General features: G+C 70.0%; 50 protein-coding genes and 4 pseudogenes (1 of these 54 running past the window's edge). 27 read left to right on the forward strand and 27 right to left on the reverse strand.

Annotated elements, in window-relative coordinates; genetic code table 11:
* Positions 1-55: 55 nt before the first annotated feature.
* The 7 genes and pseudogenes from N5079_RS18100 to N5079_RS18125 all read right to left on the reverse strand — a co-directional run bounded on the left by N5079_RS18100 (position 56) and on the right by N5079_RS18125 (position 3,206).
* A complete protein-coding gene (locus N5079_RS18100; RefSeq protein WP_261585087.1) occupies positions 56-469 on the reverse strand; it encodes a universal stress protein in 414 nt (137 codons plus the stop codon).
* A gap of 12 nt (positions 470-481) precedes the next feature.
* A complete protein-coding gene (locus tag N5079_RS18105) occupies positions 482-649 on the reverse strand; it encodes a hypothetical protein (RefSeq protein WP_261585088.1) in 168 nt (55 codons plus the stop codon).
* A gap of 19 nt (positions 650-668) precedes the next feature.
* A pseudogene (locus N5079_RS35570) lies at positions 669-959 on the reverse strand (YbfB/YjiJ family MFS transporter); the annotation flags it as partial.
* A gap of 38 nt (positions 960-997) precedes the next feature.
* Entirely contained in the window at positions 998-1,855 is an 858-nt protein-coding gene (locus tag N5079_RS18110; protein WP_261585089.1) for an NAD(P)H-binding protein, read from the reverse strand.
* Between the two features lie 47 nt (positions 1,856-1,902).
* Positions 1,903-2,076, reverse strand: a pseudogene (locus N5079_RS18115) (IS1182 family transposase); the annotation flags it as partial.
* Positions 2,077-2,150: 74 nt separating this feature from the next.
* On the reverse strand, positions 2,151-2,522 hold the full coding sequence (locus N5079_RS35575) for a ClpX C4-type zinc finger protein (RefSeq protein ID WP_410007805.1): 372 nt from the start codon (positions 2,520-2,522) through the stop codon (positions 2,151-2,153).
* A 321-nt stretch (positions 2,523-2,843) separates the two neighbouring features.
* Entirely contained in the window at positions 2,844-3,206 is a 363-nt protein-coding gene (locus N5079_RS18125; RefSeq protein WP_261585090.1) for a YciI family protein, read from the reverse strand.
* Positions 3,207-3,656: 450 nt separating this feature from the next.
* Between N5079_RS18125 and N5079_RS18130 the strand changes: the two genes are divergently transcribed.
* From N5079_RS18130 to N5079_RS18150, 5 genes are all read left to right on the forward strand, one after another.
* Positions 3,657-4,028, forward strand: a complete 372-nt coding sequence (locus N5079_RS18130) for an STAS domain-containing protein (protein ID WP_261585091.1) — start codon at positions 3,657-3,659, stop codon at positions 4,026-4,028.
* Positions 4,029-4,470: 442 nt separating this feature from the next.
* On the forward strand, positions 4,471-5,868 hold the full coding sequence (locus tag N5079_RS18135) for an FAD-binding oxidoreductase (protein WP_261585092.1): 1,398 nt from the start codon (positions 4,471-4,473) through the stop codon (positions 5,866-5,868).
* Between the two features lie 66 nt (positions 5,869-5,934).
* Positions 5,935-6,585, forward strand: a complete 651-nt coding sequence (locus N5079_RS18140) for an ArsR/SmtB family transcription factor (RefSeq protein WP_261585093.1) — start codon at positions 5,935-5,937, stop codon at positions 6,583-6,585.
* Positions 6,586-6,706: 121 nt separating this feature from the next.
* The gene (locus tag N5079_RS18145) at positions 6,707-7,255 is read left to right on the forward strand and encodes a dihydrofolate reductase family protein (RefSeq protein ID WP_261585094.1); all 549 of its coding nucleotides are present in this window, start codon (positions 6,707-6,709) and stop codon (positions 7,253-7,255) included.
* 132 nt (positions 7,256-7,387) lie between these two features.
* On the forward strand, positions 7,388-8,635 hold the full coding sequence (locus tag N5079_RS18150; RefSeq protein ID WP_261585095.1) for a styrene monooxygenase/indole monooxygenase family protein: 1,248 nt from the start codon (positions 7,388-7,390) through the stop codon (positions 8,633-8,635).
* A gap of 107 nt (positions 8,636-8,742) precedes the next feature.
* Here N5079_RS18150 and N5079_RS18155 read toward each other — a convergent pair whose 3' ends face one another.
* The 4 genes from N5079_RS18155 to N5079_RS18170 form a co-directional block, all read right to left on the reverse strand.
* Complete coding sequence (locus N5079_RS18155; protein WP_261585096.1) at positions 8,743-11,400, reverse strand: glycoside hydrolase family 2 protein; 2,658 nt, start codon at positions 11,398-11,400, stop codon at positions 8,743-8,745.
* A gap of 104 nt (positions 11,401-11,504) precedes the next feature.
* The gene (locus N5079_RS18160) at positions 11,505-13,112 is read right to left on the reverse strand and encodes a beta-N-acetylhexosaminidase (RefSeq protein WP_315967860.1); all 1,608 of its coding nucleotides are present in this window, start codon (positions 13,110-13,112) and stop codon (positions 11,505-11,507) included.
* Between the two features lie 138 nt (positions 13,113-13,250).
* Entirely contained in the window at positions 13,251-13,613 is a 363-nt protein-coding gene (locus N5079_RS18165; protein ID WP_261585097.1) for a DUF1304 domain-containing protein, read from the reverse strand.
* 177 nt (positions 13,614-13,790) lie between these two features.
* The gene (locus N5079_RS18170; RefSeq protein ID WP_261585098.1) at positions 13,791-14,411 is read right to left on the reverse strand and encodes a cupin domain-containing protein; all 621 of its coding nucleotides are present in this window, start codon (positions 14,409-14,411) and stop codon (positions 13,791-13,793) included.
* Between the two features lie 125 nt (positions 14,412-14,536).
* Between N5079_RS18170 and N5079_RS18175 the strand changes: the two genes are divergently transcribed.
* Positions 14,537-15,997 (forward strand): NCS1 family nucleobase:cation symporter-1, encoded by a 1,461-nt coding sequence (locus N5079_RS18175; RefSeq protein WP_261585099.1) that lies wholly within the window; start codon positions 14,537-14,539, stop codon positions 15,995-15,997.
* A gap of 17 nt (positions 15,998-16,014) precedes the next feature.
* Positions 16,015-16,674 carry an aspartate/glutamate racemase family protein gene (locus N5079_RS18180; RefSeq protein WP_261585100.1) on the forward strand — a complete coding sequence of 220 codons (660 nt, stop codon included), beginning with the start codon at positions 16,015-16,017 and terminating at the stop codon, positions 16,672-16,674.
* Positions 16,675-16,736: 62 nt separating this feature from the next.
* Here N5079_RS18180 and N5079_RS18185 read toward each other — a convergent pair whose 3' ends face one another.
* From N5079_RS18185 to N5079_RS18200, 4 genes are all read right to left on the reverse strand, one after another.
* Positions 16,737-17,015 carry a hypothetical protein gene (locus N5079_RS18185; protein WP_261585101.1) on the reverse strand — a complete coding sequence of 93 codons (279 nt, stop codon included), beginning with the start codon at positions 17,013-17,015 and terminating at the stop codon, positions 16,737-16,739.
* A gap of 69 nt (positions 17,016-17,084) precedes the next feature.
* The gene (locus N5079_RS18190) at positions 17,085-17,732 is read right to left on the reverse strand and encodes a GNAT family N-acetyltransferase (protein ID WP_261585102.1); all 648 of its coding nucleotides are present in this window, start codon (positions 17,730-17,732) and stop codon (positions 17,085-17,087) included.
* Positions 17,729-19,201 (reverse strand): APC family permease, encoded by a 1,473-nt coding sequence (locus N5079_RS18195; protein WP_261585103.1) that lies wholly within the window; start codon positions 19,199-19,201, stop codon positions 17,729-17,731. The genes N5079_RS18190 and N5079_RS18195 overlap by 4 nt, the downstream gene beginning before the upstream one ends.
* A 618-nt stretch (positions 19,202-19,819) precedes the next feature.
* Positions 19,820-21,217, reverse strand: coding sequence for a sensor histidine kinase (locus N5079_RS18200; protein WP_261585104.1), 1,398 nt, complete (start codon positions 21,215-21,217; stop codon positions 19,820-19,822).
* 333 nt (positions 21,218-21,550) lie between these two features.
* On the opposite strand from N5079_RS18200, the gene N5079_RS18205 reads away from it, so the two are divergent.
* From N5079_RS18205 to N5079_RS18225, 5 genes are read left to right on the forward strand one after another with little or no spacing between them, the layout of a single operon-like run.
* Positions 21,551-23,212, forward strand: a complete 1,662-nt coding sequence (locus N5079_RS18205) for an ABC transporter substrate-binding protein (protein ID WP_261585105.1) — start codon at positions 21,551-21,553, stop codon at positions 23,210-23,212.
* A 6-nt stretch (positions 23,213-23,218) separates the two neighbouring features.
* Positions 23,219-24,178: an ABC transporter permease gene (locus N5079_RS18210; protein ID WP_261585106.1), complete on the forward strand. Its 960-nt coding sequence runs from the start codon at positions 23,219-23,221 to the stop codon at positions 24,176-24,178.
* Positions 24,175-24,996 (forward strand): ABC transporter permease, encoded by an 822-nt coding sequence (locus tag N5079_RS18215; RefSeq protein ID WP_261585107.1) that lies wholly within the window; start codon positions 24,175-24,177, stop codon positions 24,994-24,996. Before N5079_RS18210 ends, N5079_RS18215 begins: the two co-directional genes overlap by 4 nt.
* The gene (locus tag N5079_RS18220) at positions 24,993-26,699 is read left to right on the forward strand and encodes an ABC transporter ATP-binding protein (RefSeq protein WP_261585108.1); all 1,707 of its coding nucleotides are present in this window, start codon (positions 24,993-24,995) and stop codon (positions 26,697-26,699) included. The genes N5079_RS18215 and N5079_RS18220 overlap by 4 nt, the downstream gene beginning before the upstream one ends.
* A 17-nt stretch (positions 26,700-26,716) precedes the next feature.
* On the forward strand, positions 26,717-27,790 hold the full coding sequence (locus N5079_RS18225) for a peptidase C39 family protein (RefSeq protein ID WP_261585109.1): 1,074 nt from the start codon (positions 26,717-26,719) through the stop codon (positions 27,788-27,790).
* A 14-nt stretch (positions 27,791-27,804) separates the two neighbouring features.
* Here N5079_RS18225 and N5079_RS18230 read toward each other — a convergent pair whose 3' ends face one another.
* Positions 27,805-28,359 (reverse strand): helix-turn-helix domain-containing protein, encoded by a 555-nt coding sequence (locus tag N5079_RS18230; protein WP_261585110.1) that lies wholly within the window; start codon positions 28,357-28,359, stop codon positions 27,805-27,807.
* Positions 28,360-28,551: 192 nt separating this feature from the next.
* Here N5079_RS18230 and N5079_RS18235 point away from each other — a divergent pair, with 192 nt between their 5' ends.
* From N5079_RS18235 to N5079_RS18250, 4 genes are all read left to right on the forward strand, one after another.
* Positions 28,552-28,821: an SAV_915 family protein gene (locus N5079_RS18235; RefSeq protein ID WP_261585111.1), complete on the forward strand. Its 270-nt coding sequence runs from the start codon at positions 28,552-28,554 to the stop codon at positions 28,819-28,821.
* Positions 28,821-30,215, forward strand: a complete 1,395-nt coding sequence (lysA, locus tag N5079_RS18240) for a diaminopimelate decarboxylase (RefSeq protein ID WP_261585112.1) — start codon at positions 28,821-28,823, stop codon at positions 30,213-30,215. The genes N5079_RS18235 and lysA overlap by 1 nt, the downstream gene beginning before the upstream one ends.
* A 211-nt stretch (positions 30,216-30,426) precedes the next feature.
* Positions 30,427-31,395: a hypothetical protein gene (locus N5079_RS18245; RefSeq protein ID WP_261585113.1), complete on the forward strand. Its 969-nt coding sequence runs from the start codon at positions 30,427-30,429 to the stop codon at positions 31,393-31,395.
* Positions 31,396-31,534: 139 nt separating this feature from the next.
* Positions 31,535-32,278 (forward strand): DUF2306 domain-containing protein, encoded by a 744-nt coding sequence (locus N5079_RS18250; protein ID WP_261585114.1) that lies wholly within the window; start codon positions 31,535-31,537, stop codon positions 32,276-32,278.
* Here the strand turns inward: N5079_RS18250 and N5079_RS18255 are convergent.
* Both N5079_RS18255 and N5079_RS18260 read right to left on the reverse strand, forming a co-directional pair.
* Complete coding sequence (locus tag N5079_RS18255) at positions 32,268-32,924, reverse strand: response regulator (RefSeq protein ID WP_261585115.1); 657 nt, start codon at positions 32,922-32,924, stop codon at positions 32,268-32,270. The two genes, N5079_RS18250 and N5079_RS18255, sit on opposite strands and share 11 nt — an antisense overlap.
* A complete protein-coding gene (locus N5079_RS18260) occupies positions 32,921-34,060 on the reverse strand; it encodes a sensor histidine kinase (protein WP_261585116.1) in 1,140 nt (379 codons plus the stop codon). The genes N5079_RS18255 and N5079_RS18260 overlap by 4 nt, the downstream gene beginning before the upstream one ends.
* Positions 34,061-34,290: 230 nt before the next feature.
* Between N5079_RS18260 and N5079_RS18265 the strand changes: the two genes are divergently transcribed.
* The gene (locus N5079_RS18265; RefSeq protein ID WP_261585117.1) at positions 34,291-34,668 is read left to right on the forward strand and encodes a nuclear transport factor 2 family protein; all 378 of its coding nucleotides are present in this window, start codon (positions 34,291-34,293) and stop codon (positions 34,666-34,668) included.
* Positions 34,669-34,768: 100 nt separating this feature from the next.
* On the opposite strand, the gene N5079_RS18270 is transcribed toward N5079_RS18265, so the two are convergent.
* Positions 34,769-36,601, reverse strand: coding sequence for an APC family permease (locus tag N5079_RS18270; protein WP_261585118.1), 1,833 nt, complete (start codon positions 36,599-36,601; stop codon positions 34,769-34,771).
* Between the two features lie 345 nt (positions 36,602-36,946).
* Here N5079_RS18270 and N5079_RS18275 point away from each other — a divergent pair, with 345 nt between their 5' ends.
* Together N5079_RS18275 and N5079_RS18280 are read left to right on the forward strand one after the other, a co-directional pair.
* Positions 36,947-38,230, forward strand: a complete 1,284-nt coding sequence (locus tag N5079_RS18275; RefSeq protein ID WP_261585119.1) for a TULIP family P47-like protein — start codon at positions 36,947-36,949, stop codon at positions 38,228-38,230.
* Positions 38,231-38,310: 80 nt separating this feature from the next.
* On the forward strand, positions 38,311-39,867 hold the full coding sequence (locus N5079_RS18280) for a TULIP family P47-like protein (protein WP_261585120.1): 1,557 nt from the start codon (positions 38,311-38,313) through the stop codon (positions 39,865-39,867).
* A 52-nt stretch (positions 39,868-39,919) separates the two neighbouring features.
* Here the strand turns inward: N5079_RS18280 and N5079_RS18285 are convergent, their stop codons facing one another.
* From N5079_RS18285 to N5079_RS18315, 7 genes are all read right to left on the reverse strand, one after another.
* Positions 39,920-40,588 (reverse strand): response regulator, encoded by a 669-nt coding sequence (locus tag N5079_RS18285; protein WP_261585121.1) that lies wholly within the window; start codon positions 40,586-40,588, stop codon positions 39,920-39,922.
* Positions 40,585-43,137, reverse strand: a complete 2,553-nt coding sequence (locus N5079_RS18290; protein WP_261585123.1) for a sensor histidine kinase — start codon at positions 43,135-43,137, stop codon at positions 40,585-40,587. Before N5079_RS18290 ends, N5079_RS18285 begins: the two co-directional genes overlap by 4 nt.
* 5 nt (positions 43,138-43,142) lie before the next feature.
* Positions 43,143-43,985, reverse strand: a complete 843-nt coding sequence (locus N5079_RS18295) for a potassium-transporting ATPase subunit C (protein WP_261585124.1) — start codon at positions 43,983-43,985, stop codon at positions 43,143-43,145.
* The gene (gene kdpB / locus N5079_RS18300) at positions 43,985-46,192 is read right to left on the reverse strand and encodes a potassium-transporting ATPase subunit KdpB (protein ID WP_261585125.1); all 2,208 of its coding nucleotides are present in this window, start codon (positions 46,190-46,192) and stop codon (positions 43,985-43,987) included. Before kdpB ends, N5079_RS18295 begins: the two co-directional genes overlap by 1 nt.
* Positions 46,192-47,853, reverse strand: a complete 1,662-nt coding sequence (kdpA, locus tag N5079_RS18305; protein WP_261585126.1) for a potassium-transporting ATPase subunit KdpA — start codon at positions 47,851-47,853, stop codon at positions 46,192-46,194. The genes kdpB and kdpA overlap by 1 nt, the downstream gene beginning before the upstream one ends.
* On the reverse strand, positions 47,853-47,942 hold the full coding sequence (kdpF, locus tag N5079_RS18310; RefSeq protein WP_261585127.1) for a K(+)-transporting ATPase subunit F: 90 nt from the start codon (positions 47,940-47,942) through the stop codon (positions 47,853-47,855). The genes kdpA and kdpF overlap by 1 nt, the downstream gene beginning before the upstream one ends.
* Before the next feature lie 505 nt (positions 47,943-48,447).
* Positions 48,448-48,906, reverse strand: a complete 459-nt coding sequence (locus N5079_RS18315; protein WP_261585128.1) for a MarR family winged helix-turn-helix transcriptional regulator — start codon at positions 48,904-48,906, stop codon at positions 48,448-48,450.
* Positions 48,907-49,349: 443 nt separating this feature from the next.
* Between N5079_RS18315 and N5079_RS18320 the strand changes: the two genes are divergently transcribed.
* Positions 49,350-50,114, forward strand: coding sequence for an SDR family NAD(P)-dependent oxidoreductase (locus N5079_RS18320; RefSeq protein WP_261585129.1), 765 nt, complete (start codon positions 49,350-49,352; stop codon positions 50,112-50,114).
* Positions 50,115-50,644: 530 nt separating this feature from the next.
* Complete coding sequence (locus tag N5079_RS18325) at positions 50,645-51,442, forward strand: inositol monophosphatase family protein (RefSeq protein ID WP_261585130.1); 798 nt, start codon at positions 50,645-50,647, stop codon at positions 51,440-51,442.
* Between the two features lie 123 nt (positions 51,443-51,565).
* Here N5079_RS18325 and N5079_RS18330 read toward each other — a convergent pair whose 3' ends face one another.
* Positions 51,566-52,696: a hypothetical protein gene (locus N5079_RS18330; protein ID WP_261585132.1), complete on the reverse strand. Its 1,131-nt coding sequence runs from the start codon at positions 52,694-52,696 to the stop codon at positions 51,566-51,568.
* A gap of 179 nt (positions 52,697-52,875) precedes the next feature.
* Between N5079_RS18330 and N5079_RS18335 the strand changes: the two are divergent.
* From N5079_RS18335 to N5079_RS18355, 6 genes and pseudogenes are all read left to right on the forward strand, one after another.
* Positions 52,876-53,223 (forward strand): annotated as a pseudogene (locus N5079_RS18335) (DNA-binding response regulator); the annotation flags it as partial.
* Positions 53,224-53,291: 68 nt separating this feature from the next.
* Positions 53,292-54,101: a sugar phosphate isomerase/epimerase family protein gene (locus N5079_RS18340; RefSeq protein WP_261585133.1), complete on the forward strand. Its 810-nt coding sequence runs from the start codon at positions 53,292-53,294 to the stop codon at positions 54,099-54,101.
* A gap of 416 nt (positions 54,102-54,517) precedes the next feature.
* Positions 54,518-55,840: an FAD-dependent oxidoreductase gene (locus tag N5079_RS18345; RefSeq protein WP_261585134.1), complete on the forward strand. Its 1,323-nt coding sequence runs from the start codon at positions 54,518-54,520 to the stop codon at positions 55,838-55,840.
* Between the two features lie 295 nt (positions 55,841-56,135).
* Positions 56,136-56,705, forward strand: a pseudogene (locus tag N5079_RS35580) (hypothetical protein); the annotation flags it as partial.
* Between the two features lie 26 nt (positions 56,706-56,731).
* On the forward strand, positions 56,732-57,082 hold the full coding sequence (locus N5079_RS18350) for a zinc-binding dehydrogenase (protein ID WP_261585135.1): 351 nt from the start codon (positions 56,732-56,734) through the stop codon (positions 57,080-57,082).
* 315 nt (positions 57,083-57,397) lie between these two features.
* Positions 57,398-57,671, forward strand: partial view of a hypothetical protein gene (locus N5079_RS18355; RefSeq protein WP_261585137.1) — the start only. It continues 611 nt past the right edge of the window; 274 of the gene's 885 nt are visible here — the first part of the coding sequence; the start codon lies at positions 57,398-57,400; the stop codon falls past the right edge of the window.

Genomic DNA, 57,671 nt, shown 5'->3' on the forward strand with positions numbered 1-57,671 from the left:
AGGACCACGACCACTTCGGACGGTTTCCGGGACACCGGGTAGGCCTCTCTTTCTCTCAGACGACCAGCAGGACCGAGATCGGCGTGTGCAGCGCGACCTCCCCGCTGACGCTCCCGCCGAGCAGCACGCCAATCCTGCTGTGATGCCGGGGGCCGAGGACCACCAGGTCACTGCCGGCCTCCCGCGCACGGTTCAGGATCACGTCGGGAACCTGGCCGCTCAACGCCTCGACGACGTGGCCCTTGGCCTGGACGCCCGCCTCGGTGAGGCGTGTCACGGCCCGGTCGACGACCGCCTGGGCGTCATCGTCGTCTTCAACCTTTACCACCGTGTCGTACACGACATGGGACTCCTCGGCGTGCAGGACGTCGACGGCCGCCCCGGTGAGCCGGGCAAGGGACTCGACCGTCTCCAGGACGCGATCGGACCGCGACGAGTTGTCGATCGCCACGAGAATGCGCTTGTACATGCCTTTTCCTCTTCAGATTGTGGATGTGGAAACCGGTCTCGTCCGGGGCTGCGCCTCGGCGGCCTCGGGAGCGTACTCCCGCTGGAACAGCGCGAGCGCCACGGCGGCGGTCAGCAGGCCGACCGACAGCCAAAGGCCCCGCGCGATGCCGCCCTCGCTGTCGGACAGCAGGCCGGGCACCAGCGGCCCGATCCGCCTGACCTACGGAGAAGGCGACGGTGAGCAGGGCGATCCCGGCGGTCCACACGCTCTGCGGCAGCATACGCCGCGCGATCATCGTGGCCGCGGTGGGGCCCGCCATGAAGCCCGCGCCGAACACCACGGCGGAGATCATCGCGGCCTCCGGACTCGGCGTGAGCAGCAGCAAGGGGAGCACTCCGAGGAGGAAGACGACCACCGCGATCAGGGCCGGTGCGTGGCCTCCGCGCACGCGGCCGATCACGTGGCGCCCCGTCAGCGTGGCGATCGCCGAGACCAGGCCAAGGACCACGACGCTCCATCGGCGGAATCACCTTGATCGCCTCGGCTTCAACGGAAGTCATCAGCGTGGTCGACGGTCCATTCACGAAACGTTCGTGCGGCCGCTCCGGTGATCTCTTCCACCGTTGAGGTGATCAAATCCGAGTGAGGCCGCGTTTCCGCGCTGGCCAACAGGGCCTCTACCAGGGCAGGTGGCCTTCCATCGGCGAGCATTTGCTCTCGCGCCACCTGGACGGGGACCCTCTCGAAACGCAGCGGACGGCCGATCGCCTCTCCAATCATGCGGACCTGCTCAGCCCTGCTCAGCACCTGCGGACCGGTCAGCACGTACTTCGCGCTGGCATGCTTGTCGCTGGTCAGCACGCGTACCGCTACGGCTGCGACGTCGCGTTGGTGGATCACCGCCGTGGGGGCGATGCCGGGACCACGGACGACACCCCCGTCACGGATCTGCCCGGCCCACCCCAGAGCGTTGGAGGCGATCGTATTCGCCCGAAGGATGGTCCACTCCAGGCCCGATGCTTCGATCAGGCTCTCCATGTCGGCGTGGAGCTGGTTGATCGGATCAGTCTGCCGTTCGGCGTCCTCGTTGACTCCTGACGATGACAGGTACACGAGGTGGCGGGCAGCACTTGCGATCGTGGCCAGAATGGCGGACGCGCCATTGGACGTGAGGAAGGGCCAGACCAGGAACACCGTCTCGATTCCGGTCAGCGCCCTTTCCAGGGTTTCCGGCACGGACAGGTCCCCTTCCGCGACCTCGACGCCTTCCGGGAGGCGGGCCATTCGACCATCTCGCACAAACGCGCGCACAGGGATACCCACTGATACGAGCTGAACAGCGACCTCCCGGCCGACGTTGCCGGTTGCGCCCGTCACAAGAATCTCGGCCATGACCTTGATCAACCGGACTGTGCTCGCAATATTCCGTGAGCACGAGACTCGTGCGGTGCCACTTCATTGACCAGGTCCGCGCCGAACCGGATCAGGTGGCCCTCGGGCAGCCAGTCGTCCGGCGATGGCGGCAGCAAAAGGACCTGATGCGGGTCGAAGGCCCGGAAGGTCTTGTCCACCGCCGCCGCACGGCCTTGAGGCTGCTCCGCCTCGACCGGCTCAACCTCGAACAGCCCACCCTCACCACGCATACCGGGATCATGCCGCCCGAAAGATTCCAGACGCAGGCGGGCTGCCCCAGATCGCGTCACTCCTCGCCGGAGAACCGCTCCCACGCGGACTGGCGGGTGATCCCGAGAGCTTCCCCGATCCTGGCCCAGGTGACGCCGCGCCGGCGCAGTTCCTGCACCCACGAGCGCAGGTCAGCCTCGGCCTGGTCGATGTGCGCGGCGACGCGCGGAATGTGGCTCAGCATCTCCTCGTCAGTCAGCCACTCCCACACGGGCACGCGCGGCCCTGCGGGGCTGTTGAGGCTCCCGTCGATGATCGACGCGGACAGGGCCACGCACTCGTTGCAGATGTACACTCCAGGGCCGGCGACCAGCTTGTCGACCTCGGTGGTCGGCTTGCCGCAGAAGGAACACCGAACGAGTTCGTCCAGGGTGTCAGGCAGTGGCACAGCGCACTCCTATGGTGTCAGGATGTCCCTGACACCATAGGACGTCAGGGAACCCTTGACAACTCGTATGTCCGTCGCACCGCTGAAGCGCCTCGCTGACAACACCCCAGCAGCAGGGCGATGGCCGTTCTGCCGTTCCGCCGTTCTGCCGTTCGACAGGGCCCGGCTCAACCTGGGCTGAAGGTTTCCCGAGCGGGCGAGGCGCCCGAGCTGGGAGTCACGTCCCGGACCGCGCCAGCGGCCCGGCCGGCTCCCACGATCCCCGCGCCGAAGCGGCGAAGCGTAGGGCGTCCCCGGGCCGGGCTCAGATCGCCGAACCCCTCAGATCTCGGCGCCGGCCGAGAACACGATCGGCCGCACCTCCATCGCGGTAAACCGGGCGTCCGGGACGAGGCCGGCGAGCTCGATCGCGCGCTCCTTGCTCCCGCACTCGACCAGGTAGTACCCGGCGAGATACTCCTTGGCCTCGATGTACGGCCCGTCCGTCACGGCGGGGACACCGTCCCGCACCCGCACGGTGGCGCTTTCCGACGGGTCGGCCAGCGCCTGCGTGCCGATCATCTCCCCAGAGTCGCGGATGACCTTCTGGAACTCGTCGTGGCCGCGGAACACCTCGTTCCGCTCCTCCTCCGACAGGGACTCCCAGACAGCCGGGTTCATGTAGATGAGCAGGAGATATTTCACGTCTTCACTCCTCATGGGCGGCGCCCTTGTGGGCGCGTCTCATAGGTGGGTCGGAGCGGGCGACGAGTTCTCGACATGGGTCGGCCCCCACCCACACCACGGCCGCCGAACTTAGCGCGTCGCGTCTTGCCGCGCCCGGTTCTCCGGGCTGCGCAGGACGGGGTCCAGCGGCGGAGGGCCGGGCGGGAAGGGACTCCAGGGGACCACGACTTGGGTCAGATCCCCGACTCCCTGCCCGCAAACTTCGGTCATGTGACTTATGCCAGGTGAGCGGCTTTATGCCAGTATCGGAGTAGTGGCGCTCATTACGGACTTGGCGCAACCATGGTGAGCGCCTGGCACAACGGCCTTTCATGAGCCCCGATTGAGTGTCGCCGTTACTGGCCGCTGACCCGTCAGCAGATAGCGTCATTTGCGACAGCATGCCCCGATTCCGCTGAAGGCGCTCATATGGCATCGCAGCTCAACATCACTGTCCAGGACGGTCCTCCGGCCATGGTGGCCGTAGCCGGCGAACTCGACATCGCGACAGGCGGCCTCCTCCGGGGAGTCTTCCGCGAAATCATCCGCGCGGGACGCGACACGGTCGTCGTGGACACCTCAGGCCTGCGATTCTGTGACTCGACCGGGCTGGAGATCCTGCTTGAGGCCGACAGCGCCACCAAGAGAGCGGGCGGCGGGCTCCGGCTCGCCGGGGTTCACGGCACCCTCGACGTCATCCTCGACGCCACCCGATTGCGGCACGTCTTCGAGATTTACGAATCGCCCGCGGCGGCCTTGCTGACGGAAACCGCCCTGGTGGAGGCCGCTCTCCCGCGTTAGGCCACGTCCCAGAAGCACGCACGGCAGAAGGGGCCGACATCCGCGGGGACCGGCCAGCCGTACCCACTCCGATTCTCGCCGACCCCGGTCCGCGCCGCCCCATCGCGCGGGCGCGGGTGACGTCGCGATTCCGGTTACCCCATCGCGCGCCTGGGCGACGCCGCGCACGCCGTTCACCCGATCGCAGCGGACCGGCCAGCGCCGTACACGCGAAAGCCCAGTAAAGCGGCCCTGTCCACCGCGCCTCTGGAAGGCGCCGCCGACGCCTCCCAGCTCGTGAGAGCCGACATCACATCGATCCGCTTGAGTGCCGACAACTCTTGTAGTCTTGACAAAAGATTTTGTCGGTGACACCTTGGAAGCGTGGCCGAAGGCCATCGTGGTTCCGGCCGACGTCGTGGCCGGGCGCCCGACGTGCGGACACTCAGAGAAGGATCACCTAATGGGCCAGAGCACGAAGACGCGGCCGCCGCTCGCGGCACCCGGCATCGGCGTCCCGGCTGCCGTGCGACGGTTACGGCAGGAGTTCGACGGGGTGGTGCACCTGCCGGGCCAGGGAGACTACGACGAGCTGCGGCAGTCGCTGAACCCGGCGATCGATCCCCGGCCCGCGCTGGTCGCCGAGGCGGCCGGGCCGGCCGACGTGCGGGCCGCGCTGGTCACCGCCCGCGACCACGGCCTGCCGTTCGCGGTGCAGGCCACCGGGCACGGCACCCACGTGCCCGCCGACGGCGGGATCTTGCTTAAGACCACCCGGATGAGCACCGTACTGATCGACCCCGACCGGAGCACCGCCCGGGTCGGGCCCGGCGCCCTGTGGAGCGACGTCATCGCCGCCGCCACGCCGTTCGGGCTCGCGCCACTGGCCGGATCGTCCCCCGAGGTCGGCGTCACCGGCTACACCCTGGGCGGGGGCCTCGGCTGGCTGTCCCGCGCCCACGGGTTCGCCGCCGACAGCGTGCTGCGCGCCGAGGTGGTCACCGCCGACGGCCACGTCGTCACCGCGAGCCCCGACAGCCACCCCGACCTGTGGTGGGCGCTGCGCGGCGGCGGCGCCAACTTCGGCGTCGTCACCTCCCTGGAGTTCCGCCTCCACCCGGTCGCCCGGGTCTACGCCGGGGCCGCCTACTTCGCCACCGACCCCGGCCGCGCCGCGCACACGCTGGCCGCCTACCGCGACTGGGCCGCCACGGCACCCATGCAGTTGAGCACCGCCCTGCTGCTGCGCCAGATGCCCGCCACCGCCGAGACCCCCGAGCCGGTGCGGGGCAGGCGGGTGCTGGTCCTCAAGGCCATGCACGCAGGCGACGCCGGCCAGGCCCGGCGCCTGCTGGCCCCGCTGTGGCGGACCACCGGCCCCGCCCTGTGGGAGGACTTCGCCGAGATGAGCTTCGGACAGGCCTCCATGGGCGGCACCGCCGTCCGCCACCTGGACCTGCTGGAGACCCTGCCCGACCCCGTGATCGCCACTCTCGCCGAGGCCGGTGGGCACGCCGACGCCCCCGCCCAGACGATCGAGATCCGGCACTGGGGCGGCGCCATGGCCGACCCCGGCCCCGACGCCGGGCCCGTCGGCCACCGCTCCGCGCGGTTCTCCGTCATCATCAACACGGACGTCCCCGGCCTCCCCGACGCGCTGCGGCCGTACGCCACCGGCGGGTCGTTCCTCAACTTCCTGACCGACCCCACCCGCACCCACACCGCCCACACCCCCGCCGACCACCGGCGGCTGCGCCAGATCAAACACGCCTACGACCCCGCCAACTTCTTCCGGACCAACCTCAACATCGCCCCCGAGCCGAGCGCGGACCCCCGTACGCCAGGCGCGGCGATGGCGTGACCCTCCTGCCGTGCCGACAATTTGACAGGTCTTGACGACAGATATTGTCGGTGAAAGGGTGAAGACATGTTCGAAGTGGCGGTGATCGAGGACCCGGCCGCGGCCGAGGTCTCGCTGGACCCGGTGCGGGCCCGGCTGCTGGCCGAGCTGGCCGAGCCGGCGTCGGCCACGATGCTGGCCGCGAAGGTCGGCCTGGCGCGGCAGAAGGTCAACTACCACCTCAAGGCGCTTGAGCAGCACGGGCTCGTCGAGCTGGTGGAGGAGCGCCGCAAAGGCAACGTCACCGAGCGGGTGATGCGCGCCACGGCGGCGTCCTACGTGATCTCGCCGACCGCGCTCGCCGCCGTGGCGCCCGACCCCGACCGCTCCCCCGACCGGCTGTCGGCACGCTGGCTGCTCGCCGTGGCGGCACGGCTGGTGCGGGACGTCGGCGAACTCATCACCGGCGCCTCCAAGGCCAAGAAGAAGGTCGCCACGTTCGCCCTGGACGGTGAGGTCCGCTTCGCCTCGGCCGCCGACCGGGCCGCCTTCGCCGAGGAACTGGCCAACGCGGTTGCCACACTGGTCAGCAAATATCACGACGAGACCGCCGAAGGCGGGCGGGACCACCGCGTGATCGTCGCCATCCATCCGAGCATCAAGAGCAGCACCACCAAGACTCCCGAAACGCCTGAGATCGGGACATCCGAGACGGACACCGCGACGACGGAGTCCTGAACCGCTCATCCCCGCGCGCGCCGCGTCACAGCGCTCGCTTCCGTACGGCATGCCCGGCGGTTCTCCCGTGCCGCCGCTGATTTCCCCGATGCGCGACACCACCACCTTCTGAGGAGATGTCATGAGGAAGATCGTCGCAGCGTTTTTCGTGTCACTGGACGGCGTCGTGGAGGCGCCGCAGGACTGGCACTTCCCCTACTTCAACGAGGAACTGGGCGAGGCGGTCGGTTCACAGGCCGCCGGGGCGGACACCATGCTGCTGGGGCGGCGGACCTACGAGGAGTTCGCCGCCTACTGGCCCCACCAGACCACCGCGGAGGACCCGCTCGCGGACCAGATGAACAACACGCCCAAGATCGTCGTCTCCTCGACCCTGGACAAGCTCGACTGGCAGAACACGACCGTGATCCGCGACAACGTCGTCGAGGAGCTCACCAAGCTGAAGCAGCAGCCGGGGAAGAACATTTCGATCAGCGGCAGCGCCACCCTGGTCCGGTCCCTGCTGCGGGACAACCTGCTCGACGAGCTCCTGCTGCTGGTTCACCCGATCGTCGTGGGCCGTGGCAAGCGCCTCTTCCCCGACGGCACCGACCAGCAGCCCCTGAAGCTCGTCGACTCGAAGACCTTCAGCACCGGCGTCCTCTCCCTGACCTACGAGCCCGCCGCGTGAAACGGCTCGCCTGATTTACCGCTTTCAGAGAGCGCGTAAATCAGGCGATCGGCATCACAAGCACAGGACAAGCGGAATCCAATTACTTGCCAAGAGGCGTGGTGGTCAATAAGGGCGGAAGGGAGCAAACAAATGACCACCAATGGAATCGGCGTCGTCGGCGCGGGGATCTCCGGCCTGACCCTGGCACTCCGGCTGCAGCAGCTCGGCGTGGACGTGACCCTGTACTCCGAGAGCACGGCGGACCAGATGAGGCGGGGGCGGCTGCCCAACACCGTCGCCCGGATGAAGCGCACGCTCGCCCGCGAGCGTGCGCTGGGCAGCGAGCACTTCGCGGTGGAAGGCAGCCTGGTCGGCACGGCGCGGATCTCCATCACGGGCGAGCCCCCGCTGGAGTTCGGCGGCAGCCTGGACGAGCCCTTCCACGGGCTGGACTTCCGCCTGCTGCTGCCGGCCTTGCTCGACGACTTCACCGCCCGCGGTGGGCGGCTCGTGATGACGGAGCCGTCTCCGGGCGCCGCGGAGGTCGACGCGTGGTCGGCCCGCCATGAGCTGATGGTGGTGGCGGCCGGCCGGCGTTCCGTCGCCGAACTGTTCCCCCGCGACGAGAGCCGGTCCCCTTACGACCGTCCGCAGCGGTCGCTCCTCGCCGGTCTCTACACCGGAATCGCCCACGACGGCTTCGGCTACAACGTGTCGCCGGGCGTCTGCGAGATCTTCCAGATGCCGATGTGGACTCGGCACGGCCTGACCGCCGCGATGCTGGTCGAGGCGATCCCCGGCGGCCCGATGGAGGCCGTGACGCGGCTGTCCTACCAGGACGATCCGGAGATGTTCACCCGGACGCTGGAGAAGCTGCTCGGGGAGCACGCGCCGCGGATCGCCGAGCGGATCGACTCCGGCTCGTTCGGCCCGCTCGGCCCCGACGACCTGCTTCAGGGCGCCGTCACGCCGGTGGTGCGCACGCCGGTCGCGGCGCTCTCCACGGGCCGGGTGGCCCTCGCCATCGGCGACGCGTGGATCACCAACGACCCGGTCACCGGGCAGGGCGCCAACCTCGGCTCGCACTGCGCCTGGGTGGCCGCGGAGGCCATCGCCGCCGGCGGGCCGTACGACGAGCGGTTCGCGTGGTCCGTGGCCGACACGATGTGGGAGGTCGCCGGGCCGGTGACCGAGTGGTCCAACGCGTTCCTCCAGCCGCCGGCCGAGCACCTTCTCCGGCTCTTCGTCGGGGCCGCGATGTCGCAGGACGTGGCCGGCCTCTTCATCAACCTTTTCAGCGACCCGGTGTCCGCGTGGGCGCTGTTCTCCGACCCCGCGAAGGTCGACGCCGTGCTGGCGGCCCACGACCTCCAGGTCCCGGCGCCCGTGGCGTCGTAGCCGCCGGGTCCGCGGGCGCCCTTCCCTCGCCGTCCCCGGACGACAACGGCGGAGATCCCTCGGGACTGAGGGACCTCCGCCGCCTGCCGTGCCGGAACTAACGGGGGTTACGGGATGGGGATCGACGCGGTGGGGATGTTGTAACCCCTCACCCGCAGGTAGGGCGCCTGACCACCGAGATCACTCGTCTGGTAGGTCGCGGTGATCTTGGTGGATTCGCCCGGGAAGAGCGAGACGTAGTTGTCGGTGTAGTTGACCGGCAGGACCTCGTTGCCGCCGTTCCCGGCGGTCACCTCCGGCCGCAGGAAGAACGCGATGTTGGTCGCGCTCGTGTTGGTCAGCGTGACGGTGGCGGTCTCCTGGCCGGCGGACACGGTCCGGGTGGCCGTCGCGGTCACGCCGGAGTTGGACGCCAGGCTGTTGAGCCCGGTGAGGTTGGCGTAGGTCTTGGGGGTCGTCCGGTACCAGTTGCTCTTGTTTCCCAGCACGTCGGCCTGGGTGGAGTACCAGTACAGGTTGTTGCTGACCACCGCGCCCGCCGAGTCCTTGACCTGGAGACGGATGAAGTAGGTCGACGAGAGGCCGGTCAGCGCCGGGATGGTCAGGACCTCCGTCGACGCGTTGGCCGGAGCGCTGACGGCCACCTGCGTCGTGTACTTCTGGGCCAGGTCCGGGATGTTGTAGACCGTCGCGGTCGCCGTCAGGCCGCTGCGCGCCGCCAGCGTCGAGTTGACGACGAACACCTTCCTGGTGGCGTAGTCATAGCTGATGTGGATCGGCTCGTTGGCCTTCTTGCTGCCGAAGTAGCCGCCGCCCGGCTTGAAGTAGTAGTCGTACAGGTTCCAGTGGACGGACGGCCAGGCGCTGTTCAGCATCCAGAAGATGGTGCCGAAGGACTGGGTGTACTCGTGGGCGCTCCACGCCTCGAAGAACGACCTGGTGTTCTCGTAGTTCTGCACCTCCGACTTCTTCGAGTAGTCGGCCGCGCTCGTGGTCGTGCCGTACCGGCTGTTCAGCCCGGCGGTGAATGGCGCGGTGTTGTCGAAGACGCTGCCCGGCGCGCCGGAGTGGTAGTTCCAGGCGGTCCCGATCGGCCACTGGTCGGCGGGGGCGAGGAACTTCTGCAGGCTCTCCAGCGGCGGCGGGGACTCGGTGCCCTCCTCGCCGGTGGTGCCGAACGCGCTGCCGGCCTTGGTGGTGTCCCACCACAGGACGGGCGGCTCCCAGACGTACGGGCCGTCCATCTTCATGCCCGCGTTGGCGTTGGACCAGGTGGCGACGTTGTCGAGGGTCGGGTTCTGCCAGTGCAGGGCGGTGGCGACGTTCTTGTACGCCGTCAGGTGCGCCGCGGTGGGCGGCTGGTCGCTGCCGTACGTCCACAGGAACGTGGCGGCGTGGGCGCGGAACGCGCGCATCTGGCTGTCCAGGGAGTTCTTGGCCACCTGCTCCTGCTCGGTGGACCAGGTGCTGTCGTTCTCCCAGGCGCTGCAGCAGACGAAGCCCGGCATGATCATGATGCCGGCCTTGTCGGCCATGTCGTACAGCTCCTCGTTGCCGAGGGTGCCCTCGAAGCGGATGGTGTTGAGGCCCATGTCCTTGACGTACTGGATGTGCGCCGCGTTGGTCTTGGTGTCCCAGCGCTGGAGCATGTCCCACATGTAGCCGCCGCCGCGGAACAGGATGTTCTGCCCGTTGACCTTGTAGCCGGCGAACGAGGTGCCGTTGACGGTCTGCCGGTAGTCGGTGAACTGGCGGACGCCGAAGTTGATCGACTTGGTGTCCGAGGTCGCCCCGGCGGCCGTCGCGGTCAGCGCCAGCTGGTAGAGCTCAGGGCTGCCGAACTGGTAGGGCCACCACAGTGCCGGGTTGGTCACGTGGAGCTGCGGGAACGCCGCCGGCGTGAAGGAGATCTCCCGCCGCTCGCCGGCGTTCAGCGTGACGTCCTGGCTGAACGAGATCGTCGGGTAGCCCGTCTTCGTGATCGTGCCGCTGACGGTCGTCGTGACCGGCGCGTTCGTGGCGTTGACGGCGTCGGCGTAGACGGTCAGGTCGGCCGAGTTCGTCGCGGGCAGCGGCAGGACGGTCTTGACGTATGGGTCCCGCAGCGCGACGGGGCCGGTCGTGTCGAGCAGCGTCTTGCCCCACACGCCCGCGTTCATGTCGGGGGCCTCGGGGTTCCAGTCCACGGTGCAGAAGGACAGGTCCTTGCAGCCATGGGCCGGCGGGGTCACCAGGATCGCGAGCGCGTTGGCCGCGCCCGGCTTGATGAGGTTGGTGACGTTGTACTCGTGGACCACCATGGTCCCGACGGCGTTGGCGTCGATCTGAGTGCCGTTCAGCCAGATCTGCGCCCGGTAACTGATCCCCTTGAAGCGGAGCCAGTACACCTGTCCCGGGCTGAGCGCGGACGCGGTGAACTCGCCGCGGAACCACCAGTTCTGGCCGGTCAGGTCCGGCACGTTCTTGAGGTTCTGCCCGAAGAAGATGTTCTGGTACACGTTGTTGGCGGTCAGCCCGGCCAGCACCGTCGAGGGAAGCTTGATGGGGTTCCAGCCGGACGTGCCGTACCCGACCTGGGAGATGGCGGCGCCGGTGTCGGTGACGCCGGTGGCCGACTTCAGCGACCATCCGGTCGTCAGCTCCGTGGAGCTGACGGTGGCGGCCGTGGCGCCGCCTGTCTCGACGACTCCCACGGCGAGCACCATGAGGAGGACGGCCAGCACCCGGGACACGAGGACCCGGGTGCGGCTTTTCACAAGGGACATGGAGACGGACTCCTTCTTGCCGGTGCCGGCCCGGCGTGCCGCCGGTCGGGGGCGACGCGGGCCGGCATATATGGGGGGACCCGGTGGGGATGGACGGCGGACCGCTATGAGCCCGCCGGCCAGGTCACTTGGGTGGAGTGGTAGTAGTTGAGGCCCATGACGTGCCACCGCGGGCCCTGGGCGCCGAGCCGGGTCTTGAATGCCGTCAGGTCGTGCGTGCTGTACGGCGACCAGCCGAGCTCGGCTATCGCGGGCAACCGGGGGAAGGCCATGTATTCGATGTCTGCCAGGCTCGTGATGGTCTCGGTCCACAGGGGCGCCTCGACGCCGAGCACCGACGACTCCCCCACCCCGCTCAGGTACGCCCCGGGGTCCCAGCCGTAGGCCGTCTTGACGTCGATGACGCCGGCCCAGTTCTGGCCGAGGGTGGTGCGGGAGTTGTACTTCATGTCGAGATAGGCCCGGTTGGCGGGCGACATGAGGACCTTCGTGCCGCGCTGGGCGGCGGCCGACACGGCCGAGTTGCGCGTCGTAGTGCCCCAGAACTGCGCCACCGTGGACGGCAGCGGCGTGGCGTTGACGACGTCGTGCCAGCCGACGACGGTCTTGCCGTGCGCCGCGACGATCTGCTGCACGCGGTTGATGAACGCGGCGTAGTCGGCGGGCTGGGTGCTCTGCGCCTCGTCGCCGCCGATGTGCAGGTACGGCCCGGGCGTCAGCGCGGCGAGCTCACCGAAGACCTGGTCGATGAAGGTGTAGGTGAGCTCCTTCGAGGTGCACAGCGAGCTGAACCCGACGTCCGTCCCGGTGTAGAGCGGCGGCGCCACACCGTCGCAGTTCAGCTCGGCGTAGGAGGCGAGGGCGGCGTTGGTGTGCCCCGGCATGTCGATCTCGGGGACGATCGTGATGTAGCGGGAGGCGGCGTAGGCGACGATCTGCCGGTAGTCGTCCTGCGTGTAGTAGCCGCCCGGCCCGCCGCCGACGGCCGTGCTCCCGCCGTACACCGCGAGGTTCGGCCAGCTGTTGACGGCGATGCGCCATCCCTGGTCGTCGGACAGGTGCAGGTGCAGGTAGTTGACCTTGTAGAGCGCGATCTCGTCGATGTAGCGCTTGACCGTCGCCACGGGGAAGAAGTGCCGGGCGACGTCGAGCATCGCGCCCCGGTAGCCGAACCGGGGCGAGTCGACGATGCGCCCGCCCGCGACGGGCCACGGCCCGGGCTGGACGGTCGTGCTCTCGGCGGCCGGGGGCAGCAGCTGGCGCAGCGTCTGCACCCCGGCGAACAGACCCGCCGGCTGGTTGGCGCGCACGACGATCGACGTGGCGGTCACGTCCAGCTGGTAGCCCTGGTCGCCCACGCTGCTCGGGGCGCCCGACAGCAGCAGCGAGATCCCGGCGGCCGGTGTGGAGCCGGTCGCGGCGGTGACCGGAAGCGGATAGCCGGTGGAGCCACGCAGGATGGCGGCCAGATAGCCGCCGATGGCCGTGGCCTCCGTAGAGGTGGACTCGGTGTAGATGGTCGTCGTGGCACTGATGCCGTACGTGACGCCCGCCGCCGGGGCCGAACCGGCGACCGCGGGAACGACCGAGCTGAACGGCACCGGCGTGACGGCGGCCTGCGCGGCGTTGCCGCCCCCGGCCGTCCATATCGCGGAAGTGGCTAGAGCGAGAACCAGGGCAACACGTGCGTACCGTCTGCCGCCGATCTTCAATTACTCCTCCGGAGGGTTGCCCCATGCCACGCGGAACACGCCCGCGAGCACGAGTTGTGCCATCCCCCGTCGTCCTCTTAAGGCAACGATAAAGTTTCCAGGCCCTGATAGTAAAGGACCTTTTTAAACCCGGAGGGGTCAGCGGGCCAGCAGTACCAGGGCCAAGCTGATCAGGGCGGGCACGGTCTGGACGAAAAGGATCTTCCGGCTGGCCGTGGCGGCGCCGTACAGACCGGCCACCGCGACGCAGGCCAGGAAGAAGACCTTCGCCTGGAAACCGACCGGATCGGGGGCGATCAGCCCCCAGATCAGGCCGGCGGCGAGGAACCCGTTGTAGAGGCCCTGATTGGCGGCGAGGGCCCGGCTCTTCTCGGCGAACTCGGCGTCCGTGCCGAATGCCTTCCTCGCCCGTGGCGTGGTCCAGAGGAACATCTCCAGCACGAGGATGTAGACGTGGAGGAGCGCGACCGCCGCCACCGCCAGATCCGCCAGCAGCTTCACACGCACTCCTCACAAAGATCTCGCTTGCCCGGAGCATTCAAGCACAAAGGCCCCACTTCCGGCGGTCCAGCCGGCGCAGCCTCCATTTCAGTCATGCCTCAAGCCGATCTCCTGGGCCTTCCAGGAGTTCTTCTGAAACAGGGCCCCTGAAACACACGGGCCCCGGCTGAGGGCGTGTCAGGTCAGGTTGATCCAGACGGCGACGGCGGGGGTGTCTCCGGGGTTGGAGATCCTGTGGGGTGTCGTCGACGGGAACGTGATCGAGTCTCCGGGGCCGAGCTCATGGGTCTTCGCTCCCACATCGACGACGAGAGTGCCGCTGATGACGTTGCCGATCTCGCGGCCGCCGTGGCAGACGTACTCGGAGTGCTGGCTGGAGCCGGAGCCCGGCGGGTAGATCGACTCAAAGATGTTCATCCCCGGCACGGCGATCGGCGTCAGCCTGCGGTAGCGCACGCCGTGGCCCAGGAGAAGCGTGGTCGCCTCGTCGCCCCGGACGACCATGATGTCGTCGCCCTTCCCCTCATCACCGAGGGAGTCCAGGGGGTCGAGGGGGCCGGCGGGGGGCTCGGGCGTCTCCCGCTCCCCGAAGACCGCGGCCATCGGGATGTCGAGCACCGACATGATCTGGTAGAGCCGTGTCACCGAAGGACGCATCCGGCCCCGCTCGATCTGGGACAGCGCGCTGGGGCTGATCCCGAGCAGGTCAGCGACGCGGCGGAGTGAGAGCCCCCGCCCCATCCGCAGCTCGCGAATGCGGGTGCCCAGCTCCTGATCGTCGATCTGCGGACCGCCCATGACCTAGATCCTATGCCGCGGCGCGTGACACACAGACGTTACGTGAAGTACATACTTAACGCGATGTTCAGTCATAGCTTCACGATTGCCCCCCAATGGAGCTGCGACATGCAGGAGGACGCACGTTGACTCCGCCCGGTTACACAGCCAACCTCTATAACGAGGACCTCGCCCCCGCGCGTGAGCGCCGCTGGGGCACATACAGCATCTTCGCCCTCTGGATGGCCGACACCCACGCCATCAGCAACTACACCTTCGCGGCCGGCCTGTTCGTCCTCGGCCTGGCCGCCTGGCAGGTCTTCCTGGCCCTCCTGGCCGGCATCACGATCGTCTACGTCGGCATGAACCTGATGGGACACGCCGGCCACCGGACCGGCGTGCCCTTCCCGGTGCTCGCCCGCGTCAGCTTCGGCGTCTACGGCGCCAACCTCCCCGCGCTCATCCGCGCCGTCATGGCCATCGCGTGGTACGGCATCCAGACCTGGCTGGCCTCCGTGGCCCTGGTCGTGCTGGCCGTACAGCTCAGGCCGGGCCTCGCGGAGTACACGCACAACGACGTCCTCGGCCTGTCCTCGCTCGGCTGGATCGCGTTCGTGTTCATGTGGGCCGTGCAGCTGGTGATCCTCACCCGTGGCATGGAGACCATCCGCAAGGTGCAGGACTGGGCCACCGGCCCGCTGGTCTGGATCATGATGCTCTTCCTGGCCGGCTGGCTGCTGGTCAAGGCGGACTTCGACATCTCGCTCACCAGCAGTCTGACGCGGCTGAGCACCGGCGAGCAGATCCATCAGAGCCTGGTCGCGGTGGGGCTCACCATCGCCACGTTCATGACGCTCATCCTCAACTACGCCGACTTCTCCCGCTTCACCAAGAGCCACCAGTCGTACCGGCGCGGCAACCTGCTCGGCCTGCCGGTCAACTTCGCCCTCTTCGCGCTCGCGTCGGTGCTGACGACGGCGGGGACCATCTCCGTCTTCGGCAGGACCATCACCGAACCCGTGGAGATCGTCGCCCGCATCGGCAACCCGGTGGTCACCGTCGTCGGCGCGGTGACGTTCGTGATCGCCACGATGGGCATCAACGTCGTCGCCAACTTCGTCTCCCCCGCATACGACCTGGCCAACCTCGCTCCGAAGTACCTCAACTTCACGCGAGGCGGCCTGATCAGCGCCGTGCTGGCGGTCCTGGTGATGCCCTGGAAGCTCTACGCGAACCCCGCCATCATCAACTACTTTCTCGGGTCGCTCGCCGCGTTCCTCGCGCCCCTGGTCGCGATCCTCCTCGTCGACTACTACTTCGTACGGCGCGGCCGGATCGTGATCGACGACCTGTACAAGGCCCAGGAGGGCAGCGCGTACTACTACTGGAAGGGCGTCAACCCGGTGGCCCTGCAGGCGTTCGTGCCAGCCGCGGCGGTTGGGGCCGTCCTCGCCCTGGTGCCCGCCTTCTCCTCGGTCGCGCCGTTCTCCTGGATCCTCGGGCTCGTCCTGGGCGGCGCCGTCTACTACGCCCGCAGCGCGAAGGTCCACGAAGGCGCGCTGGCCGCCGAAGTGATCGCGCCCACCCCCAGCCTCGAAACCGTCTGAGAGAGAAAGCGAGAGCCGTGCGAATCCTGGTGGTCAACCCCAACCGCGTCGACGCCTGTACGGAGCTGATCCGGCAGGCCGCCCAGGCGGTCGCCGCTCCGGGCACGGAGATCGTCGCCGTCCAGCCCGCCAGCGGCCCGGTCGAGCTGACCGGCCAGCGGGAGGTGCTGCTGAGCGCCGTGGGCGTGCTCGACTGCGTCGCCCGGCTCGGCGGCGAAGCCGACGCGGTGGTGATGGCCGGGTTCGGAGAGCCCGGCCGGGAGGCCGCCCAGGAGACCAGCGGAGCGCCCGTGCTCGACATCACCGAATGCGGCCCGGCGCTCGCCGGGCTGCTCGGCCGCACCTACACGGTGGTGACCTCCACCGAGCGCGCGGTCCCGGTCGTGGCGGACCGGTTCCGCGCGCTCGGCCTGGACGGCCGCTGCGCGGAGATCCTGCCGACCGGGCTCGGCGTTCCCGATTTGGTCAAGGACCGCGACGCCGCGGTCGAGACGATCGCCGGCACGGCCCGGCGGGCCTCCGGCGAGGTCGTCGTGCTCGGCTGCGGCGGCATGGCGGGGCTCGCCGATCAAGTCGCCCGCGCCACCGGCAGGCCGGTCGTCGACGGGCTCACGGCGGCGATCACGTGCGCGGAGGCCATCGTCCGTCTCGGCGTCCGGCCGTTCGGTGCGTACTGAGAGTCACGAGGTCCGACACCCGCAGACATGGACGAGACGGACGTAAGCCGCCAAGCGACCCGTCAGGGCCCGTAGGGTGGCCCGGGGTGGCCCTTCCGGTAGCTGTCGTACAGCTCGCCCAGGTTGTCGGTGTAGAGCTCGGTGTATCCGCAGGCGGCGCAGATCCAGGCCCGCACCGCCCCGGCCGACGAGCCCTGCTTCCAGATGAAGCCGTGCTTGTCCGGCTCGGGCTCCGTGATGTGCACGCGTAACGGATGAGAGCCGTTGGGTCCCCAGTCGCGCACCTCCACGTCGGCCATGATGTGCTCGGAGGAGCATTTGGGACAGCGGTTGTTTCTCATGTGCCTTCCAGGGGGCGGCGGTGCCGTACCGACGCCGAACAGTGTCCCGGACTCCGCCGCCGGAGTCGATCACAGGTCGCCGGCGATCCGGGCGTCTGACCCGTTCCCCTCACCCTGCCCGCCGGCGTCGACGCGCGTGACCGGCGCGCGCCACATCGGATACATCACCGGGCCGTCGGGCAGCCGGAGAAGCTCCGGCATGTCCACGTAGCCGTGCCGGAGATAGAGCCGGCGGCTCGCCTCGCTGCTGGCCTCCAGGTAGGCAGGCATTCCTTGGGCGTCGAGCCGCCGGTGGTGCTCCTCCAGCAGCAGGGTGCCGAGGCCGCGTCCGGTGCGCCCCCGCACGAGTGTGATGAACGCGAGGTAGTGGTGCGGCTCGTGCGGGTGGATCTTGTCCATCCGCTCGCCGAGGATGCGGAAGCGTTCGGCGTACTCCCCCGCGAAGGAGGCGATCTCCTCCTCCTCGCCGGGGATCCCGGGGAACGGCGCGGTGAACCAGACCGCGACCCCGGCGAGCTCGCCTGACTCGTGAATGCCGTAGACGTCGCCGTGGTCGAGCGCGTGCGCGGCGTGCATGGTGAAGAACCGCCGCTGGATCGGCAGCCGGTCCCCCACCGGCGGGATGAGCCAGCTGGTGACCGCATCGCGGGCGAACGTGTCGGCGATGACCTCGCCGACCACGGCCGCGTCCGTCATCCGGGTGATCTCGGGTGTCACTTGGAACCTCCGCTGACGGCCTGAGCGCCGAAACCGACGTTGTCGTACACCTCTGGCCTGGTGACCTTCAGCACTCGAGCCCAGACGACGCCCAAGACGATCGCGACGACGAAGATGCCGGGCAGGACCCAGCGGAGGGCCGAGTCGGGGGCGACTCCGAGGACCGTGTCGAAGTTGATCAGCGTCAGTCCGATGATCGCGCACAGCGCCAGGGCCGCCAGGGCCGGGGCGACGCGGGTCCGCCACGCCGTCTCTCCCGAGGGGTTCCGTGAGAAGAACACGATGACCGCGAGCGATGTGACGGTGAGCAGGGTCAGCAGCCCGAGGCCGCCGAACGCGCCGAAGGTGAAGAACAGCTTCGTGACCGGGTCGAGCCCGAAGATCGCGTAGATCACGATCACGATCAGTCCGAGCGCCGTCTGCAGCACCGATCCGGCGATCGGAGCGGCGGTGCGGGCCGAGGTGCGCCCGAACACCGAGGGGAGCACGTTCTCCCGGCCCAGCGCGAAGATGTAGCGGGCCGTGGTGTTGTGAAAGGCGATCATGCAGGCGATGCTGCTGGTGACGAACAGCACGGAGCCGATCGTCGCGACGGTGGAGCCCAGGTGGGCGACCGCCTGGTTGAAGATCAGCACGGTTTTCTGCTCGGATGCCGCCTTGACTATTCCGCTGGGCCCGGTCGGCACCGTCTGGGCCCAGGCGGAGATCGCGTACAGAACCGCGATGATCGCGATGCCCAGGTAGGTGGCGATGGGCACGGTCCTGTCGCGGTCCTTGGACTCTTCCGCGAAGACGACCGACGACTCGATGCCGGCGAACCCGGCGACGACGGTGGCGAGCGCCGCGCCCACGCCGGGCACGAACAGCGAGCCGGGGGTGAAACCCTCGAAGTTGATGCCGCCCGGGGCGGCGTGGAACAGATCGCCGATGTCGAACACCAGGACGACGGTGATCTCGCTGACCAGCAGGACTGAGAGGATCTTGCCGTTGACGTCCACCCGCAGCAGGCCGAGCAGGCCGGTCAGCGCCCACGCCACGAGTGCGATCACCCACCACGCGGGCGAGGCGCCGAACCAGTCGAGGAGCAGCGGCTCGGCCGCCGACCCGATGATGCCGTAGAGACCCAGTTGCAGCGCGTTGTAGGACAGCAGTGCCACCCACGCCGTCGCCACCCCGGGCGTCCGGCCGAGCCCTTGGGCGGCATAGGCGTAGAAGGCGCCCGCGTTCACGACGTGCCTGGCCATCGTGACGTACCCGACGGCGAAGAGCGCGAAGATGGCGCCCAGCAGCAGGAACGCGAACGGCACACCGATGACGCCCGTCACCGCGTACGCCGTCGGGACCGAACCCGCGACGACCATCAGCGGCGCCGCCGCGGAGATGACGAAGAACACGATCGATGAGACGCCGAGCCGATCCTCGGCCAGTGCGGCGGATACGGCGCTGGGCCGTTGCTCCGTGAGGGACATCCGGGACTCCGTGGGGGTGGGGGATGGATCACCGACGGCTGATGACGGCTTCGCCGAACTCGGTCTGCGCGATGAGGCTTCGCAGGGGTATGGGGAGCGTGGCGCCAGCGGGCTCAAAGATCACCTTCAGCCACGAACGGCGATCATATAGGCGAATTGTCAAATCTGTCATCGATGAAAGTACGATCGCTTGGGAAACAACGCGGTTCTAGATCCCAAATAAGCAGATATGTGCCGGAGTGTTCGGGCGATCCCCTTGTCGCGACTGGCCGACTATGCGATAGGGCACGGCATGGTCTCCCCATTCCTCATCGCCTCTCGCCCTCTTGCCGGTGGCCGGAATCCAGGTGTCGTGCAGCACGAAATACCAGGTCAACCCAGGTTAGGCGTCATCACATGGGTGGTATTCGGCCTTTGTCCGTGCGCTTTTCCGGACGCAGATCCAGATGTACGGCGGGGCCGTCTTCTCCTCCTCCACGCTTCCGTCTGAGCCGACCGTATTACCGTTTTAGGGCGCCCCGCTGGAGTGGTTCACCGGATCCCGCGGCGGCATTCAGGTCGGTCGTGCCGGATTCGCGGCGCCGCCCTTCAGCGGGACCACGTGCGGGCGTTGAGCGCTCAGCGCGATCTGTCCTTCCTGCTCCGTTGAGGAGCCCCGGCTTCCGCCAGCGGCAGCCGGAGAACGAAGCAGGCGCCTCGGGCTGAGTCCTCGATCCGCAGCGTCCCGCGATGGGCGTGGGCGATGTCGCGAGAGATGGCGAGGCCCAGTCCGCTGCCGCCGGGATCGCGCCGGTGTCCGTCGGCGAGGCGGGTGAAGCGTTCGAAGACGCGCTCCCGGTCCTCCGGCGCGATGCCGCATCCGTCGTCGACCACGGCGACGACGGCCTGGCCGTCCCTGGCCTCGACCGTGACCTCGACGGCGCCGGAGGCGTGCCGCTGCGCGTTGGTCAGCAGGTTGTCGAGGATCCGGATGAGCTGGATCCGGCAGCCGCGGACGGTGACGTCCGGGCCGGCGTCGACGCGCACGGGCACGCCGGTCACCCGGGCCGCCGCCTCCCGCATGACCAGTGCGCCGAGGTCGATCACCTCGGGCGGCACGGGGTCGCCGGAGCGGAGACGGGCCGTCAGCAGGAGATCGCTGATGATCGCTTCCAGCCGGTCGGTGATCGACAACGCGGCCTCGATGGTCTCGTGCGGATCGACGTGGTTCCGGTAGAGGAGCGCCTCCTCCAGCCGCGCGCGGAGACCGCTGATCGGGGTCCTGAGCTCGTGAGAGGTGGTGGAGGCGAACTGGCGCTGCTGCTCCACGGCCCCCTCCAGCCGGGCCAGGGTCTCGTTGGCGGTGCGGGCGAGCTGCGCGACCTCGTCGCGGCCCGACGGCTCGGGCACCCGCAGGCTCAGGTCGCTCACCGTGATCTCGGACATCTTCGCGCGGATCGCCGCCACCGGCCGCAGCGTCCGGCCCGCGACCCACCAGGACATCACGGCGAGTACGGCGACGGCCAGCAGGCCGCCCGTGGCGGTGTAGATCTCCAGGCGGTCCGTGGCGAGAATGATCGGCTGGACCATGCCGGCATAGACGGTGTGGGGCTCGCCGGCCCACAGCCAACCGGCCTCCTGCGGGGAGACCCGGATGGCGCTGAGCATGACGCACTCCCCTCCCCGCAGGCATTCGGTCCGGTGCTGGATCCGTTCACCGGCCAGCGGGCGGACCGTGCTGATCGGCGGCATGCCGGCCAGTGGCTCGCTGGAGTGGACGACGCGGCCATGGGAGTCCACCACCTGGAAGAGGGTGACGCGGCTGATGGGGGCCTTCGGCGCCGTGCCGCCGGACCGCATCGCCGCGATCCACGCGGTGCCGGCCCGCTGGGTCTCGGCGTACATGTCGGACTGGATGGTGGTCCGCACCGCGACGTCAAGGATCACGCCGGCCGCCACAAAGACGATCATGGACAGTGCCGTCGCGGCAATCGTGAAACGCGCCTGGATCGAGCACAGGCGTGGAAAAGACGACACCTGCTCTCTCCTTCCAGGACGCATCCCGCCGACGGCCGGCCCATACCCCTCTCCGGCACACCGACGTGACAGAGACCATATTCAGGGTCGCCCATTACAGACAGAACTTGAGAGGCAAAACCCACTTATTCGACCCAAAAGAGAGCAGCGCGTGACGGGTGGAAGAACAAGCCTTGCCCTCCGGTTTGCCCGCGCCACGGGGACGGCCGGACACGCGGACCATTCCCCATGATCCCCTGCTGGGAAGGCCTGGAGTCCTGGTCGCCCCATGGTGTTTACTGTTCCTCCCCACTTGGTGCATCCTGGTGGACACGCTGCCGGAAGGGTGAGGTTATGGCGGGTATCGACATGCGGGGCGCGTACAGTCGCCGGGGGCTGCTGAAGGCGGCCGTCACGGGCGCGGGCGCCCTGTCCGCCTCCGCGCTGCTGGAGGCGTGCGGCGTGTCGCCTTCCACGTCGCGGTCGTCACAGCCGTCCGCCCGCTCGGCCGGAAACGCCGCCATCGGCCATGACACGGGCGGGGACCTCGACGTCCTGCGCGTCTCGCTGCCGGGATCGCTCTCGAACCTCTATCCCGGCCAGGAGTCGGGGATTCTGAACTACTACGTCGCGGGCATCTGCATGGAGGGCCTGGTCGGGGTCGACGCCTCCGGCACGATCGTGCCCGCTCTGGCCTCGGGCTTCGAGCACCCGTCCCCCACGACCTACGTCTACACGATCCGCACCGACGCGGTCTTCCACGACGGCAGCCCGGTCACTGTCGAGGACATTCTGTACTCGATCGAGATGGCCAAGGACCCCAAGGTCTCCCCCAGCACCGCCTCCTACTGGGCGGGCCTCGGCAAGGCCGTCAAGTCCGGTCCCGGCGAGATCACGCTCACGAGCAAGACCCCCAGCGAGGCGTTCGCCTGGCTACCGGCCAACGTCAACGCGCTGTGGGTCGCACCCAAGGCGGCCTGGCAGCGGGCGAAGGGGCAGATCGGCACGGCCACGTCGCTCCTGGTCGGCTCGGGGCCGTACAAGGTCACCGAGTTCGCGCCCGACTCCCACGTGGAGTTCACGCGGGTCGAGGGCCGGCCGGGCCCGCGGCCGAGGATCGCCAGGATCCGGTTCGACTTCATCGCCGACGACAACACCCGCCTGCTGGCCTGGAAGGCCGGCAAGACCGACATGTCGTTGAACGTCCCCCTGGCCCAGGCGCGGCAGTGGGAGTCGGCGGCCCGCACCCGGGTGGTCTACGCGGCGGACCGGTCGTACGCCGGGCTGACCTTCAACGTGTCGGCCAAGCCGTTCGACGACGTTCACGTCCGCCGCGCCGTCGCGCACGCGGTGAACCGCGACGCCGTCGTGTCGAAGATCCTGCGCGGACGCGCCCAGGTCGCCACCGCGCTGTCCACGCCGGAGCAGTTCGGCGGCCTGTGGACGCCCGAGCAGGCGACCGCGAAGCTGGCCGCCGTGCCGCAGTACGCGTACGACCTGGAGAAGGCGAAGCAGGAGCTGGCCCAGTCCTCGGTGCCCGGCGGCTTCACCGCCACCCTGTCGTACCCGAGCACCGGGCCGCACCTGGGCACGGCGGCGCTGGCGTTCGCCGCCGACCTGAAGAAGATCGGGATCACGCTCGACGTCAAGGAGCTGCCCATCGAGCAGTGGCTCGCGGAGCTGAACACCGGGCCCGCGCTGAGCTACATGTGGTACTTCAACACCACCGGAGACCCCGGCGAGCTGGCGAGCTGGTTCCTCGGCGAGGGCAACCCGGCGAAGTACACCAACGGCGCGGTCGCGGCGACGATGGCCAAGGCCGCCGCGGAGCGCGACCAGGCAAGGCGCGCCGCGCTGCTCATCGAGGCGCAGACCGCCCAGGCCGCGGACCTGGCGTACCTGCCGCTGTGGTGGGGCCAGTCCGCCACCGCCTTCACCGACGCCATCGGGATCAGCGACTACAGCTCCTACACCCTGCTGGCCGACTGGCCCGGACACCTCTACCCGGCGAAGTGAGCACCGTTGAGCACCACCGTCCTCGCCTTCGCCCTGCGGCGGACCGGCGCCACGCTGCTCCTGCTTCTGGCCCTGTCGCTGCTGGTCTTCGGCCTGCTGTACCTCGCACCCGGCGACATCGCCAGGAACCTGCTCGGCACCCGCAACGTCACCCCTGAGGCCCTGGCCCAGGTCCGCGCGCTGTACCACCTGGACGAGCCGTTCCTTCAGCAGTACTGGCGGTGGCTGTCGCGCGCGGCGGCCGGCGACTTCGGCACGTCCATCCGCACCGGAGGGGCCATCGGGCCGATGATGCTGGACCGGACCGGGGTCACCGCGGCCACCGCCGGGCTGGCGTTCCTGCTGTCGGTCCTGGCGGGCGTGCCGGCGGGGATCGCGTCGGCCGTGCGGCGGGGCCGATGGCCCGACCGGCTGCTGGCCGGGCTGTCGGTGGTCGGGGTCAGCGCCCCGGGCTTCGCCGTGGGCCTGCTCGCGCTGTACGTCTTCGCGCTCGGCCTGGGCTGGTTCCCGTTGTACGGCACCGGCACCGGTTTCCTCGACGGCCTGTGGCATCTCGTCCTCCCGGCGGCGGCGCTCGCCCTCGGCCTGGGGGCGTTCGTCGTGAAGCTGACCCGGGCGGCCGTGATCCGGGAGCTGGACCAGGACTACGTGACCTTCGCCCGCGGCCGGGGGCTGTCCGATGGGACGGTGCTGCGCGTCGTGCTGCGCAACGCGGCCATCCCGATCGTCACCAGCCTGGGGCTGATGGTGGCGTACCTGTTCGGAGGGACCGTCCTCATCGAGGTCACCTTCGCCCTTCCCGGCCTCGGGTCGCTGATGGAGGAGTCGGTGCTGTTCAAGGACATCCCGGTGGTGCAGGCGCTGACCCTGGTGGTGGCCGCCGTCGTCTCGGCGGCGGCGCTGCTGGTCGACCTGTCGTACCTGCTGATCGATCCCCGCGTGCGAGCCAGGACGGCCCGCCGATGATCCGGATCCGTGTGCCGCTCGTGCCCGCCGTCTCAGCCGCCCTCCTCGCGGCCGTCGCCGTCTGCGCCGTGGCCCGGGAGCTCGTCGCCCCGCACGCTCTCGACCAGGACATCTACCTGGGGGTGGTCGGCGGCGGGGTCGAGGGCCACCTGTTCGGCACCGACCAGCTCGGCCGGGACATCCTCCAGCTCTCGCTGGCCGGCGCCCGGTCCGCGCTGGCCGGCCCGCTCGTGGTCGCCGCGGGCTCGATGCTGATCGGGTTCTTCCTCGGCACCGTCGCGGGATATCGGGGCGGCGTTGCCGACATGCTGGCCGGCCGCTACGCCGACCTGCTGCTCGCGCTTCCCGCCGTGCTGCTGGCGATCGTCGTCGCGGGCGTGGTCGGCCGCGGCTACTGGATCACCGTCGCGGTGCTGATCGTGCTGTTCTCGCCGTCGGACGTGCGCGTCGTCCGGAGCGCGGTGATCGAGCAGGCGCCACGGCCCTACATCGAGTCGGCCCGGCTCCTCGGCATCCGGCCCTTCCGGATCATGTTCCGGCACATCGCGCCGAACATCTTCCCGATCGTCGTCGCGAACCTCCTGCTGAACGTCGCGTTCGCGCTCGTCGCGCTGTCGTCGCTGTCCTACCTCGGCCTCGGCGTCCCGCCCGGCGCGCCGGACTGGGGGCGCCAGCTCGCGGACGGCCGGGAGCTGCTCGGCGACAACCCCCTCGCCGCGGTCGTCCCGGGGGTGCTGATCATCGTGACCGCCACGGCCGTGAACCTGCTCGGCGACTGGCTGTCGGAGCTGCTCGACCGGCGGGTGGTGGCCCGATGACCACGCCGCTGCTCGCCGTACGGGATCTCCGGGTCGCCGCGGAGCCGGGCACCATCGTCGCCGGTCTCGATCTCACGGTGGCGCCCGGCGAGACGGTCGCCATCGTGGGCGAGTCGGGATCGGGCAAGTCGATGACCGTCAAGGCGCTCGCCGGCCTGCTGCCGGACGGGGTGCGGGCCTCCGGCCGGCTGGAGATCGGCGGCACGCGGCTCGACCTGGGCGGCCCGAGGTCGTCCTGGCGCGGCGTGCGGGGATCCGGGATGGCGCTGCTCCCCCAGGACCCGTTCACCTCGCTCTCTCCGGTCCATCGGATCGGCCAGCAGATCGGATGGGCGGTCACCGCACGCCGGCGGACCGGCCGGGTCGCGGCGCTCCTGGCCGAGGTCGGGCTGCCCGCCGACGTCGCCGGGAAGTATCCCTTCCAGCTGTCCGGCGGCATGCGCCAGCGGGCCGCGATCGCCGCCGCGCTGGCCGCCGATCCCGGCCTGCTGATCGCCGACGAACCGACGACGGCACTCGACGTCACCACCCAGCACGAGGTCCTGGAGCTGATCGCCGACCTCCAGCGCGGCCGCGGCATGGGGCTGATCCTCATCACCCATGACCTGCGGCTCGCCCACAGCAGGGCGGACCGGATCATGGTCATGTACGCTGGGCGGCTGGTCGAGGAGGGCGCCACCGCCGACGTGCTCCGCGCTCCGGCCCACCCCTATACGGCGCGGCTGGCCGCCTGCGACCCCCCGCTGACGCGCCGGCTTCCGGTGCTGGCGACGATCCCCGGCTCGGTGCCCCAGCCGTTCTCCGTCGGCGCCGCCTGCGCCTTCGCGGCGCGGTGCGAGTTCGCGGTGGAAGCGTGCCGTACGGCGGAGCCGGCGCTGACCGAGGTGTCGGCTGGGCACCGGACGGCCTGCGTCCGCCCGGAGACGGCGGCGCGGCCGGACGAGCATGAACACCACGCCGATGAGGAAGCCGCGCCGCCTCCGGAGGCCACGCCGCTGCTCACAGTCGAGGGGCTGGCCAAGCGGTATCACGGCGCGGCCGCGCCGGCGCTGGCCGGCGTGGACCTGGAGCTCCTGGCGGGCGAGTCGGTCGCGGTGGTCGGGGAGTCGGGCTCCGGCAAGACCACGCTGGCGCGGTGCGTCGCCGGGCTGGAACGGCCGGACACCGGGCGGGTCGTCTTCCACGGTTCCGCCGCCGGGCCCAGGCGACTGCAGATGGTGTTCCAGGACCCGTACTCCGCCCTCAATCCCGGGCTCAGCGTCGGGACGTCGCTGGCCGAGGCGCTCGCCGCGGCCGGGCGCCCGAGGTCGGAGGTGAGCGAGCTGCTCGAACTCGTCGGACTGCCCGCGGCGTACGCCCGGCGCAGGCCGAAGGCCCTGTCCGGCGGCGAGCGCCAGCGGGTCGCCATCGCCCGCGCCCTCGCTCCGCGCGCCGGCCTGCTCGTGTGCGACGAGCCGGTCTCCGCCCTCGACGTGTCGGTCCAGGCCCAGGTGCTGAACCTCCTGGCGGACCTGCGCCGCGAGCTCGGGCTGACCCTGCTGTTCATCACCCACGACCTGGCCGTCGCCCGGCAGATCGCCGACCGGATCTACGTCATGCGGCACGGCCGCGTGGTGGAGGCGGGGCCGGTCACCTCCGTGCTGGATTCACCGGCACACGAATACACCCGGCGGCTGCTCGCCTCGATCCCGGCGGCCCACTAAGCGAGGTTCCGACCACCATGCCAGAACTCCAGATCGACATGCTGCCCGTCATCGGCGACGTGGGACACGTCGCCGCCGGAGCCGGGGAGCTGCCCGAGGATCTCCTGCGCCGCTGGCGGCTCGCGGGCGGCGCCCAGGTCCGCACGCTCGTGACCGCCAGGAGGGACGGGGCGCTGGCCGGCGCCGCCTTCGAGGTCCACCGGCCCATGACCGCATACCGCAAGATCGTCGATGTTTGGGCCCCGGACGAGGGCGTGGGCGACGCGCTCGTGGCCGCCGTCGAGGAGCGGGCCTTCCGGGAGGGCGCGGTCGCGGTGAAGCGGTGGTTCCCCGAGAGGGACGCCGCCTGGCGGCGGTCGCTCGACCGGGGCTACCGGGAGCTGCCGGTTCCGGCCTGGGCGGCTCCCGTGACCGCCGATCCACGCGACACCGGATTCGCCCAGGTGCGCTGGCGGGACCGCCCGCCCGCCAGGGCCGTGCCGTACATGCGGCAGACGACCGACTTCACCTGCGGCCCCGCCGCCCTGCAGATGGCGTTGTGCGCCCTCGGGCTGCGGGACGAGCCGGACCGCGCGGAGGAGATGCGCCTGTGGCGGGAGGCGACGACCGTGGGCGGCTGCGAACCCCTCGGCCTGGCGCTCGCCGCCGCCGGCCGCGGGGCGGTCCCCGAGGTGCTGCTGTCCACCGAGGAGCCGATCCTGCTGGAGCTGTGCCGTACGGATGAGGAGCGCGACCTCCGGGCGTTCATCCAGTCGGGGTTCCGGGCCGAGCTGGCCGGTCGGGACATCGCCGTCGAGACCACGGCGTACGACCTCGGGAGGCTGCGCGATGCGCTCGGCGGCGGGGCGATCGCGCTCGTGCTGATCGAGCAGCTCGGCATGCACGCCGAGAGCTGCCCGCACTGGATCACCGTCCACGGCTTCGACGGCGACGTGTTCCACGCCAACGACCCCTGGACCGACGCCGACCTGGGCGAGACCTACGCCGACGCCCTCGACCTGCCGCTGCCGGCCGCGACCCTGGACCGCCTCGCGTGGTACGGCTCGCCGAGCTACCGCGGCATGGTGCTGCTCCGCAGGCCGCCCGCCTGACCGCGCCCGGCTCGTCAGTCGGTCGGCATCGAGACCAGGGTCAGCAGGCGGGCCGGCCGCGCGGCCGTCCGATAGCTGTGCTCGGCCTCGGCGGAGAACCTGACCGCGTCCCCGGCGCGCAGCCGGACCGTCCAGGTCGCGATCTCCAGGGTCACCGCGCCGGACAGCACGTAGGCGAACTCCTCCGAGCCGCGCCCGTGCGGCGCGCTCTCGTGGGTGTGCTCGGCCGGAAGCGCGGACTCGTAGACCTCGAAGCGGCGGCGGTCGAGCGAGCTGAGCAGCGTGCGCGCCGCCGCCGCGCCCGCTTCGTCGCCCGGCGCGCGCCGCATCACCTGAGGTTCGTACAGCGGAGTCCGCGTGATGTCGGCGAAGGACAGCTCCAGCGATTCGGCGATGCCCGACAGCACCTCCACCGTCGGGTTGGCCAGGCCGCGCTCGAGCTGGGAAAGCATCGCCTTGCTGTACCCGGACCGATCAGCGAGATCGCGGATGCTCAGTCCTCTCGTGCGGCGCGCGTGCCGGACGTTGTTCGCGATCGCTGCCCGCACCTGGTCCGAGAGGCCACTCACTCACACATCACCGCAAAAGATCGCACCGTTTCGCCAATCGTGCCACGTGCCGTACGCGTCGCGGATCCGAGGTCGCCCGTCAATCTTCCGTCAGATCCGCGGGTGTGCGCGTCAGGAAAGCGTCATGACCGGAAAGTGGCGGCGATCTGCTCCTTAACATCCTCCTTGTCCGAGTTGTTCCTGGAGGAACCCATGCCAGAAGTCCCGTTATTCGTGCCGGTCCACGAGGGCGCGTTCGCGATGTCCGTACGCCTGTTCCGGACCGCGTCGGGCAAGAGAACCGCGGTGGCCTTCTCCTCACCGATGCGCCTGGCCAAGGTGCTCGGCGCCGGTCAGCACTGGGTGCGGCTCAGCGAGCCCGCTCTGCGGCAGATGCTCCGCGATCTCGACGTCATCGGCATCGTCGTCGACCCCGCGGGCACGATGCCGGCCCGTCCCCGCTACTCCGCCCGGGTCGCGTGATGTGCGCTCTCGCTCAGGACCTCACCCAGGACCTCACCCAGGACCTCGCTCAGGACCGGGCCCAGGACCTCACGCGGGCTCCGCGGTCTCTCCAGGCGGCCGCCCACGGGCCGTGGTCCGCGACGGCGCGGTTCACCGATGACGGCGGAGCCACGGTCGGCGGTGTGTCCCTGACAGAGATCGCCGCCCGTTTCGGCACCCCCGCGTACGTCCTCGACGAGACCGACGTCCGCCTGCGATGCCGCGCCTTCAAGGCGGCGCTGCCCGGCGCGGAGATCACCTATGCGGCCAAGGCGTTCCTGTGCCGCGCGATGGCGAGCTGGATGCGATCCGAGGGCCTCGGCCTGGACGTGTGCTCGGCCGGAGAGCTGACTGTGGCGCGTTCGGCCGGGTTCCCCGCTGAGCGGATCGTCTTCCACGGCAACGCCAAGACCCCGGAGGAGCTCCGGATGGCGGTGGACGAGGGCGTCGGGCGCGTCGTGGTGGACAACATCGCCGAGATCAACCGGCTGACGGCGCTCGTCCCCATCGGCCGGCGGCAGAAGGTGCTGGTCAGGGTCATCCCCGACATCGAGGCGGGAGCCCATGCGGCGATCCGCACCGGCGGCGAGCACCAGAAGTTCGGGCTGTCCATCGCGGCGGGCGGCGCCGGGAACGCCGTGGCCCGGGTGCTCGCGCAGCCCCGGCTGGAGCTCGCCGGGCTGCACTGCCACCTCGGATCCCAGATCTGTACGGCCGGGCCGTACGAGCAGGCGGCTCGCGTCCTGGTGGAGCAGCTCGCCCGCATCCGGGACACCTACGGCGTCGTCCTGCCCGAGCTCGACCTCGGCGGCGGTCACGGCATCGCCTACCTGGAGTCGGAGACCGGCCTCGACCTGGGCCGGTTCGCCGCGTCGGTCACCTCCGTCGTCGAGGAGCGCTGCGCCGGGCTCGGCCTTCCGGTGCCGCGGCTGACGGTGGAGCCGGGACGGGCGATCAGCGGGCCCGCCGGGCTCACGATCTACCGGGTCGTCGCGGTCAAGCGCGGAGCCGCCCAGACCTTCGTCGCCGTCGACGGCGGGATGAGTGACAACCCCCGGCCCTCCCTTTACGGCGCGCGCTACTCGGTCCGGATGGTCGGCCGCCGTTCCTCGGCCGGCATGCGCGAGGTGACCGTGGCCGGCCACCACTGCGAGGCCGGGGACACCATCGCCGACGGCGTGCCGCTCCCGGCGGACATCCGCCCGGGCGACCTGGTCGCGGTGGCGGCGACCGGCGCCTACCACCACTCGATGGCCTCCACCTACAACCTGACCGGCCGCCCGCCCGTCGTGGCCGTCAGCCAGGGCGAGGCCCGCCTGGTGATCCGCCGCGAGGCCCCCGAAGACCTGATGAGGCGCGACGTCGGTCTTTAGGGCAACCGGCGGATGACCGGGCCGATGTCCATTCGCGATCCTCGCCCAATGGATCTCCACGCGGGTCCGGCGTCCTCGGATCGGCAGGGTCGTCGCGCGGGTTCTCGCGGCGCTCCTGCTGGTCGCGTACGGCACGGGCCCTCTCGCGTTCGCGGCCGACATCGGCATCAGCCGGAGCTGCCTCGACATATGGGGCGGCCCAGTCGGGGTGGTGTTCTTCCTGCGGGGAGACGTGGCGCCCACGCTGGCCGCGCTGTGCGTGCTGGCCGCCGTCCGGACCCCTCGGCACCGGCTTCGCAGGGTCGTCATGTCACGCCGGTTTCGCCAGGGGGCGGTGGTCCTCGTGGCGCTGGGCCTGCTGGCGTCGCTGCCCGCCGCCGACCTCATGGCGGGCCCGACCGTCCCGCTCGGGCAGTGCCCCGTGGACGACGGCACGATGATCATCGCCGGGGAGCACGCCTTCCTCTGCCGAGCTCGGGAGGGCAGGGGGTTCGCCAACGTGTCGGACCGGGACCTCCTCGCGTACGGGCGCGCGGGGTGCCGCGCCTACAAGGGCCGCGTCGAGGACGCATATCTCATCGCCCCCATCTGTCCTCCCGCCGCCACCCGACTGCGGGCGAGCGTCGACGCCGAGAAGGCCGGGTTCCAGGCCGAGGCGGCCAGGAACCAGAAGGTGTGCGACTCCTCCCGGCACCGGCCGCGGATCAAGCCCGTACGGGTGGCCCGCGATCGCACCACCACCGACTACGGCGTGCTGGAGTCCTTCGAGTACGTCGAGGGGGGCGCGGAGGCCCCCTGGGAGGACGACCTGCTGAGCGAGACCCAGAAGAACGGGCTGGTCGCCAGCAGACCCGGGCACTTGATGATCCTCAGCCACTCGGACTTCGACATCTGCCTGACCTTGGAGACGTACCGCCGGAGACCGCCTCTGGAGCTGAAGGGGTGGGACCACGTGGTGGAGGTCGGCTACGAGAGCCCCACCGGGCACATCGAGCTGATGGACCCGATCGACGGGCAGAGCGACCTGCCGAATCTCGCATTCCGGGGGAAGGGCCGCTATCGGATCCGGGTGCATTATCGGGGCCCTGATTCGGTTGCGTGGACGCCTCAGCACATCCTGGTGATGGTCTACCCCGGCAAAGGCAGGCCGATGATCGAGTATCGCAAAAGATCCCGATGACGGGCGGCACGACATCGCCTATGTCCGGTGCACGCAGGCTTATCGGCCGAAAGTACGCCTGATTGGTGGATGATCGGCCGGGTCGACTCAGGCCGTTCCACCGATGAGCCGCTACCGCCCCAGTCGTCACGATCGAGCCATGACAGACGAGAGCAAGGCGGGGCGCCCTCGGCCCCGGAGCGGCCGGCGGACGGACGACCGGAACACAGGTGCCTCCGACAGGGCGGGGTGGCTCGTGCCCGCCGGCTTGATCGCGCTCAGCGTCGTTCCGGTGGCCGCCGGGGCCGCGCGCCTGACCGAGCTGGCCGGCGGCGCGGAGGTCACGGCGGAGAACGCGCGGTTCTTCGCGATGCCTTTGCCCGTGGTGCTGCACATCCTCGGTGCCAGCGTGTACAGCGTCCTGGGGGCCTTCCAGTTCGCCTCCGGTTTCCGCCGCCGGAAGCCCGGCTGGCACCGCGCGGCCGGGCGGATCCTGGTCCCCTGTGGACTGGTAGTGGCGCTTTCGGGTCTGTGGATGACCCTGTTCTATCCCCGTCCTCCCGGTGACGGCGATCTTCTCTCCGGCTTCCGGCTGGTGTTCGGCTCGGCCATGGTCGGGTCCATCATTCTGGGCCTCGCCGCGATCCGGCGGCGGGACGTCGCCCGCCATCGGGCCTGGATGGCACGCGCCTACGCGATCGGCATGGGCGCCGGCACGCAGGTGTTCACCCACCTGCCCTGGATACTGATCCTCGGCAGGCCCGGCGAGCTCACCAGAGCACTGCTCATGGGCGCCGGCTGGGTGATCAACCTGGCCGTGGCCGAGTGGGTCATCCGGAAGCGGCCCTCTCGCCCAAGCCGCGCTTCTTCGGGGGCCGCCCTCGGGAGTGGGGTCAGTGCCTGACGCGCTTTGTCTCGTAGGCCCACATCGCGATCTCAACACGGTTCCGGGCGCCGAGCTTGGCCATCAGGCTGGCGATGTGGGTCTTGACGGTGCTGAGGGAGATGTACAGCTCGCGGGCGATCTCGCTGTTGGTCCGCCCGCGTGCCACGGCGGCGAGGACCTGTTCCTCCCGGTCCGTGAGCGGCTCGACCGGCTGCGCGGGCGTCGAGGCGGGCGCGGCGTCGGCGAAGGCCGCGAGCAGCCGCGCGGTGACGCTGGGAGCGATGAGCGCGTCGCCGCCGGCGGCGGCGTGGACGGCCTGGGCCAGCAGGACCGGACCGGCGTCCTTGAGGAGGAAGCCCCGGGCGCCCGCCCTGAGGGCGGCGTAGACGTAGTCGTCGAGGTCGAACGTTGTGATGACGACGACGGCGAGCGGGTCCTCGACGGTGGGTCCGGCGAGAGCGCGGGTGGCTTCGATGCCGTCGATGACCGGCATGCGAATGTCGAACAGGCACACGTCGGGGCGCAGGCGCCGCGCGAGCTCGACGGCCCGCCCCCCGTCGGCGGCCTCACCGACGACCTCGATGCCTGGCTGGGCGTCGAGTATCATCGCGAGCCCGGTGCGGACGATCTCCTGATCGTCGGCGACGATCACCCGGACGCTCATGCCGCCGACCCGGTCCGAGGCAGCACGGCGGTCACGGTCCAGCCTCGATCCGGACTCGGGCCGGCTTCGCAGGTGCCGCCGAGCAGGTCGGCGCGTTCCATCATGCCGATGAGCCCGTATCCGCGCCGCACGGCCAGGCGCCCGGCGCCGGTGTCGCCGTCGTCGCTCACGCGCAGGCACACCGACGTGTCGTCGGCGGCGACGCGGACCTCGATCCGGGAGGCGTGACGCGCGTGCCGCCGGGCGTTGGTGACCGACTCCTGCGCGATGCGGTAGATCGCCGCCCCGACCGACGGGGGGATGTCGCCGAGGTCGACGGAGATCTTCACGTCGACAGAGGGACCGAGGCGGCCTCGGCTCGCGAGCCGCTCCAGATCGGCGATGCCCCGGCCGGGTGTCAGGTCCACCGGCTGGGTCCGCCGGAGGACGCGGACCATGACCCGCATCTCGGCGAGGGCGCGCGACGCCTCCGCCTCGATCACCTTGAGCGCCTCGGCGGCGGCCTCCGGCCGCGACGCCGCTGTGGCGAGTCCCGCCTGGGCGCGGATCGCCATCGCCGACACGTGATGGGCGACGGTGTCGTGCAGGTCGCGGGCCAGCTGTTCGCGTTCGAGCAGCTTGACCTGATCGAGCTCGCGGATCCTCGCCCTGGCCCGATAGCGGAACGCCCCGCCGAGGGCGGCGACCGCGGACAGGACGGCGAACCCGCCGACCGCGTCGGCGACACCGGTGTAGTGGAGGACCGTCGAGAGGCAGGCGTTGACGAGCAGGATCGCCAGCCCGATGACGGCCTCGCGCCCGGACCCCCACCGGAACAACGCGTACGGCAGGAGCAGGATATAGATGCTCGCGTACATCTGCGGAGAGTCGCCGCCCGTCAGCAGGAGGGTCGCGCCCGTGATGACGGATGTGATCGCGACCATCGGCAGCGGCAGGGTCCGGCGCCACAGCAACGTGGGCACCAGGCCGGCGACCACGATCACCGAGACGACCCGCCACGAAAGATCCGGCCGCAGAAAGCCTTCGAGCACCACGATCGGCACGAGCACCCCTGCGAGCGCCCAGTCCGGCCACCCCCGCGGTGGCGGATGAGGAGAACGGGGCTCATGCCACAAGGAGCGCAGAAGGGCGAGCATCCCGTCATGGTAGGAGAGCCGGAGACTCTCCCGGATCGGCCCAAAGTACGAGACGCGCGTGCCGGGCGTCCCTCACGGTCACCGCATCGTGATCGCACGGGTGACGGGGCAGATCGGTCCCGGCCGCAGGGGCGCCGGCAGCGGCGGCGAACGGCGGGTGATCCGCCTGTGACGGCCCGGCCATAGATTTCTTCAGCGGATTGTCGCCGGCACACAGAGATGAGACACCCATGACGGATGATCTGACCAGCGCGCTGCGTGAGGCCGAGCGTCGTCTGCAGGCGGCGCAGCTCGCCGGCGACGCCGACGCGCTCGACGAACTGCTCGACGACCGCCTCATCTACACGGGAGGGCCGGACGGCGCCCGCTACACCAAGCAGGACGATCTTGATATTCAGCGTTCACGCACGCAGATCCTCTCCAGGGTGGACGAGGAGGACCTGATCGTCTTCGTCGAAGGGCACACCGGGGTGACCTGGTTCCTCGGCACGCTGGAAGGCGCCTTCGGGGGCACTCCGTTCGCCGCCCGTCTGAACTTCACCAGAACCTGGATTTACACCCCCGACCGGGGCTGGCGCGTGATAGCCGCCCACGCCAGCCCCGCCTGACACACGACCGACCTGCCGCCCGCGGCGATCCAGTCGAGCAGGGAGCCGACGACGTCCCCTTCGGGGGGAGCCGCGAACCAGTGCCCGGTGGGCCGGAGGCTCATACCGCACCTGCCGTGGGAGCTCCGACACGGAAGCGCATGCGGCAGACGACGGTGTCCGTACGGCGGCGCAACGCCCTGGCGAGGACGGCGCCGCGCTGATTCTGCAGCATCCGCTGCCAGGCGTGCTCCGGCTCGACCTCGGCGATGAGCACGAAGACGTGCGGCTCGGGCACGCCGTTGAGGTAGTCGACCAGCGGCTCGTCCAGGCGGCGGTGGTCGTCGAAGAGCTGCACGAGCTCGACGTCGGGGTGCCAGCGCTCCCAGTCCTCGACTAACCGGCGGGCCTCCCGAGCGTCATGACGGTCGGCGACGTTGACGGCCACGACCCGGTCGCCGAGCGACAGCGCCGCGGCGAGGGCGTCGCGCGTCAGCCGGTTGACCGCGCTGACGGGAACCACCACGAGTGAACGGCGCGGCCGGGGCGGGACGGGGGTCTTCCCGAGCTCCAGCCGCTCGCCGATCCGGGCGTACGACCTGTGGACCCACCGCATCGCCAGCACCATCAACGGCAGCGCGACCACGATCAGCCAGCCGCCCTCCGCGAACTTGGAGACGGTGACCACGACGGCCGCGACGGAGGTCAGCAGCGCGCCAAAGCCGTTGAGCGCCGCCCGCCACCGCCAGCCGTCCGGCCGGGCCCGGAACCAGTGCTTGACCATCCCGGCCTGGGACAGCGTGAAGCCGACGAACACGCCGATCGCGAAGAGCGGCACCAGCAGGTTCACGTCGCCCCGGGAGATCACCAGCAGGAGGCCCGAGGTGATGGCCAGGAAGGCGATGCCGTACCGGTGGACGTGCCGGTCGGCGCGCAGCGCGAAGAAGTGCGGCAGGTTGTTGTCGCTCGCCAGCAACCGGGCGAGGACCGGCAGGCCGCCGAAGGACGTGTTGGCCGCGAGCGCGAGCAGCACCACGGTGGAGAACTGCACGAGGTAGAACAGCGGACCGTCGCCGAGCGAGGCCTGGGTGACCTGGGCGAGCACGGTGACCCCGCCCACCGGCGCGATGGCGAACTTCTCGATCAGCGCGGCGATGCCGATCAGCATGACGCCGAGCAGCAGGCCGAGGGCGACCTCGGCGCGCTGCGCCCGCCTGACGCGGGGCTTCCGGAACGAGGGAACGGCGTTGGCGATGGCCTCGACCCCGGTGAGCGAGGCGCAGCCGTTGGCGAACGCCTTGAGCAGCAGCAGGAGGCCGACGGTGTGCAGGCTCTGCGCGTGCGCCGCCGCGTGCTGGACGGCGGTCGCGGGGGCGCCTCTGAACAGGCCCGCCACGATCACCAGGAGGATCGCGCCGACGTAGATCACAGTGGGGACGATGAACGCGCGGGCGCTGTGCGCGATGCCCTTCAGGTTGATCGCCGTGACCGCGGCCAGCACGGCCAGGCAGAGCCAGACCGTGTACGGCAGGAGCCCGGGGAAGGCCGAGGTCAGCGCGGCGACCCCGGCGGCCACCGATACCGCCACGTTGAGCACGTAGTCGACGATCAGGCTCGCGCCGGCGACGAGACCGGCCCGGCGGCCGAGGTGCGTCTTGGCCACGCCGTACGCGCCGCCGCCCTCCGGGAAGGCGGCGATGACCTGGCGGTAGGAGAACGTCAGGACGGCCAGCAGCCCGGCGATGGTGAGTGTGACCGGGATGGTGAACCCGAGCCCGGCGCCTCCCGCGAGGGCCAGCACGATGACGATCGCCTCGGGACCGTACGCCACGGACGCCATCGCGTCGAGCGACAGGGCTGCCAGGCCACCGATCACACTCAGCCGGTGCCTGTCGTCGCTATCGGGAGGCTCCTTCGTCGTGGGGGCCGAGACGGAGGTGAGCGCTGCGGACATCACGTCCTCCTATAAGGGATATGTCCTCATCGTCACCCCAGGGCAGCCCTGTCCCGGCACTCTCTGACGCATCCTTGACGGCGGGGATCGATATCCCTACGCCTTCCTGACTCCTCGCGGAGGCCGGCACGCGGAAGCGATCACAGTGATCACCGATCTCCGCGAGCGAGATCCGCCACTCGCTCACCGCCGCCCCGGCCGCCCATCGAAACGCGGCTGCCGTCCTTGGCGCCGGGGGCAAGCGTGACCGGTTTCCCACAATCCGCTGTAAATCGAACGGCGATCGCCTGGGCACATGCTCGTGCCATCCCCAAATCGGGGGCGGCTCACCTACGGGGGTGATTCATGAAGCTCTCCGGCTGGGACACCGTGACCGCTTTGTCGGTCGAGTCCGTCAACCGGATCCTGGCCGAGCGCGAGTTGATCGGGGACTTCTCCTTCGCGGGAGACACGTTCGGGACCCCTTACCGGGGCTCGGGGACCCTGTCGGCCTGGCGGATCCTGCCCGGCGACACAGGGGACCTCCTGCGCCTGGCGCTGCCGATCGCGACGGGAACGGTGCAGGCGGGATCGGGCAGGGCGATCGACCTGGCGGGTCTCACCGCCGTCGTCACGGTCTCACTCGAACTCCTTCCCAGCGATCTTTCTTCCGGGCCGGGGAATCTCGTCTTCTCCCTGCGGAAGGCCGCGAAGACGGGGGACAGCCCCGTGCCCGGAGTCGTCACGCCGGTCGCGTTGACCGGTCCGGCGGCGACCCTGGCCGAGCTGGGCGACCTCGGGCAGCGCACGGTGCTGGACGGCATCGCGGGCTCTCTGGCCGACCGGGCCTCGGCGTTGTCATTCGTGCTCGCGCAGGTCAACCTGGTGCCGCCCGGCACGGGAGACCCGCTCGCGCCGGTCCAGGCGGCGTACATCTACGTCCGCACCCGCGATGCCGGATACGTGGCGGTGCTGGGGGTCACCGACACGCGCGACATCGCCAGGCTGCCTCGGACGATCGAGCCCGAGCTGCTGGCCGACGGCCGAGAGGTGGTCTTCGGCATGTCGCCGGAACTGTTCCTGACCGCCGTCGTCCGGCCCGGACTGCCTCAGGTGTTCGGCGGCGACGCCTCCATCGCGGACATGGTCTACGACCCCGCCTGGGGAGCGATCCGCAACACCTCCGCCTTCTCGATCAGATCGCTCAAGGAGGGAGCGATCTGGTACACGCCTCGGGTGACCTTCCTGTCGGTCTCGGTGATCGGCGGAGACCTGGCCGTCCGGGTCGAGGGCGACTGCGACCTCAAAGCCGGGATCTCGATGACCTACTGGGTGACCAGCCAGTCGCGAATGGTCTTCGACCCGGCGTCCGCCACCATCTCGTTCACCACCGACCGCGATCCGAAGAGCGGCTCCGAGGCGGACATCCCGCTCTGGTTCATTCTCGGCGGAATACTCGTCGAGGGGATCACCCAGCTCGTCGTGACCATCGTGAGCGACGACATCGCCGCCGCTCTGGGCTCGCGGGGCGGCATCACCGGGCTGGACCAGTGGGGGAACCGGTCAGTGCGGTGGTGCGGGTCGCGCGCCACAGTCGTCGAGCGCGCCGCGCTCGACGAGTGCTTCTTCATCAGCGGGCGTCTGGCCTGACGGCCCGCCCGAAAACCCATCGATCCACCCATCGATCCACCCATCGATCTCCACCCATCGATCTTCAGTCGGAGAGAATCATGACACTGCGGGTACCGCTCGATTTCGACAAGGACCAGCTGCTCCACCTCGAACTGCGGGACGCGAGGACGGCGGAGAACCGCAATGTCCTCGACGCGGCCCGGCTCGACAACGAACAGATCAAGTCCAGCGTGACCTTCACCACCAACGGCTGGGACACGGTGTTCGCGATTCGCCTGACCGATGTGAACCGCGCCATCGCCGCGCGCGGGAAGTCGCCCGAGAAGTGGCAGGCCACGATTCAGGCGTCCGACTTCGGCCCCCAGATCGACGGCGCCGGCACCTTCGGGGCCTGGTCGCTGGCCACGGGGGCGGGCTCCGGGACGGACGTCCGCATGCATCTGCCGTTCACCGCCTCGGTGACCACCAACGGCAAGTCCCACGAGGTGACCGGCGGGGTCGCGTACGCGCTGGTCCACCTGATCTACCTGCCGGACTCGGGAGAGACCGGCCCCGGCGACAGGGAGCTGCGCCTCCAGACCAAGGGCGGCAACCCCGACCGGCCCGTCGTGGAGGTCTCGTCGGTGACCTACACCTCGCCCGCGCAGAACTCCGGCCTGGACAACGCGCTCATGCAGCTGCTGCAGGAGTGGTCCAACGCCAACCTCGACCAGTTCGACCACGTGTTCGCCACGGTCAACATCGGCAAGACGGAGTCGGAGGCCGGCGGCGCCTTCGCCTGGCTCAAGCCCACCTACACCGCGTACGCCTACGCGGACGCCAAAAGCACCGATGACGCGTTGCTCGGCGTCCTGTGCATGACGGAGGGCCGGAGCATCGCCGGGACACTCGACGAGCTGGCGGCGGGGGCGCTCCCGTACGGAGCCCGCGCCGGTCTGAGCATCTCGCCCGAGCGGTTCATGACCAAGATGGCGCTGCCCGCCGTCATCGGCCACTTCCCCAAGGCGGACCCCAAGACATTCCGGGTGGCGAACAACAACACGCAGATAGAGGCCACCGCCGAGGTGGCCCTCGACCCCGTGCGGGTCGGGCTGATCGACTACCACCCCCAGATGACGACCTTCGAGGTCAGCCTCAACGGCAACGAGCTCATCACCTACTCCTACGTCAAGACCAACATCTCGCCCGGCATCGACGCCTACGCCGAGGTCACCCACTACGCCACGCTGGCCCTGGGAAAGAAGGCCGACGGCACCCAGACACTCACCTTCGTGGAGACGAAGGAACCCAGGAAGAAGGGCTGGTCCGAGGTGGCGCCGTGGGTCCAGGGCGTGGAGATCGCGGCCGACGTGATCCTCGCCGTCGCCAGCCTCGTGGCCTCCAACGTCGCGACCGCCTCCAAGCGGCTCATCATCCGGATCGTCGTCGCGGTCGTCGCCGCCGGCATCATCGGAACCATCGCGGCCGTTCTGGAGAAGATCCCCGAATGGATCGCCGGCGACGTGCCCGACGCCCTGCCGTCCGCCGACGCGCTGGTCGGCGGCGCCACCGGCTCGATCACGTGGACCAACGCGAAGAAAGAGTTCACGCTGACCCAGATCGTCCTCAACGGCGCGCTGCAACTGGGCGGCGACCCGGGCTTCCCGGCCTCCTGACGGCTCGCCCATTCCGCATTCCGGCGCCGCCACCACGTGGCCGGCGCCGGATTCAGGGCATGAAGCGGTAGCCCATTCCCGGCTCCGTGATCAGATGCGCCGGATGGGCCGGGTCGGCTTCGAGCTTGCGGCGGAGCTGGACCATGTACTGCCGGAGGTAGTGGGTCTCCTTGACGAACTTGGCGCCCCACACCTCGGCCAGCAGCTGCCGCTGGCTGACGAGCTTGCCGGGGTTGCGGAGCAGGATCTCCAGGATGTGCCACTCGGTGGGCGTCAGCCGTACCCCGCTGGAGACCGTCTTCCGGCTCAGGTCCACGACGTGCTCGCCGACCTGCACCTGCGCGAGCTCCTCGTCCTGGACGGCGGCCCGGCGGGTGACCGCCCGGACGCGGGCGAGCAGCTCGTCGATGCCGAACGGCTTGGTGACGTAGTCGTCGGCCCCGGCGTCGAGGGCGTCGATCTTGTCCTGGTTGCTCGCCCGCCCGGACAGCACGATGATCGGAATCGAGCTCCAGCCGCGCACTCCGTGGATGACGTCCACGCCGTCGATGTCGGGCAGGCCGAGGTCGAGCATGATCAGATCGGGCTGCCAGTCGGCGGCCTGGCGCAGCGCCGCGCCGCCGTCGGCGGCCACCGCGACCTCGTAGTGGCGGGCGGCGAGGTTGATCCGGAGCGCGCGCAGGATCTGCGGTTCGTCGTCCACCACGAGGATGCGGGTCATGACGCCGCCTGTACGGCCTGCGCGGGCGACGAGATGGGCAGTGTAAGGATCATGGTGAGACCTCCTCCGGGGGTGTCGTCGGGTGTCAGCGTGCCGCCCATGGCCTCGGCGAGCCCCCGGGACAGCGCGAGGCCGAGGCCGACTCCGGTGTGGTTGTCGCGGTCGCCGAGGCGCTGGAACGGCATGAAGACGCGGTCGTGGGCCTCGCGCGGGATGCCGGGCCCCCGGTCGACGACGCGGACCTCGACCTGCTCGCTGTGCGAGCTGGCGGTGACCAGCACCTTGTCGCCCGGCGGGTTGTAGCGGACGGCGTTGGACATCAGGTTGACCAGGACCCGTTCGAGGAGGGCCGGGTCGGCGACGACCTCCGGCAGTTCGGCCGGGGTGTCGGCGCGGACGCCGTCGCCGATCGGGCCGAGGTCGTCGATCGCCCGGGGCACGACCTCGTCGAGCGCCACGGGCTGGAGGGCCAGGCCGAGCACCCCGGCCTGGAGCCGGCTCATGTCGAGCAGGTTGGCGACGAGGCGATCGAGCCTGGTGAGCGATTCGTCGGCGGTGGCGAGAAGCTCCTCGCGATCCTCGTCGGACCACACGACGTCTGCGCTGCGCAGGCTCTCGACCGCCGCCTTGGCCGACGCAAGGGGCGTGCGGAGGTCGTGGCTGACGGCGGCGAGGAGCGCGGTCCGCATCCTGTCCGCGGCGGCCAGCGGCTTGGCCTGCTGCGCCTCCTCGGCGAGCCGTTCGTGCCGCAGGGCGACGGCAGCCTCGGCGGCGAACGCCTCCAGCACCCTGCGGTCGGAGGCGTCGAGCAGCCGCCCCCGCGCGGCGAGGACGAGGTCGTCGTCTATCACCACGTCGGTGTCGGCGACGCCGGGACAGGTGGACGGGGGCCCGCCCGAAGTGCCGACGATCCGCCACGCCTCGGGCTCCGACTGGTCGTCGGGGCCGGGCTCCCCGGCCCGCTCCAGCAGGGTGACCGACGCGAGGCCGAAGGTCTCCCTGAGCCGGGCCAGCAGGGACGGCAGTGCGGCCTCGCCGCGCAGGACGTGCCCGGCGAGCGTGGACAGCACCTCGGCGTCCGCGCCCGCGCGGGAGGCCTCTCGCGTACGGCGGGCCGCCACGTCGACGATCGCGCTGACCGCCGCGGCGACCAGGATGAACACGACGAGGGCGAAGAGGTTCTCCGGGTCGGAGATCGTCAGCGTGTGGATGGGCGGCGTGAAGTAGTAGTTCAGCAGGAGGGACCCGCCGACGGCCGCGGTGATGGCCGGCCACATGCCGCCGATGAGCGCGACGCCGACGACCATGAGGAGGAAGAGGAGGATCTGGCTGGGCAGCGTCAGCATGTCCCGGAACGGGATGAGCGCGGCGGTGAGCGCGGGGACTCCGGCGACGGCCACGGCCCACCCGGTCAGCCTCCGCTCGCGGGTCAGCGCGGCCCGCGCGCGCGAGGGACGCCCGCGGCCCCTCTGCGCCTCGGCATGGGTGATCATGTGGACGTCGATCGAGCCGGACAGGGCCGTCGTGGTGACGCCCACTCCCCGGGCGAGGATCTGCGCGAACCTCCCCCGCCGGGAGGCGCCGAGCACCAGCTGGGTGGCGTTGACGCCACCGGCGAAATCGAGCAGGGCGCGGGCGATGTCCTCGCCTACAACCTGGTGGTAGGTGCCGCCCAGGCTCTCCACGAGAGTGCGCTGGCGGGCCAGGTTGGCGGGGTCCTCCCCGGTCAGGCCGTCGGCCCGGGTGACGTGGACGGCCAGCAGGTCGGCGCCCTTGGTCCTGGCCGCGATCCGGGCGGCCCGCCGTACCAGCGTGTCGCCCTCGGGGCCGCCGGTCAGCGCGACCACGACGCGCTCGCGCGCCTCCCAGGTCGTGGCGATCCCGTGCTCGGCCCGGTAGCGGTCGAGCTGGTCGTCGACCTTCCCGGCGACCCAGAGCAGGGCGAGCTCGCGCAGCGCGGTGAGGTTGCCGACTCGGAAGTAGTTCGACAGCGCCGCGTCGATCTTCTCGGGCGTGTACACGTTGCCGTGGGCCATCCGGCGGCGGAGCGCCTCCGGGGCCATGTCGACCAGCTCGACCTGGTCGGCCCGCCGTACGACCTCGTCCGGCACGGTCTCGCGCTGCGGAATGCCGGTGATCTCCTGGACGACGTCGTTGACCGACTCCAGGTGCTGGATGTTCACGGTGGAGATCACGTCGATGCCGGCGTCGAGGATGTCCTCGATGTCCTGCCAGCGCTTGACGTTGCGGGAGCCGGGCACGTTGGTGTGCGCCAGCTCGTCGATCAGCGCGACCCTGGGGGCCCTGGCGATGACGGCGTCGACGTCGAGCTCGGTGAAGGTCGTCCCCCGGTGGACCATGGTCTTGCGGGGGACGACCTCCATGCCGTCGAGCAGCGCGGCGGTGTGGGCGCGGCCGTGGGTCTCGACGAGACCCACGACCACGTCCCTGCCACGCGCCAGCGCCCGGCGGCCCTCGCCGAGCATCGCGAAGGTTTTGCCGACCCCGGGGGCCGCCCCGAGGTAGACCCGTAACCGTCCGCGTGGCACGCCCGCTACCGATCCCTGTCGAGGGCCAGATTGAGCTCCAGCACGTTCACGGCGGGCTCTCCCATGAAGCCGAGCGCCCGGCCCGTGGTGTGCTCCCCGATGAGCGCCTTGACCTTGGCCAGGGGAATGCCGCGCTCCCTGGCCACCCGCGGCGCCTGGAGCTCGGCGTAGGCCACGGAGATGTGCGGGTCGAGCCCCGAGCCGCTGGCGGTCACCGCGTCGGCGGGCACCACGGCGGTCGAGGAGCCCCGGACCGGGACGGTACGGCCGGCCGAGTAGTCCTCACCCGGCTTGCCGCACTCGACCTTCACGCCCTCGTAGGTCGTGACGAACGGCGCCGCCGGGCAGGCCTGGTTGACGCTGACCGCCCTGGTGGGCGCGCCGACGGCCGGGAAGACCTTCAGCACCGCGCCGACCCCGTCGGCCGTGCAGTACGGCCTGGCCCCGCTGACGCCCTCCAGCTCGCCGGCGGCCTTGCTGCGCGCGCAGACCTGGGTGAGCAGGCTCTGCTTGCCCGGGGTGCCCAGGACGTCCAGGACGCTCTCGGGGCCGAGGTTGCTCGCGGCGGTCGACGTCATGTCGTACCCGGCGCCCGCCGCGGACGGCCGACTCTGGAAGTACTTCTTTATCGGGTTTCCGTCTTTGTCGGTGAAGCTCTGGCCGACGAGGGCGCTGCCGACGTCCCTGCCGTCCTTCTGGACGATCGAGCCGTTGGCCCTGCCGTTGAACACGGCCTGGGCGACGCCGGTGGCCACCAGTGGGTAGACGACGCCGGTCACGACGGTGAGCACGAGCAGCGCGCGGAGCGCGGCGAGGTGCTGCCGGAGCCAGCTGGGCAGGCGTTCCATCACGACATCCCCGGGATGAACTGGATGATCAGGTCGATGAGCTTGATGCCGGCGAACGGGGCGACGATCCCGCCCAGGCCGTAGACGTAGAGGTTGCGGGACAGCAGCTTCGAGGCGCTGGAGGGCCGGTACCGCACGCCGCGCAGAGCGAGCGGGATCAGCGCGATGATGACCAGGGCGTTGAAGACGACCGCGGACAGGATCGCGGACTGCGGGCTGGCCAGGCGCATGACGTTGAGCGTGTCGAGGCCCGGGTAGACCGCCGCGAACATCGCCGGGATGATCGCGAAATACTTGGCGACGTCGTTGGCGATCGAGAAGGTCGTCAGCGCGCCTCGCGTGATGAGGAGTTGCTTGCCGATCTCGACGATCTCGATGAGCTTGGTCGGATTGGAGTCGAGGTCGACCATGTTGCCGGCCTCCTTGGCGGCCGACGTGCCGGTGTTCATCGCCACGCCGACGTCGGCCTGCGCGAGCGCGGGCGCGTCATTGGTGCCGTCGCCGGTCATGGCGACCAGCCGGCCGCCCTCCTGCTCCTTCTTGATCAGGGCGAGCTTGTCCTCGGGGGTCGCCTCGGCCAGGAAGTCGTCCACCCCGGCCTCGTCCGCGATGGCTCTGGCGGTCAGCGGGTTGTCCCCCGTGATCATCACTGTGCGGATCCCCATGCGGCGCATCTCGTCGAACCGCTCGCGCATCCCCTGCTTGACGACGTCCTTGAGGTGGATGACGCCCAGGACGTGCGCCTTGCCATCGGCGATCTCCCCGACGACCAGCGGGGTGCCGCCGCCGCCCGAGATGGCGTCGACGATGTGACCAACCTCGTCGGTGGGGTGGCCGCCGTTGTCGCGCACCCACTTCATGACGGCGGTGGCCGCGCCCTTGCGGACCTGACGGCCGTCCACGTCCACACCCGACATGCGGGTCTGGGCGGTGAAGGGCACCCACGAGGCGTGGGCGAGCTCGCCAGGCTGCCGCTCGCGCAGGCCGTACGCCTCCTTGGCGTAGACGACGATCGACCGTCCCTCGGGTGTCTCGTCGGCGAGGCTCGCGAGCTGGGCCGCCGTGGCGAGCTCACCGGCGCCGACGCCCGACGCCGGGACGAACTCCGACGCCTGCCGGTTGCCCAGGGTGATCGTGCCGGTCTTGTCCAGCAGCAGCGTGCTGACGTCGCCCGCGGCCTCGACCGCGCGCCCGCTCATCGCGAGGACGTTCCGCTGGACCAGCCGGTCCATGCCGGCGATGCCGATCGCGGACAGCAGCGCCCCGATCGTGGTGGGGATGAGGCAGACGACCAGTGACACCAGCACGATCCCGGTGACGCCGTCCCCGGTCAGCGCCAGGGAGTCGGGGATGCCCGGGTTCTGCGCCTTGGAGTAGATGGCCAGCGGCTGCATGGTCGCGGTCGCGACCAGGAAGATGATCGTGAGCGCGGCCAGCAGGATGTTGAGCGCGATCTCGTTCGGCGTCTTCTGCCGGTTGGCGCCCTCGACCAGGGCGATCATCCGGTCGATGAAGCTCTCCCCCGGCTTCTGGGTGATCTGGACGATGATCCGGTCGCTCAGCACCTTGGTGCCGCCGGTGACCGCCGAGCGGTCGCCGCCGGACTCGCGGATCACGGGCGCGGACTCGCCGGTGATGGCCGACTCGTCCACGGACGCGATGCCCTCGACGACGTCGCCGTCGCCCGGAATGACCTCCCCCGCCTCCACGACCACGAAGTCGCCCTGCTTGAGCTCGGGGGCGCCCACGGTGTCCCACTCCAGGTCCCGTTCCAGGCCCCGTTCCAGGTCCCGTTCCAGGTCCCACTCCAGGTCCCGTTCCAGGCCCCGCTCGGTCGAAGAGCGGCTCTTCAGACGGCGGGCGGTGGCGTCGCGCTTGGCCGCGCGGAGCGTGGCGGCCTGTGCCTTCCCACGTCCCTCGGCCACGGCCTCGGCCAGGTTCGCGAAGACGACGGTCAGCCACAGCCAGACGACGATCGCCCAGGCGAAGCCCGACGGCTGCGCGACGGCCAGCACGGTGGTGAAGACCGCGCCGATCTCGACGATGAACATGACCGGGTTGCGCCACAGCGTCGCCGGGTTGAGCTTGCGGAGCGCGTCAGGGAGCGACCTGAGGAGCTGTGCGGGGTCGAGCAGTCCCCCGCCGACCCGGCCGTTCCTCTGGGGAGCGGGCGTACGGCCCGGCGCTTCGAGCACTGGGGTGGACATCAGTGGATTCCTTCTGCGAGCGGGCCGAGCGCCAGGGCGGGGAGGAAGGTCAGCGCGACGAGGATGATGGTCACGCCGGCGACCATGCCGACGAACTGCGGCCGGTGCGTGGGCAGGGTTCCGGCCGACGCCGGGACCGGCGACTGCCTGGCCAGCGATCCCGCGAGGCCCAGGACGAAGACGATCGGCAGGAACCGGCCGAAGGCCATGCACAGGCCGAGCGCCGTGTCGTACCACGGCGTGTTGACGGTGATGCCCGCGAACGCCGACCCGTTGTTGTTAGACGCGCTGGTGAAGGCGTAGAGCACCTCGGACAGGCCGTGCGCCCCGCCGTTCAGCATGCTCGCCCGCCGCTCGGGCGAACCCATCGCGACGGCCGTGCCGACCAGCACCAGGATCGGGGTGATCAGGAAGTACATCGACGCGAGCTTGATCTCGCGGGAGCCGATCTTCTTGCCCAGATATTCGGGGGTCCGGCCGACCATCAGGCCGGCGACGAACACGGTGATCACGGCGAGGACGAGCATGCCGTACAGGCCGGAGCCCACGCCGCCGGGCGCGACCTCGCCCAGCATCATGTTGAACATCGTGACCATGCCGCCGAGCGCGGTGAACGAGTCGTGGAACGAGTTGACCGCTCCGGTCGAGGTGAGCGTCGTCGCGGCGGCGAAGGCGCCGGAGTCGGGGACCCCGAAGCGGACGTCCTTGCCCTCCATCGCGGCGCCCACCGCCTGCGGCACGGTGCCGCCGTGCGCGATCTCCAGCCCGGTCAGTACGGCGATGCTCGCGAAGGCCAGGATTCCCATGACGGCGGCGATGGCGTAGCCCTGCCGCCTGTCGCCCACGATGCGGCCGAAGGTACGCGGCAGCGCGAACGGCAGGACCAGGAGAGCGAAGACCTCGAACCAGTTGGTCCAGCTGTTGGGGTTCTCGAACGGGTGGGCGGAGTTGGTGTTGTAGAAGCCGTCGCCGTTGTTGCCGAGCTCCTTGATGATCTCCTGGCTGGCCACCGGGCCGCCGGTGATGGCCTGGTGGCCGCCCGCGAGCGTGGTGACCGTGTGCGCCTCGGAGAGGTTCTGGATCGCGCCGCCCGCCATGAGGACGATCGCGCCCACGAAGGCGATCGGCAGCAGGATGCGGACGATGCCGCGGACGAGGTCCACCCAGAAGTTGCCGAGATCCTCGGTCCTGCTGCGGGCGAACCCGCGGACGAGCGCGACGGCGACGGCCATGCCCACTGCGGCCGACAGGAAGTTCTGCACCGCCAGGCCGGCCATCTGCACGAGGTGGCCCATCGTGGACTCACCCGAGTAGGCCTGCCAGTTGGTGTTGGTCACGAAGCTGACCGCGGTGTTCCAGGCGATGTGACCGGGCACCGGAGGAAAGCCCAGCGAAAGGAACAGCTTGTCCTGCAGGCGCTGGAAGCCGTACAGGAACAGGATCGATATGGCGGAGAACGCCAGCACGGCGCGGGCGTAGACGTTCCACCGCTGCTCGGCGTCCGGCTGGACGCCGATGATCCGGTAGATCACCCGCTCGGCGGCGAGGTGCCTCTTGCCGGTGTAGACGCGATACATGTAGTCGCCCACCGGCCGGTGCGTCAGCACGAGGGCGAGGACCAGGGCCCCGATGAACAGGATCCCGGCGAGAGTGGGTGACATCAGAACCGCTCCGGGAACAGCAGGGCCGCGACCACGAAGATCACTAGACCGATGGTGACCACCAGGCCAGTGGCGTTGACAGCGCTCACAGGCGCTCCACCGCCTTGACGACGAGCCCCATGATCGCGAATATCGCGACCGTCAGGGCGACGAAGATGACGTCGGCCATCCCCACTCCTCAAATTCCGGACGATGCCTCAGCCACCCGGGACGGATGGCCACATGGCAAGCAAAGTCCTCGATTGGGGGGCTTTCGCCGGTCTTGACGGGTTCCATACGCCATCAGGCGGAGTATTGACGTGATCCGTACGTCGTCCTGGAGTCCCCCGCGGCCGCACCGTGTGGGAGAAGGTCATCCGCGGTGACTCGATCGGAGTGCGGCAGCGTGATCGCTCCACCGACAAGCGGAAGGGCGGCGGTCCGGCCCTGCCCCTGACCCCAACACCTGCACAGGCCGAACAGGCCGAACAGCCCGAACAGCCCGAACAGCCCGAGCCGATGGTTCACCGTGCGGGGAGTGGATGCAGGGGCTGCTCGTGGCTGCTCGTGTCGATGCGACGCACGGACGTGCGGCTCGCGCCGGCGTTCCCCGCGTCAGTCGTTGGTCGCGATGTTCTGAATCGCACGGGCGAGCCGAGCAAGATCGATGCCTTGGAGGTGGTCAAGAAAGTGCCGGCGCACGCTGGCCAAGTTGCTCGGCCATGCCCGTTCCAGGCGGTCGAGGCCGGCGTCGGTGAGGACGGCGTTCCACCCGCGGGCGTCGTCGTCGCACCTGACCCGTTCGATCAGGCCCTGACCCTCCAGGCGGGTGACGATGCGGGTCATCCCGCTCAGCGAGAGTTCGCAGGCGACCGCGAGTTCGCCCATCCGCATCCGCCGCTGCGGCGCCTCGGACAACCGCATCAGGGCAGTCCACTCAATGAGCGGCAACTGCTGTTCGCGCACCATGTCGGCGTCGATCGCGCGGGGAAGCGCGTACATCACGCGAGGCAGCGCATGGACCAGCGCATCCTCATCAGGAGTCAGGGGCTGCAACGGCTCCGCTGTGGTCATGGCCACATTCTACTTGCTTCACAAAGCAATCACGAATAAGGTTTCTTTCTTGACGAAGCAATCATCTGACGTCAAAGAAAGTGGAGTCCACCGATGACCAAAATCGCGATCATCCTTGGCAGCACCCGTCCCCGGGCACAACGGGGAGGCCGTCGCCCGCTGGGTGTACCAGGTAGCCGCGCAGCGGACCGACGCGCAGTTCGAACTCGTCGACTTGCTCGACTACAAGCTCCCGCACCTTGATGAGGCGCTGCCGCCGTCGTTGGGCCAGTACACGCAGCCGCACACCGTGGCGGGGTCCAGCTTGAGTCGCCCACCGCGACGTTGGATCAGGTCGTGGCATGGAGCAAGGCGCTCGCGCCGATGCGCGCCGGCTGAACGCACCGCCCCACAAGCTGATCTGACGCGGTTACTCGGACAGACCACGGACCAGGAGGAGCTCCATGGGAACGCTTGACGGGAAGGTAGTGCTGATCACCGGCACCGCAGGGGGTTTGGGTCGCGTCGCGTCGCTGACCTTTGCGCGAGAAGGCGCAAAGGTCGTCGGGTGCGACTTCCAGGTTGATGCCAACAACGAGACGGTCGAACTCGTCCGTCGCGCCGGCGGTGAAATGACGGGCATCGCGCCGGTTGATCTCACCGACCCGGAACAGGTCCGGCAACTCGTTGAGGACGCCGTGGCCGCCTATGGCGGGCTCGACGTGGTCTACAACAACGCGGCCATACAACGCTTCGGCCCGATGCCCGATTTCTCTGTCGAGGACTGGCGGGTGACCATCGCCGGCGAACTCGACATACCCTTCTTCGTATCGAAGTTCGCATGGCCGCACCTGGTCCGGCGCGGTGGCGGCGTCATCATCAACGTCGCGTCCATATCCGGCATGATCGCTGGCGAGGTCCCCCCAATGGTCGGGCACAGTGCGGCGAAGGCCGGCGTCATCGGTATGACGCGGCAACTCGCGCTTGAAGGTGCGCGCCATGGGATCCGTGCGGTGGCGATCAGCCCCGGGCCCATCCTGACCCCGGTCATTGACCGCGATCTCGGCGACAACCAGGCGGCCAGGGACGCGGTAACCGGCAAGACGCTCCTCAAGCGCTTCGGTCAGCCCGAGGAGATCGTCGAGTTGGCGGCCTTCCTCGCTTCTGACCGGGCAGGATACATCACAGGCGCCAACTACCCGGTCGACGGCGGCGCGGCCGCCTGGTAGCCCTACCGGGAGCTTGCGCAAATCCCCACGCTCCGCGAACGCTCCGCCGTACAGTCCGCGGCGAGACCCGGTGAACTGACCTCGTCCGGAGGACATCGTCCCCTGTGCCTCCGCACAGGCCCGCGGCCTGGGCGCGGGCTCAGGAGGTCAGGCGTGAGACGGCGCCGGGCCCAATGCCAACGCCCGGTGCCGGTCGAGGCATCAGACGGTCATTGGGGAGGACGGGCGAACAACTCGAGGTGGGAGCACTGGACGCAGCGAAACGCGTCGACGATCGATCGCGGCTTGCCCAGACGTCTGGCCCCGCCGAAAGGTCCCCGTTCGAGGGCGCCCGCGATCCAGCTGCCATAGCCCCTGGATCCCTGGCCAGTGTCATCCATGAAGCCGGGCTGTAAGTCTTGTCCGCCACATTGAGTGCACTTCATCACCGCAGTGTGCCAGTATGACCGCCTTGCCGTTCATGGAAGTGACACTGTGGCCATCCCCACTGGCAGGATCGGGCCGAGAGGAACATCTTCCAGGGGGCGCGTGTGAGTGTGGACCGGATTCTCGACGTCGCGGTCCGGGCGGCGCAGGACGCCGGCGGGCTGATCCGCGACTACGCGGCGGGCGATGGGATCCCCGTGGACTACAAGGGGGGCTTCGAGCCCGTCACGATCGCTGATCTGGCCGCTGACGGCCTCATCCGTGATGCCGTGGCCGCCGCGTTTCCCGGCCATCGCGTGCTGACAGAGGAGACCGCCGGCCCCGACTGGAGCAGAGCCGGTTTCGACGGGCCGTTGTGGATCGTCGACCCGATCGACGGGACCGCCAACTACGCGCGCGGGCACCGCTACGTCTCCGTGTCCATCGCCTACGCCGAAGACGGCGTCGTGCGTGCCGGAGTCGTCCACGCTCCGTTCCTCGGCGAGACCTTCACCGCCGTCAAGGGCCGCGGCGCCTTCCTCAACGGCACGCCGATCCGCGTGGGCGCCCCCGAGAGCCTCAAGCGGTCGATCGTCAGCACGGGCTTCCCACACGACAAGACCGATGTCGAGCCGCTGGTCGAACGCGTACGGCGGCTGCTCATCCACTGCCAGGACATCATGCGTGGGTCCTCCCCCGCACTGGACATCGCCTGGACCGCCTGCGGCCGCCTCGACGCCCACACCGAGGCGCTGTTCCCATGGGACGTCGCCGCGGCCGGGCTCATCGCCACCGAGGCGGGAGCCAGGCGCGGCAGTTTGCTGCCCGTCCCCGACGGCATCCCGCCCGACCTGTACGGCGAGGCCTTCATCGTGGCCGCTCCCGCCATCTACGACGAGCTCGTCACGCTCCTCTCCGGTTAAGCCCGCCTGGCCCACACGCCTTGCGATACAGGGCCCGCTGCCTTCTCAGGCCGGCGGGGCGCGGCGAACCGTGGCCTTCCGGCCCAGCCAGCCGTACTTCCGCCTGACACATGTGGTCGGCGATCATTTGAGGGTGGAGGAGACCACCGCTGGTTTGCCGGCGCCGCGGAAGAAGATGCCGGGGAAACCCGGGGTCTCGAATCCGGCGCTGCGGTTGCGGCGCAGCGTCGAGTGGTCGATCGTCAGGGTGCCGGTGAGGTCGTTGCTGACGAAGAAGACGGCTCCGCCGCCCTCCTTGGCGTAGTTGTCCTGAATGATCGAGCCGGCGATTCGTACAGTGAACCGGTTGCCGTCGGTGTAGACGGCCCCGCCGCTGCCACCGCCCGGCGTCCCGCCGCGTGCGGGGTTGGCGCCCCGCCCGATCGCCTTGTTGTGCGTCATGACGCTGTTGAGCACCACCCACGACACCCCGATGCTGCTCAGCGCGCCGCCGTTGGAGCACACGCCGCCAAGGCCGGCGGCTCCTCCGAACGTGCTGCTGACGATGTAGACCGGTAGGCGGCGCGACTGGTCGAGCACGCGGATGGCCGCTCCGCCCAGGTCGGGGCCGGTGGAGTCGCACCGGTTCCGGATGAACCGTGAATTGACCACCTTGATCCGGCCGCCGCGCGCGAAGATGGCGCCGCCGCCTCCCCCGTCGACCCGCTGACCGGTGGCGTTGCCGTCGGCGAACGTGAGGTTCTGCACGGTGAGCTGGGGCTGAGCCTGGTCGTCGCAGTGCGGCGTGGTCCATCCCTGGGCCTTGTCACAGGTGTTCATGTAGAGGATCCGCCGCGTTCCACCGCCGCTGAGCGTCACCTTGCCGCCGCCGTCGAGGACGACCCTGGCGCTGGCGTTGCGCACCCTCGCGGTGGCCCGCATGGTGATCGTCACAGGAGCCGGGCCGCAGGAGAAGGTGATGACACCGCCCGCCGCGACAGCCTTTACCACGGCCTGCGACGTGCAACTCGCCGGCGTGCCATCGCCGATGACCCGCGTCGGGTGCGAGGTGTCGACCGCCCGCGCCTCGACCGGCACGACGGCATGGCCGTTCGGGTTGCCGAAGTGCGGCCCCGGCGTCCCGGCCTGCGCCACATACGGCGAGCCCGGCGAGCCGGTCCGCGACGCGGCGGCCGCTTCCGGGCCGGACAGTCCGCACGGAGGAACGAGCGAGACCAGTGAGGTGACCAGGGCAACGCCGCATCTGAGTCGCACGGGCCGATGCTACTGAAACCCGATCAGGGCATGTCGGCTTTGGTCAAGTTTCCATCCGGTCTGCCCATGATGGTCACCGTCGTGGTGGGTGTGCATGCCTGCCGGCGATCGTCGTCGGCGCGGCCGTAACGCCCACGCAGGGTCCGGATCATGGCGACGCCTCGCCGTGCCCGGTCCGGGCGGTGGAGGCCGGAGCGGCCGGCTATCTCCTCAAGGAGTTTCCTCCGGACGAGCTGTTCCACGCGCTGCGGACGGCCGCGTCCGGTGAGACCGTTCTTTCCCCGCCCGTCGCGTCACGGCTGACGCAGCGGGTCCGCGCGCCGCAGCTCGCGCCGAGCCAGCGGGAGATCGAGATCCTGGAGCCGCTCGCCGACGGCCGCTCCAACCGGGAGATCAGCCGGGCGCTGTTCATCAGCGAGGCCACGGTCAAAACGCACCTCGCTCACATCTACGACAAGCTCGGTGTGGACAACCGTACGGCGGCCGTCCGGACCGCGGTCGACCGCCGCCTGATCCGGCTCGCCTGATCGGCTCGTGTGCGTTGGAGCTCCTACGGCCTTGACCGTGGCGGCGGGCAGCCTCCAGGCTGGTCGGCGTGCCGTACGCCTCGACTGATCGACAGCCCGCGCCGCTCCAGCCGGGTCTGGTCTCGGTGACCTTCCGGCAGCTGCCGGCCGAATCGGTGGTAGAGCTGGCCGCGCGAGCGCAGCTCGCCGCCATCGAGTGGGGCGGCGACATCCACGTCCCGCATGGCGACCTGGACTTAGCTCGCCACGTCGCTGCGATGACCGCCGACGCGGGCCTCGACGTGGCCTGCTACGGCTCCTACTACCGCCTCGGCCATTCCTCGGCCGAGGGGTTGGCGCCCGAGACCGTGGTCGAGACCGCGGCGGCGCTGGGCGCTCCCACCATCCGCGTGTGGGCAGGGAGAATCGGCAGCGACGAGGCCGACCCCGCGTACTGGGACGCGGTCGTCACCGACGCCCGCCGGGTGGCCGAGCTGGCCGGTGCCGCCGGGATGACCGTGTCGTTCGAATACCACCGCAACACCCTCACGGACACGCGGGAGTCGGCCCGGCGCCTGCTGGGCGAACTGGCCGACGTTCCCATCCGCACGCTGTGGCAGCCCGCACCCGAGCGGGATCGCGCGGAGAACCTCGGCGACCTCCGGGACGTGCTCCCCTGGTTGCACCACGTTCACGTGTTCACCTGGACCGCGACCCGCGAACGGCTGCCGCTGGCGGACGGCCTCGAGGACTGGGCCGCCTACCTTGACGTCGCGTCGGATGGCGGCGCCCGCTACGCCCTGCTCGAGTTCGTGGCCGACGACAGCCCGGTTCAGTTCGCCGACGACGCGGCCACCCTGGTCACCGCCATGGGCGCGCCGCGACCCGGGAACCGGTGACTCACAGCCTGCTCTACGTGAACCGCTGATGAAGCTTCCGGGTCGATCTGGTCGATGGTTCCACCACGTCGGTGCGTATCAAGGTCGGTGAGCACTCAGGCGAAGGCGACTCCCCGCAGGCCGCCTGGTGACGACCCATACACACCGAACAGCACAGCCGCTCGGCGACCGGCTCGAATGGCTGGCACGGCCTGTGTGCCGGTGCCGCTTGAGCCCGCCGAGTCCGTGATGCCGATGGGCCGGCCGTTGTGTACCCACTCGTACGTGATCTCCGCGGGGCCGCGCGGTGCGCTGATGTGCGGCCGCGAGGCTCTTGATCGGCACCCGGCGTCGAAGAGAGCACTCACGGCGATGCCGGATGGCACCGGCTCGGCAAGGCTGGCCGTACATCGGACACGGTCGGCTGGAGGCACGCGGTGGGTCAGGCGGCTGGGCGTGCGGTTGTCCTCGGCGCGAGCATGGCCGGGCTGCTGACCGCGCGGGTCCTCTCGGAGTTCTACGATCAGGTGACCGTCGTCGACCGGGACGCGATGCCGCCGGGCATCGGGCACCGGCGCGGCGTGCCCCAGGGACATCACGTGCACGCGTTGCTCGCCCGGGGCGCGCAGGTGCTCGACGATCTGTTCCCGGGCCTGACCGCCGAGGTGATCGACGCCGGCGCTCCGAGTGGCGACCTGCTGGGCGGCATCCGGTGGCTGCTGTCGGGTCATCGGATACGCCGCGTCGATATCGGCCAGCCGGTGCTGTTCCCCAGCCGCCCCTTGCTGGAAGGCCGCGTGCGGGCGCGAGTGCTGGCGCTGCCTGGTGTGCGGATCGTCGCACGTCACGACATCGTGGGGCTGACCTCCACCGCCGACCACCGGGCCGTCACCGGGGTGTCGGTGCGCGGGGAGGACGGCGAGGTGACGACCATACCGGCCGACCTGGTCGTCGACGCCTCCGGCCGCGGTTCTCGAACCCCGCTGTGGCTGGAGGAGATGGGTTACCAACGCCCGCCGGTCGACAAGATCCATATCGGGGTGGGTTACTCCTCCCGGCCTTACCGGTTGCCGCCGGACGCCTTGGGGACCGATCGGCTCATCCTCCTCAACTGGACCCCGGAACACCCCCGGGCCGCCGCCGTGGCCGCACAGGAGGACGGGAGGTTCCTGGTCACACTGGCCGGAATGCTCGGCGATCACCCGCCGACCGATCCCGGCGAGTTCCTCTCCTTCGCCGCGGGGCTCCCCTTCGACGACGTTCACCGCGTGATCCGCGATGGCGAGCCGCTCGGCGACCCGGTCGGCTTCCAGTACCCGGCCAACGTCCGGCGCCGCTACGAGAGGCTGTCTCATTTCCCCGACCGGTTACTCGTTCTCGGCGATGCCATCTGCGGGTTCAATCCGATCTACGGCCAGGGCATGACGGTGGCCGCTTTAGAGGCCGCCACCCTGCGCCGGCTCTTGTCCGGCGGACGGCCGATCACGTGGCAGCGGTACTTCAAGGCCGTCGCCGACGTCATCGACGTGCCCTGGGGGATCGCCACCGGCACCGACCTGGCCTTCCCGGGCGTTCAAGGCCGGCGCACGGCGAAGGTCCGCATGGTCAACGCCTACCTTCCCCGGCTGCACGCCGCGGCGGCGACCGACCCCACCCTCGCCGCCGCGTTCGTGCGCGTCACGGGGCTGCTCGACCGCCCGGAAGGGCTCCTGCGACCGGACCGCCTGCTCAGGGTCTTCCGCGGCCTTCGCACACGCTGACATCCCCATGGCCGAAGGTGAACGGCAAGGGCGCAAGGTGGGTGGCGGCCACCCCAGGAACCCGGAGACCTGGTGCTCTACCACGAGGGCGAGCAGGCCCCGGGGCGACGATCCGACCGCTGAACCGCACCTGAACCCTCTCAGCCGGAGACGCGGCCCTGTTCCCGGCGGGCGGGGTGGCTGAACGGCGCGGCGCGCCGGTGTACTCGGCGATGCGGGGAACGGGGACGTCCGGACGAGGGCGGCCTACTCATCGGTGAGTCCCATCGCCAGGGGCGGCTCCGCGAGCTGGACCATGGGCGAATTCTCCTTGCTGTGTCATGGCGGCCGCCACGGCCGGAAACCGCTCCCCCAACCTCCGTCTCGCCGTACGGCCGGGGGCAGAGGCGCACGACCTCCACGGCGTGGGACGTTGGGCCCTTCCTCGCCACAGCCGTCCATCACCTGGTGCCGTGCCGGCGAACCAGGACCGGCCCGGCTTGTTTGGTGCGCGCGGCCCTCAGGCCGTGTTTTCGGGGACTCCCTACGTCCACCGATTCCGGGCCCTTCGGCCCTCCCCGCCAGGCGCGGCGGGCTGGACGCTGGAGACCCCAATGAGAGGAGACGGGACAATGCGCGCATCGGTCGTCACCGGGTTCGACCGCCCGATCGAGATTCACGACCTGCCGATCCCGGAGCTCCGGCCCGGACCTACAAGGCCGTCAAGGTCTCCGGGCTGCGGCCGACAGAGCGTGCGGCGATCTTCGGCATCGGCGGCCTGGGACACCTGGCCCAGCAGTACGCGCAGATCTTCGGCTCCGACACCATCGCGGTCGACGTCACGGAGGAGAAGCTCCGCCTCGCCCGCGGGCTCGGAGCGACCCACGTCGTCACGCCGCCGCCACCGACCCGGTGGCCGCGATCCGGCAGTTGGGCGGGGCCGACGTCGCCATCGTCCTGGCAGCCGACCCGCACGTCCTGGAGCAGGCGCACGCGTCCCTGCGCCGAGGCGGCCGGCTCATGCTGGTCTCCCTGCCCAGGGACAACGCGATGCGCCTGCCGATCTTCGAGACGGTGCTGGGCGGGATCAGCGTGATCGGGTCCATCGTGGGCACCCGCGCCGACCTGGCCGAGGTCTTCCGTCTGCACGCGGCCGGCCGTACGACGGTGAAGTACGAGACCCGCAAGCTGGACGAGATCAACCGGGCCTTCGAGGACGTCCTCGCCGGGAACGTCCCCGCTCGGCCGGTCCTCGCGCTGTGACCGCGTTGGCGGAGCGCCGGTGAAGTCTTCACGAGCTCATGCGGGTCTGAAACACCGGCAACCGGAGCCTGGAAAGGCTCGGCTTGCCTGAATGATCTCGCTTGTACGGTCATTTGATGGTGGAAACCGCTTTCCGCCGCCCGTGGTTTCTCAGGTGACCGTACAAGAGAGATCGCGACCGCGACACCTGCAAGGAACCAGCTGCCTCCACTGATCCAGTGACCCGTGGCGACCAAGCCACGCCCTCACGACCACGCGCTCAGGCGAGCGCATCACGCGCTCACGCGACCAAATCACGCCCACGAAAGGTGTTCCATGACCACTACCGACTCCGCGACCGCCCGCGCCGCCGTCCCGGCGTGGACGAGGGGGGCCGTCGTCTGGCTGCGGCTGTCCGTGCTGGGTGCGCTCCTCGCCGCCGCGGGCAACATCGCCGGGCTCGTGAACGCCGGCGGCGTCTACGGCAAGGAGACCAGCGCGTTCATCGATCAGGCGATAGCCCAGGACGCCGTCAACCTCGCCGTGGTCTCCCCCGCGATCGTGGTCCTCGCGGTCCTGGCCCGCCGGGGCTCGCTCCGGGCGTACCTGA

This window comes from Planotetraspora sp. A-T 1434 (genome assembly GCF_025420585.1).
Lineage (GTDB): Bacteria > Actinomycetota > Actinomycetes > Streptosporangiales > Streptosporangiaceae > JAOEGB01.

Bases quoted from the DNA above. Each gene is read 5' to 3' on its own strand.
- N5079_RS18100 (WP_261585087.1), bottom strand. From the start codon at position 469: ATGTACAAGCGCATTCTCGTGGCGATCGACAACTCGTCGCGGTCCGAT.
- N5079_RS18130 (WP_261585091.1), top strand. From the start codon at position 3,657: ATGGCATCGCAGCTCAACATCACTGTCCAGGACGGTCCTCCGGCCATG.
- N5079_RS18135 (WP_261585092.1), top strand. From the start codon at position 4,471: ATGGGCCAGAGCACGAAGACGCGGCCGCCGCTCGCGGCACCCGGCATC.
- N5079_RS18140 (WP_261585093.1), top strand. From the start codon at position 5,935: ATGTTCGAAGTGGCGGTGATCGAGGACCCGGCCGCGGCCGAGGTCTCG.
- N5079_RS18145 (WP_261585094.1), top strand. From the start codon at position 6,707: ATGAGGAAGATCGTCGCAGCGTTTTTCGTGTCACTGGACGGCGTCGTG.
- N5079_RS18150 (WP_261585095.1), top strand. From the start codon at position 7,388: ATGACCACCAATGGAATCGGCGTCGTCGGCGCGGGGATCTCCGGCCTG.
- N5079_RS18155 (WP_261585096.1), bottom strand. From the start codon at position 11,400: ATGTCCCTTGTGAAAAGCCGCACCCGGGTCCTCGTGTCCCGGGTGCTG.
- N5079_RS18170 (WP_261585098.1), bottom strand. From the start codon at position 14,411: ATGGGCGGTCCGCAGATCGACGATCAGGAGCTGGGCACCCGCATTCGC.
- N5079_RS18185 (WP_261585101.1), bottom strand. From the start codon at position 17,015: ATGAGAAACAACCGCTGTCCCAAATGCTCCTCCGAGCACATCATGGCC.
- N5079_RS18195 (WP_261585103.1), bottom strand. From the start codon at position 19,201: ATGTCCCTCACGGAGCAACGGCCCAGCGCCGTATCCGCCGCACTGGCC.
- N5079_RS18205 (WP_261585105.1), top strand. From the start codon at position 21,551: ATGGCGGGTATCGACATGCGGGGCGCGTACAGTCGCCGGGGGCTGCTG.
- N5079_RS18215 (WP_261585107.1), top strand. From the start codon at position 24,175: ATGATCCGGATCCGTGTGCCGCTCGTGCCCGCCGTCTCAGCCGCCCTC.
- N5079_RS18220 (WP_261585108.1), top strand. From the start codon at position 24,993: ATGACCACGCCGCTGCTCGCCGTACGGGATCTCCGGGTCGCCGCGGAG.
- N5079_RS18225 (WP_261585109.1), top strand. From the start codon at position 26,717: ATGCCAGAACTCCAGATCGACATGCTGCCCGTCATCGGCGACGTGGGA.
- N5079_RS18235 (WP_261585111.1), top strand. From the start codon at position 28,552: ATGCCAGAAGTCCCGTTATTCGTGCCGGTCCACGAGGGCGCGTTCGCG.
- lysA (WP_261585112.1), top strand. From the start codon at position 28,821: ATGTGCGCTCTCGCTCAGGACCTCACCCAGGACCTCACCCAGGACCTC.
- N5079_RS18250 (WP_261585114.1), top strand. From the start codon at position 31,535: ATGACAGACGAGAGCAAGGCGGGGCGCCCTCGGCCCCGGAGCGGCCGG.
- N5079_RS18255 (WP_261585115.1), bottom strand. From the start codon at position 32,924: ATGAGCGTCCGGGTGATCGTCGCCGACGATCAGGAGATCGTCCGCACC.
- N5079_RS18260 (WP_261585116.1), bottom strand. From the start codon at position 34,060: ATGCTCGCCCTTCTGCGCTCCTTGTGGCATGAGCCCCGTTCTCCTCAT.
- N5079_RS18265 (WP_261585117.1), top strand. From the start codon at position 34,291: ATGACGGATGATCTGACCAGCGCGCTGCGTGAGGCCGAGCGTCGTCTG.
- N5079_RS18270 (WP_261585118.1), bottom strand. From the start codon at position 36,601: ATGTCCGCAGCGCTCACCTCCGTCTCGGCCCCCACGACGAAGGAGCCT.
- N5079_RS18275 (WP_261585119.1), top strand. From the start codon at position 36,947: ATGAAGCTCTCCGGCTGGGACACCGTGACCGCTTTGTCGGTCGAGTCC.
- N5079_RS18280 (WP_261585120.1), top strand. From the start codon at position 38,311: ATGACACTGCGGGTACCGCTCGATTTCGACAAGGACCAGCTGCTCCAC.
- N5079_RS18285 (WP_261585121.1), bottom strand. From the start codon at position 40,588: ATGACCCGCATCCTCGTGGTGGACGACGAACCGCAGATCCTGCGCGCG.
- N5079_RS18295 (WP_261585124.1), bottom strand. From the start codon at position 43,985: ATGGAACGCCTGCCCAGCTGGCTCCGGCAGCACCTCGCCGCGCTCCGC.
- kdpB (WP_261585125.1), bottom strand. From the start codon at position 46,192: ATGTCCACCCCAGTGCTCGAAGCGCCGGGCCGTACGCCCGCTCCCCAG.
- kdpA (WP_261585126.1), bottom strand. From the start codon at position 47,853: ATGTCACCCACTCTCGCCGGGATCCTGTTCATCGGGGCCCTGGTCCTC.
- N5079_RS18315 (WP_261585128.1), bottom strand. From the start codon at position 48,906: ATGACCACAGCGGAGCCGTTGCAGCCCCTGACTCCTGATGAGGATGCG.
- N5079_RS18320 (WP_261585129.1), top strand. From the start codon at position 49,350: ATGGGAACGCTTGACGGGAAGGTAGTGCTGATCACCGGCACCGCAGGG.